This window comes from Phycisphaerales bacterium (assembly GCA_040217175.1).
Classification (GTDB): Bacteria; Planctomycetota; Phycisphaerae; order Phycisphaerales; family UBA1924; genus JAHCJI01.
The window spans coordinates 1,146,041-1,203,711 of sequence record JAVJNT010000002.1 but is presented as its reverse complement, the minus strand read 5'-3'; the positions used below and the strand labels follow the sequence as shown (position 1 = coordinate 1,203,711).

The 57,671-nt window shown below is 67.9% G+C and carries 48 protein-coding genes (2 of these 48 running past the window's edge); 23 read left to right on the top strand and 25 right to left on the bottom strand.

The window, feature by feature from the left end; genetic code table 11:
* The 4 genes from bamA to RIA68_12320 form a co-directional block, all read right to left on the bottom strand.
* Positions 1-974, bottom strand: the 5' portion of a protein-coding gene (bamA, locus tag RIA68_12335) for an outer membrane protein assembly factor BamA (GenBank protein MEQ8318230.1). The gene continues 1,459 nt to the left of window position 1, outside the view; the window shows 974 of its 2,433 coding nt (coding positions 1-974); its start codon is at positions 972-974; its stop codon lies beyond the left edge, outside the window.
* Between the two features lie 122 nt (positions 975-1,096).
* A complete protein-coding gene (locus tag RIA68_12330) occupies positions 1,097-2,284 on the bottom strand; it encodes a CPBP family intramembrane glutamic endopeptidase (GenBank protein ID MEQ8318229.1) in 1,188 nt (395 codons plus the stop codon).
* 149 nt (positions 2,285-2,433) lie between these two features.
* Positions 2,434-2,769, bottom strand: coding sequence for a PilZ domain-containing protein (locus RIA68_12325; GenBank protein ID MEQ8318228.1), 336 nt, complete (start codon positions 2,767-2,769; stop codon positions 2,434-2,436).
* Positions 2,770-2,907: 138 nt separating this feature from the next.
* Positions 2,908-4,287, bottom strand: a complete 1,380-nt coding sequence (locus tag RIA68_12320) for a glycosyltransferase (protein ID MEQ8318227.1) — start codon at positions 4,285-4,287, stop codon at positions 2,908-2,910.
* Between the two features lie 151 nt (positions 4,288-4,438).
* Between RIA68_12320 and RIA68_12315 the strand changes: the two genes are divergently transcribed.
* Together RIA68_12315 and RIA68_12310 are read left to right on the top strand one after the other, a co-directional pair.
* The gene (locus tag RIA68_12315; protein ID MEQ8318226.1) at positions 4,439-6,097 is read left to right on the top strand and encodes an adenylyltransferase/cytidyltransferase family protein; all 1,659 of its coding nucleotides are present in this window, start codon (positions 4,439-4,441) and stop codon (positions 6,095-6,097) included.
* Complete coding sequence (locus RIA68_12310) at positions 6,094-7,281, top strand: glycosyltransferase (GenBank protein ID MEQ8318225.1); 1,188 nt, start codon at positions 6,094-6,096, stop codon at positions 7,279-7,281. The genes RIA68_12315 and RIA68_12310 overlap by 4 nt, the downstream gene beginning before the upstream one ends.
* Here RIA68_12310 and RIA68_12305 read toward each other — a convergent pair.
* On the bottom strand, positions 7,229-7,717 hold the full coding sequence (locus tag RIA68_12305; protein ID MEQ8318224.1) for an NUDIX domain-containing protein: 489 nt from the start codon (positions 7,715-7,717) through the stop codon (positions 7,229-7,231). The two genes, RIA68_12310 and RIA68_12305, sit on opposite strands and share 53 nt — an antisense overlap.
* The gene (locus RIA68_12300; GenBank protein ID MEQ8318223.1) at positions 7,714-8,787 is read right to left on the bottom strand and encodes an anthranilate synthase component I family protein; all 1,074 of its coding nucleotides are present in this window, start codon (positions 8,785-8,787) and stop codon (positions 7,714-7,716) included. The genes RIA68_12305 and RIA68_12300 overlap by 4 nt, the downstream gene beginning before the upstream one ends.
* 301 nt (positions 8,788-9,088) lie before the next feature.
* Between RIA68_12300 and ppdK the strand changes: the two genes are divergently transcribed.
* Positions 9,089-11,830 carry a pyruvate, phosphate dikinase gene (ppdK, locus tag RIA68_12295; protein ID MEQ8318222.1) on the top strand — a complete coding sequence of 914 codons (2,742 nt, stop codon included), beginning with the start codon at positions 9,089-9,091 and terminating at the stop codon, positions 11,828-11,830.
* 82 nt (positions 11,831-11,912) lie between these two features.
* On the opposite strand, the gene RIA68_12290 is transcribed toward ppdK, so the two are convergent.
* The gene (locus RIA68_12290; GenBank protein ID MEQ8318221.1) at positions 11,913-13,337 is read right to left on the bottom strand and encodes a TlpA disulfide reductase family protein; all 1,425 of its coding nucleotides are present in this window, start codon (positions 13,335-13,337) and stop codon (positions 11,913-11,915) included.
* 295 nt (positions 13,338-13,632) lie between these two features.
* Here RIA68_12290 and RIA68_12285 point away from each other — a divergent pair, with 295 nt between their 5' ends.
* Positions 13,633-14,481 carry a phenylalanine 4-monooxygenase gene (locus RIA68_12285; protein MEQ8318220.1) on the top strand — a complete coding sequence of 283 codons (849 nt, stop codon included), beginning with the start codon at positions 13,633-13,635 and terminating at the stop codon, positions 14,479-14,481.
* 90 nt (positions 14,482-14,571) lie between these two features.
* Here the strand turns inward: RIA68_12285 and RIA68_12280 are convergent, their stop codons facing one another.
* The 3 genes from RIA68_12280 to RIA68_12270 all read right to left on the bottom strand — a co-directional run bounded on the left by RIA68_12280 (position 14,572) and on the right by RIA68_12270 (position 16,693).
* Complete coding sequence (locus tag RIA68_12280) at positions 14,572-15,102, bottom strand: DinB family protein (protein MEQ8318219.1); 531 nt, start codon at positions 15,100-15,102, stop codon at positions 14,572-14,574.
* A gap of 46 nt (positions 15,103-15,148) precedes the next feature.
* A complete protein-coding gene (locus tag RIA68_12275; GenBank protein ID MEQ8318218.1) occupies positions 15,149-16,039 on the bottom strand; it encodes a YncE family protein in 891 nt (296 codons plus the stop codon).
* Between the two features lie 192 nt (positions 16,040-16,231).
* Positions 16,232-16,693, bottom strand: a complete 462-nt coding sequence (locus tag RIA68_12270) for a hypothetical protein (GenBank protein ID MEQ8318217.1) — start codon at positions 16,691-16,693, stop codon at positions 16,232-16,234.
* Positions 16,694-16,822: 129 nt separating this feature from the next.
* Here RIA68_12270 and RIA68_12265 point away from each other — a divergent pair, with 129 nt between their 5' ends.
* Positions 16,823-17,716, top strand: a complete 894-nt coding sequence (locus tag RIA68_12265; protein ID MEQ8318216.1) for a tRNA pseudouridine synthase A — start codon at positions 16,823-16,825, stop codon at positions 17,714-17,716.
* 75 nt (positions 17,717-17,791) lie between these two features.
* The gene (locus RIA68_12260; GenBank protein ID MEQ8318215.1) at positions 17,792-18,691 is read left to right on the top strand and encodes a GC-type dockerin domain-anchored protein; all 900 of its coding nucleotides are present in this window, start codon (positions 17,792-17,794) and stop codon (positions 18,689-18,691) included.
* Positions 18,692-18,984: 293 nt separating this feature from the next.
* Here the strand turns inward: RIA68_12260 and der are convergent, their stop codons facing one another.
* Positions 18,985-20,682, bottom strand: coding sequence for a ribosome biogenesis GTPase Der (gene der / locus RIA68_12255; protein MEQ8318214.1), 1,698 nt, complete (start codon positions 20,680-20,682; stop codon positions 18,985-18,987).
* Between the two features lie 85 nt (positions 20,683-20,767).
* Between der and RIA68_12250 the strand changes: the two genes are divergently transcribed.
* The 8 genes from RIA68_12250 (at position 20,768) to RIA68_12215 (ending at position 26,372) form a co-directional block, all read left to right on the top strand.
* A complete protein-coding gene (locus RIA68_12250) occupies positions 20,768-21,034 on the top strand; it encodes a hypothetical protein (GenBank protein ID MEQ8318213.1) in 267 nt (88 codons plus the stop codon).
* A 232-nt stretch (positions 21,035-21,266) separates the two neighbouring features.
* Positions 21,267-22,754: a phage portal protein gene (locus tag RIA68_12245; GenBank protein ID MEQ8318212.1), complete on the top strand. Its 1,488-nt coding sequence runs from the start codon at positions 21,267-21,269 to the stop codon at positions 22,752-22,754.
* Positions 22,747-23,214, top strand: coding sequence for a hypothetical protein (locus tag RIA68_12240; protein MEQ8318211.1), 468 nt, complete (start codon positions 22,747-22,749; stop codon positions 23,212-23,214). Before RIA68_12245 ends, RIA68_12240 begins: the two co-directional genes overlap by 8 nt.
* A gap of 76 nt (positions 23,215-23,290) precedes the next feature.
* Complete coding sequence (locus RIA68_12235) at positions 23,291-24,463, top strand: DUF5309 family protein (protein MEQ8318210.1); 1,173 nt, start codon at positions 23,291-23,293, stop codon at positions 24,461-24,463.
* Positions 24,464-24,594: 131 nt separating this feature from the next.
* Positions 24,595-25,224, top strand: a complete 630-nt coding sequence (locus RIA68_12230) for a hypothetical protein (protein ID MEQ8318209.1) — start codon at positions 24,595-24,597, stop codon at positions 25,222-25,224.
* Positions 25,225-25,237: 13 nt separating this feature from the next.
* Complete coding sequence (locus RIA68_12225; protein ID MEQ8318208.1) at positions 25,238-25,657, top strand: hypothetical protein; 420 nt, start codon at positions 25,238-25,240, stop codon at positions 25,655-25,657.
* Between the two features lie 23 nt (positions 25,658-25,680).
* The gene (locus tag RIA68_12220) at positions 25,681-26,070 is read left to right on the top strand and encodes a hypothetical protein (GenBank protein ID MEQ8318207.1); all 390 of its coding nucleotides are present in this window, start codon (positions 25,681-25,683) and stop codon (positions 26,068-26,070) included.
* 2 nt (positions 26,071-26,072) lie between these two features.
* On the top strand, positions 26,073-26,372 hold the full coding sequence (locus tag RIA68_12215; GenBank protein ID MEQ8318206.1) for a hypothetical protein: 300 nt from the start codon (positions 26,073-26,075) through the stop codon (positions 26,370-26,372).
* A 95-nt stretch (positions 26,373-26,467) separates the two neighbouring features.
* Here the strand turns inward: RIA68_12215 and RIA68_12210 are convergent, their stop codons facing one another.
* Complete coding sequence (locus tag RIA68_12210; protein MEQ8318205.1) at positions 26,468-28,381, bottom strand: GC-type dockerin domain-anchored protein; 1,914 nt, start codon at positions 28,379-28,381, stop codon at positions 26,468-26,470.
* 543 nt (positions 28,382-28,924) lie between these two features.
* Between RIA68_12210 and RIA68_12205 the strand changes: the two genes are divergently transcribed.
* Complete coding sequence (locus tag RIA68_12205) at positions 28,925-30,256, top strand: beta-ketoacyl-[acyl-carrier-protein] synthase family protein (protein MEQ8318204.1); 1,332 nt, start codon at positions 28,925-28,927, stop codon at positions 30,254-30,256.
* Positions 30,257-30,367: 111 nt separating this feature from the next.
* Here the strand turns inward: RIA68_12205 and RIA68_12200 are convergent, their stop codons facing one another.
* Together RIA68_12200 and RIA68_12195 are read right to left on the bottom strand one after the other, a co-directional pair.
* Positions 30,368-32,125: a GC-type dockerin domain-anchored protein gene (locus tag RIA68_12200; GenBank protein ID MEQ8318203.1), complete on the bottom strand. Its 1,758-nt coding sequence runs from the start codon at positions 32,123-32,125 to the stop codon at positions 30,368-30,370.
* Between the two features lie 609 nt (positions 32,126-32,734).
* Positions 32,735-34,645, bottom strand: a complete 1,911-nt coding sequence (locus RIA68_12195) for a GC-type dockerin domain-anchored protein (GenBank protein MEQ8318202.1) — start codon at positions 34,643-34,645, stop codon at positions 32,735-32,737.
* Between the two features lie 481 nt (positions 34,646-35,126).
* Here RIA68_12195 and RIA68_12190 point away from each other — a divergent pair, with 481 nt between their 5' ends.
* On the top strand, positions 35,127-35,732 hold the full coding sequence (locus RIA68_12190) for a hypothetical protein (GenBank protein MEQ8318201.1): 606 nt from the start codon (positions 35,127-35,129) through the stop codon (positions 35,730-35,732).
* Positions 35,733-35,810: 78 nt separating this feature from the next.
* The gene (locus tag RIA68_12185) at positions 35,811-37,355 is read left to right on the top strand and encodes a glycine--tRNA ligase (protein MEQ8318200.1); all 1,545 of its coding nucleotides are present in this window, start codon (positions 35,811-35,813) and stop codon (positions 37,353-37,355) included.
* Positions 37,356-37,499: 144 nt separating this feature from the next.
* On the opposite strand, the gene RIA68_12180 is transcribed toward RIA68_12185, so the two are convergent.
* The 6 genes from RIA68_12180 to lpdA form a co-directional block, all read right to left on the bottom strand.
* Positions 37,500-38,771, bottom strand: a complete 1,272-nt coding sequence (locus tag RIA68_12180; GenBank protein ID MEQ8318199.1) for a GC-type dockerin domain-anchored protein — start codon at positions 38,769-38,771, stop codon at positions 37,500-37,502.
* Positions 38,772-38,927: 156 nt separating this feature from the next.
* Positions 38,928-39,857, bottom strand: coding sequence for a GC-type dockerin domain-anchored protein (locus RIA68_12175; GenBank protein MEQ8318198.1), 930 nt, complete (start codon positions 39,855-39,857; stop codon positions 38,928-38,930).
* A 108-nt stretch (positions 39,858-39,965) separates the two neighbouring features.
* Positions 39,966-40,922 carry a LamG domain-containing protein gene (locus RIA68_12170; GenBank protein MEQ8318197.1) on the bottom strand — a complete coding sequence of 319 codons (957 nt, stop codon included), beginning with the start codon at positions 40,920-40,922 and terminating at the stop codon, positions 39,966-39,968.
* 89 nt (positions 40,923-41,011) lie between these two features.
* Positions 41,012-41,866: a GC-type dockerin domain-anchored protein gene (locus tag RIA68_12165; protein MEQ8318196.1), complete on the bottom strand. Its 855-nt coding sequence runs from the start codon at positions 41,864-41,866 to the stop codon at positions 41,012-41,014.
* A 41-nt stretch (positions 41,867-41,907) separates the two neighbouring features.
* Complete coding sequence (locus RIA68_12160; protein MEQ8318195.1) at positions 41,908-42,867, bottom strand: GC-type dockerin domain-anchored protein; 960 nt, start codon at positions 42,865-42,867, stop codon at positions 41,908-41,910.
* Positions 42,868-42,977: 110 nt separating this feature from the next.
* Positions 42,978-44,522, bottom strand: coding sequence for a dihydrolipoyl dehydrogenase (gene lpdA / locus RIA68_12155; GenBank protein MEQ8318194.1), 1,545 nt, complete (start codon positions 44,520-44,522; stop codon positions 42,978-42,980).
* Positions 44,523-44,742: 220 nt separating this feature from the next.
* Between lpdA and RIA68_12150 the strand changes: the two genes are divergently transcribed.
* On the top strand, positions 44,743-45,714 hold the full coding sequence (locus RIA68_12150) for a hypothetical protein (GenBank protein ID MEQ8318193.1): 972 nt from the start codon (positions 44,743-44,745) through the stop codon (positions 45,712-45,714).
* On the opposite strand, the gene RIA68_12145 is transcribed toward RIA68_12150, so the two are convergent.
* Together RIA68_12145 and RIA68_12140 are read right to left on the bottom strand one after the other, a co-directional pair.
* Positions 45,711-46,478, bottom strand: coding sequence for a class I SAM-dependent methyltransferase (locus tag RIA68_12145; GenBank protein ID MEQ8318192.1), 768 nt, complete (start codon positions 46,476-46,478; stop codon positions 45,711-45,713). The genes RIA68_12150 and RIA68_12145 overlap by 4 nt on opposite strands.
* An 18-nt stretch (positions 46,479-46,496) precedes the next feature.
* Positions 46,497-48,389, bottom strand: coding sequence for an ABC transporter permease subunit (locus tag RIA68_12140; protein ID MEQ8318191.1), 1,893 nt, complete (start codon positions 48,387-48,389; stop codon positions 46,497-46,499).
* A gap of 236 nt (positions 48,390-48,625) precedes the next feature.
* On the opposite strand from RIA68_12140, the gene RIA68_12135 reads away from it, so the two are divergent.
* The 5 genes from RIA68_12135 to RIA68_12115 all read left to right on the top strand — a co-directional run bounded on the left by RIA68_12135 (position 48,626) and on the right by RIA68_12115 (position 52,955).
* Positions 48,626-49,168: a PEP-CTERM sorting domain-containing protein gene (locus tag RIA68_12135; protein MEQ8318190.1), complete on the top strand. Its 543-nt coding sequence runs from the start codon at positions 48,626-48,628 to the stop codon at positions 49,166-49,168.
* A gap of 109 nt (positions 49,169-49,277) precedes the next feature.
* Entirely contained in the window at positions 49,278-49,925 is a 648-nt protein-coding gene (locus RIA68_12130) for a GC-type dockerin domain-anchored protein (GenBank protein MEQ8318189.1), read from the top strand.
* A 211-nt stretch (positions 49,926-50,136) separates the two neighbouring features.
* Positions 50,137-51,237 (top strand): GC-type dockerin domain-anchored protein, encoded by a 1,101-nt coding sequence (locus RIA68_12125; protein MEQ8318188.1) that lies wholly within the window; start codon positions 50,137-50,139, stop codon positions 51,235-51,237.
* 337 nt (positions 51,238-51,574) lie between these two features.
* Entirely contained in the window at positions 51,575-52,132 is a 558-nt protein-coding gene (locus tag RIA68_12120; GenBank protein MEQ8318187.1) for a PEP-CTERM sorting domain-containing protein, read from the top strand.
* A 151-nt stretch (positions 52,133-52,283) separates the two neighbouring features.
* Complete coding sequence (locus RIA68_12115; protein ID MEQ8318186.1) at positions 52,284-52,955, top strand: GC-type dockerin domain-anchored protein; 672 nt, start codon at positions 52,284-52,286, stop codon at positions 52,953-52,955.
* A gap of 86 nt (positions 52,956-53,041) precedes the next feature.
* Here RIA68_12115 and RIA68_12110 read toward each other — a convergent pair whose 3' ends face one another.
* The 3 genes from RIA68_12110 to holA form a co-directional block, all read right to left on the bottom strand.
* Entirely contained in the window at positions 53,042-55,603 is a 2,562-nt protein-coding gene (locus RIA68_12110) for an ATP-dependent Clp protease ATP-binding subunit (GenBank protein ID MEQ8318185.1), read from the bottom strand.
* A 329-nt stretch (positions 55,604-55,932) separates the two neighbouring features.
* Entirely contained in the window at positions 55,933-57,072 is a 1,140-nt protein-coding gene (locus RIA68_12105; GenBank protein ID MEQ8318184.1) for a hypothetical protein, read from the bottom strand.
* A gap of 59 nt (positions 57,073-57,131) precedes the next feature.
* Positions 57,132-57,671 carry the 3' portion of a DNA polymerase III subunit delta gene (holA, locus tag RIA68_12100; protein ID MEQ8318183.1) on the bottom strand. It continues 507 nt past the right edge of the window, so the window shows 540 of its 1,047 coding nt (coding positions 508-1,047); the start codon falls outside the window, past its right edge — the gene reads right to left on this strand; it ends in the stop codon at positions 57,132-57,134.

The window sequence follows — 57,671 nt, the reverse complement described above, 5'->3', positions numbered from 1 at the left end:
CGGCGGATGAGCGAAGCGTTGTAGACGTCGCCGGTCTTGATCGACATGAGCCCGCGGACCTGCTCGGGGCTCAGGCGCGGCACGAAGTCTTCGTCGAACTGTTCGTCGACGTACTCGACGATCACGTCACGCACGGTGTATCGCTCGCCCTCGGCCACGTGGTACACCACGATGACCTCACGGTTGTTCGGCGAGTCGATGCGCTGCCAGCCGGCACGCACGTCGATGTAGCCGCGATCGCGGTAGAACCGGATGAGCGACTGGACGTCTTCTTCGGCCTGAGCCTCGTCGAAGCGACCCCTGCTCAGCACGGGCGCATACGTCTCGAGATCGACCTGCGAGCGGAGCTGCCGGTTGCTGAAGACCTCGTTGCCCTCGAAGCGCACGCCCGTCACGCGCAGGCGGCTGCCCTCGCGCACGCGGAGGAAGAGCTGGCCCGTTTCGTCGACCTCCGAGAGGTCGGGCGTCACTTGGGCTTCGGTGTATCCCTCGATGGCATACGCACGCTCGATGTCGCGCGCCACGTTCTGGATCAGCACAGGGTCGACCGGGTTGAGCACCAGCACCTCGGTCAGGGCCGAGATCTTCTGGTCGCTGAGCGCCCGATTGCCGACGGGTTGCACGACGTAGATCAGTGGCTGTGGATCGAGCGTGAACACCACGACCACCGAGCCGTCGTCCTGTGGAACCGCCTCGACGACGATCCGCCGAAAACGCCCCAGCCGGTCGAGCGTCCGCCGATCGCGCAAGAGCATCTGCGGGTCGAGGGCCGAGCCCGGAGCCGTGCGGATCTGCTGGCTGGCCATGGTCTCGAGGGTGGGGTCGAGCGGCGCGAAGGCGCCCGTCTCGGTCGGCCGGCGGAGCACCACCGCCGCCACCCGGCGGTCGGCAAACTGGGCCAGCGGGCCGGTGACCTGCTCGAGCGGCTCCTGGTCGGCCGTTGGGGCCTGGGCGTGCGCAGCGCCGGCGGCCACGAGCAGCGCCGCGGCAGCGGCGAGGCGAGTGCATCGCCCGCGATGGATTCCCCGACTCGTGTGCGGCCTTGCCAAAGCCCCGGACAGTACAGCGGTTGGCGGCCGCAAACAAATCCACCGGCCTAGGGCTGGCCTCCCGGGCGGCCCGACGGCGGCGGCGCGGTCGCGGGGTCCTGGAACTCGCCGTGCGGGCCTGGCTGCTGGCCCGGTTGCTGGCTCGGCTGCTGGCCCGGCTGCAGACCATCCTCGGTCTGGGTGATGGGCACGCCCTGCTCGTCGTACTGCGTGGGCGGGGGCGTGGGGTCGGCCATCCACAGCACGAGCGCGATGTTGATGGCGTTGAAGCCCGCGTGCATCGCGATGGGCACGCCCAGGCCCTTGAACCGCTCGTAGGCCACGCCGATGGCCAGCCCAAGCACGAACAACGCCGGCACCGCGTGCCACGGCACGGCATCGCCCGACGTGTGCACCAGGGCGAACACGGCGCTGGTGATGATCACGGCCAGCCACGTCGAGCCCAGCATCCGCAGCAGCGCGGTCTGCACGAAGGCCCGGAAGATCAGCTCCTCGATGATCGCCGCCCCCAGGATGGCCGTGAAGATGATCACCCACGTCCACGGGTCCTGCGAGTTCTGGCGGATCATCTCGAGCGTGGCGTGGGCGATGGTGCTCTGCTCCTCGCCCGTGGCGTAGGTGAACGCCATCCGCGAGAGCTCGCCCGCCGCCGCGACCACCGGGAAGGCGATGACCACGGCCAAGAGCCCGAGCGGGATGTCGCCCGCACCGAATCGCATGCCCTCGTCGTGCTCGCGCTTGTTCAGCAGGAAGACCATCACGCCGCCCGCGAAGGCGCCGAAGATGACCGAGCCAAGCTGCGTCAGGGCCGCGTCTCGCGTCTCGCTCTCGCTCAACGGCTGGACCGGGCCGCCCTTGGCCGCCAGCCACTCCCACACGCCCGAGATCTGGCCGAAGGCCTGGGCCCCGAAGATCTGGGCGGAGACGACGACGAACGCGCCGAAGAGCCACACGGGCCACTGGTAGGCCACGACGTCGCGCTTGCCCGCCCGCTGGAACGAGCCGGGGCGGATGAAGTCGGCCAGGAACAGGATGACCAATACCAGCGGGGCCGCCACGCGGATGATGATCGCAAGCCAGTCGCTCGTCGTCAGCGCCTTGACGCCCTCGCCGAGGGGCGGGGCGCTCTGGACCTGGCCGAAGCTCGCGTCGGCGGCCAGCAGGCATGCCACACCGCATGCCGCCAGCCCGAGCCGGGGCGAGATCGCCCATCTCCTGGAGTTGTTCAGAGCCACGTCGCTCAAGGCCACCGGCCCTCCGCCGCGCGCGGCCGCCGCGCACCCGTCACGCCATCGGACATCGCAGCCCGGCGTGGAAAAAGATTGTTGGCTGCTCGCAAAACCGCTGATCAACGCGTCGGGTTTTGCCCACCGGCATGGATCGCTTAGGCCGCAACGGCGGCCATGGCGCCCTCGTGCGCGAACGCCAGGCCGATCCGCTGCGATCCGTCTTCGTCGACTTCCACGTGGGCGATCCGCGCCTCGATCACGTCGTCGCCGTCGATGACCGCCTGGCTGCCATCGCCGATGATGACGTCCAGCGGCTCGCCGACCATGAGCGGCCGGTCGCTCTTGACCTCGATCAAGAGCCCGCCAAGCGAGACGTCCAACGCTCGTACCGGCAGGTACCGCAGGGCGCGGCGGACGAACACCTTGCCCGCCCGGTTGACGCTCGTGCGGCGAAATCGACGGCGATCGAGGCTATCTGCGTGCGTGTCCATGCGAAGCGTCCCCAATCTGCGGGGCGGTCCATGCCCTCGCATCCGTCAATATCGTCAGGAGCGGTGAAATCCGACAACTTCCGACTGCATCCGACAGGCTTGGGCAGAAACGCGCAGGTCCTGCAGCCCGATAACGCTTCAGGCCGCCGGATTCCGGCTCGCCCGTCGCCGCAGATCCTCAACGGCCGCGATGATCGCGGAAAGGCACGCCTCGCGATGAGCGTCGTTGCCGCTCAGGGAGTCGGCGATCGCCTTCGACCACGCGGCCGCGGTGTCGGTGGGGTCGAGTTCGGCTAGCCCGGCCCCGGCGAGGATGAGTGCCGCGCTGACCGACGAGCCGTCGCGCTCGGCGATGTCCAGCGCCGCGGCATGGGCCTCGGCCATGGCCTTGGCCACGACCGGGCTGGAGTGGTCTGAATAGGCCTTCTCGCGGCCGGCAGCGCCCAGCGCGTCGCGCCAGGGGGCGTCCATGAGCAGTCCGCCGACGGCCCGGGCGATCGCCTCGGACTCGGGGGGCATCCGTAGGCCCGACACGCCGTGGACCACCTGCAGCGCGCACAAGGGGTCGACCGCAAGCACGACAGCGGTGCCCACCGAGAGCGCCTCGAACACCGCAGGCGGGTTGGTCTCGCTCGTCGCGGCATACACCATCAGGGCGCACGTGCGCAGCGAGTGGGCGGCCTGCTCGGCCGTCGGGCTCGGGATGATCTCGAGCGGCACGCCGAGCTCTTCGGCCTGCTTCTCGAGTGCCGGGGCCTCGGGGCCGTCCAAGAGGATCTTCAGCGTCGCGTCGGGCCAGTCCGTCTTGCGCAAGAAGGCGATGGCGTCGACGATGACGTTCAGCCGGGCGCGCTTGGTCGCCGGGCCGAATGCCAGGATCGTGCTCTTGTCGCGCTGCTCGGCCCGAACGCAGCAGGTGTCACCCAGCACGGGCATGGGCACGGTGCGCACGCGCTCGGCCGACAAATTGAACCGCCACACCAGGTCGTCGGCCACCGGCCCGCAGCCGGCGAGCACGACGTGCGCCGACGTACATGCGAGCTGCTCGCGATACGCTGCTTCGAGCGCGGCCCGGGACGTCGAACCGAACTCACAGATCGACTGGCGGCTCCACAGGTCGGCGCCCTCGGCCAGCAGCGCCGCCTTGATGCCCGCCTCGTGCAACGTCGAAACCACGGCCAGGGCCGTGGGCGCCGACATGAGACCGACCGCCTGCACGACGGCAGAAGTACAGCCCTCGAGCAGCTCGGCCACCGTGCCGGCGGCGCGGTCCTGGTGCTCGTGGGCGAGCGTGCCGCGGTCGTCGCACACGCAGGTCGCGTTGAGGCTCTTGGCGAGCTCGGCGGCCTTGACGGCCTCATCTCCGCGGTCGTGGGTCACCAGGATCAGCCGACCGTGGCGACGCCCGATGTCGGTCCACAATGCGCGGTGTCGCTCGAACGCCCCGCTCCGGTCGAGCTGGACGAGCGTCGAGCCCTCATCGAAGACCAGCACCAACGCGTCCGAGATCTGCTCCATGGCGTCTAGCTCCTGCTTTTCTGGGCCTGGAATCGGTGGAGCTTCCCACGTCGGCGGGGGTCGTCTCTCGAGAAGTCGTCAGGACAGTGTCGGCCCGAACAACCCGCATCTTCACTTCATTTCGACCATCGGCAGAGCCGATAAGCAGGGCGTGACCGCGGCCCCGCACCATCCGGCCATCCGCACGCTCGCCGACCTGCTGGCGTGGCGCGATCGCCTCCGAGCGACGGGCCAGCGGCTGGTCCAGTGCCACGGCTGCTTCGACATCGTGCATCCCGGCCACGTCCGCCACCTGCGGTGGGCGAGGGCGCAGGGCGACGCCTTGCTGGTCACCATCACCGCCGACCAGGGCGTGAACAAGGGCGTCGGTCGGCCGCTGATTCCCCACGACCTTCGGGCCGAGAACCTCGCGAGCCTCGACATGGTCGACGCCGTCCACATCGTCGAAGACGCGACGGCCGAGGGCATCCTGCGTGCGGTGAGGCCCGACGTCTACGTCAAGGGCCGCGAGTACGAGTCCAATGACGACCCGCGGTTCGCGGCCGAACGCGCGGCGGTCGAGGCCAGCGGCGGACGCGTCGTCTTCTCGTCGGGCGACATCGTGTTCAGCTCCTCGGCTCTCATCGCCGCGCTCGAGGATGGCCGCGACACCGGCGTTGACGCGCCCAGTGGTGCGTTGGCTCAGCTCCTGCGACAGCCGGGCATGGAGCGCGAGCGACTCCTGGCCGCGCTCGAGGCCGCACGGCAACGACGCGTGCTCGTTGTTGGCGAAGCGGTCGAAGAGGTCTACCGCGTGTGCCAGGCGCCGCAGATGGCCTCCCGCGAGCCGGTCATGGCGCTCCGGCCGGCCGGCGAGCGCAGGTTCGAGGCCGGGGCGGCGGGCGTGGCGCTCCAGTTCGCTGCGATGGGCCTCGAGCCCGTCTTGCTTACGGCGCCTCCCGCGGGCGATTCGGGACGGCGGCTCACGCAACGGCTGGATGCGGCAGGCGTCGAGCTCGTGCCACTCCCTGCCACGCCCGAGCCGCTGGTCGTGGAGCACTTCGTTGCCGGCACACAAAAGCTGATGACCGTCGACCACGCACGACCCATCGCCGCCGACACGAGACTGCGCGGCGCGTTGCTGGCCGAGCTCGCTGAGCGCGTCGCATCGGTTGATGCCGTGTGCATCGCCGACCAGGGCCTGGGCATGCTGGCCGGCTCCGTCGGGCGGGCCGCGGGCGAGTTGCTGCGCGACCAAGCGTGCACGGTGACGGCCGGCGCCCAGGAACGCGGCGCCAGCCCGCTGGCCATCCGCCACGCCGACCTCTTGATGGTCGCCGAGCCTGACCTGCGGCGTGCCGTCGCCAACCCGTCGGGCAGCCTGACCTCTTCGGCGTGGTCGGCCATGGACGCCGCCCAGGTGCGTGCACTGATCGTCGGCCTCGGGGCCGAGGGGCTGCTTGCCTTCGATCGCCTCGCGGTCCCCATCGACTCGGGAGACGGCTGGCCGACCCGCGTGCGAGCCCAGCCGGTGCCAAGCCTGGCGCCGCTCCCGCTCGACCCGGGCGGCGCCGATGCCGCGGCGCTGGCCGCCGCCACTGCGGGACTCCTCGGTGCTGGCACGAGCGATGCGCCGGAGTCGAACCAACTCGCCGTCGCCGCACTGTTTGCCGCCGTTGCCGAGGCCGACGCCCTCGCGCGGCAGGGCGTTGCCACCGTCACGCACCGCGCAATGCACGACGCCATCGACCGCCTGACCGCGGCCCACCTCGTTTATCGAGCCGACGCCCACGCGGCAACGATGAACGCTGCGGCGAGGGCGGCGTCATGACCGCCGTCTCCTACGTCACGTGCACGCGCAACCGGCCGGCCGAACTGGCCGCCACGCTGCGCACGCTCGATGCGTTGCACCGCCATGCGTCGAGCCCCGTCGAGGTCGTCATCGCCGACAATGCATCGGACGTGCCGGTGCGCGACACGCTGCCGGAGACGTCTCTCCCGGTGCGTGTGGTCCGGCTCGACCGCAACATGGCCGCCTCGGCGCGCAACCACGCGGCGGCGCAGGCCGAGCACGACTGGCTCATCATGCTCGACGACGACAGCGCGCCGCTGGACCTGGGCCACCTGCACGTCCTCGAACGGACCGCCGACGACGTGGCCGCCGTGATGGCCGACATCACCCTGCCCGATGGCTCGCGCGAGCGCGGCGGGCTGCCCGAGGTGCTCGTGGGCTGCGGCGCGGCCGTGCGCCGGCAGGCGTACCTCGACGCGGGCGGCTACGACGAGGGCTTCTTTTTCGCCGCCGAGGAGCCGGACTTGTGTGCCCGCCTGATCGACGCGGGCTGGCGGCTGGTGTTCAGCCCGTGGTTCCGCGTGCTGCACCACAAGACCTCGACCAATCGCGACCTGAACCGCATGATCCGGCTGTTGACGCGCAACCAGGGCGTCATCATCGAACGCACGACGCCCGCACGCGACCGTGCGTTCCTGCGGCGAGACCACGTCCGGCGGTGCGCCTGGATCGCCGACAAGGAGAACGCCGTCGAGGGCTTCAGGCAGGGCCTCGCCGAGCTGCGCACCATCCGCCACACGCTCGAGCGCCGGCCGATGAGCGAGCACCACTTCGAACGCTTCGTCGGGCTCTACCACGCGCGAGAGGCCGTCGATCAGGCCCTCGCGACCGATCGCTTCGAGACCGCGCGGCTCGTACACGAGGGCAAGCACGCCTGGGCCGTTCGCCGGGCGATCACCGAGGCGGGCGTCGAGATCGTCGACGAGACAAGAGACGCCGAACGCCTGGTCATCGGCACGCTCTCGCCCGGCCCGATGCTCGACGCGCTCGCCGAGATGCATGGTCGCGGGCTCGGGGCCCGGACGCTCGCGCCGTGGGTCGAAGCGCCACGCATCCTGGGGATCGAGGCCGACGCGTTTCCGCTCATGCCGGGCCTCGAGCCCGCGGCGGTCACGCCTCGGGACGCAGCCGCAACGCCCGCTCGAGCCCGGATCCGCGCGTAGCGATCAATCGCTCGGCCTCGGCGCACGCGCGCCACTGGCCGGGCCACAAGAACTCATGCTCGACGCGCGACGCCGGCACCCACCGGTGCGCATCGTGCGCGTCCTCGTTCGAGATGTCCGGCTCCCACGCGCTCTCGACCAGTACCGCGAACCGTGGCGAGAGCACCACGGCATCGAGCGCCGCGACGAAGTAGGGGTGCACCTCTTCGAGCTGCCAAAAGCTGAGCCACGCATCGTCGCCTGGCCGAAGCCCGACCTCTTCGGCCAGCTCGCGCACGACCGTGGTCACCGCGGTCTCATGCGCCTCGACGTGTCCCATCACCGGCTGCCACGTGCCGGCCATCGGCTGGGCAACTCGGCGGAGCTGGAGGAACTCGACCGACTCGCGCTCGCGCAGCACGTACGCATCGACAAGGTCGGCCAGGATCTGGCTCACGAGGCGTCGTCCTCGATGATGGCGCCGATGGCCCGGAGCGGGCCGGCCTTGGCGAGCGTCTCCGCCCACTCCGCGGCCGGGTTGCTCTGGGCCACGATGCCGGCGCCCACCGAGTATCGCAGTTCGTTGCCCACCACCACCGCCGTGCGGATGCCCACGGCCAGCTCGGCGTTGCCGTGCTCATCGATGACGCCGATGGCGCCGCAGTATGGCCCACGCGGCGTGGGCTCCATCTCGTGGATCACCTGCATCGCGCGCACTTTCGGGGCGCCGGTGATGGAGCCGGCCGGCAGGATGGCGCGCAAGACGTCGTCGAGCGTGACGCCGTCGCGCAAGCGACCGGTGACACGCGCACTCGCCTGCCAGACGCCGCCATCGATCGGTCCATGTCGGACGAGCATGCGCGACTCGTCGACGCGCACTGAGCCGACGTCGCTGACGCGGCCGAGGTCGTTGCGCATGAGGTCGACGATCATCGCCAGCTCGGCCTTGTCCTTCTCGGCATGTTTCAGATCGACGAGACCCGCGTCGGTTGCGGGTCGCGTGCCCTTCATGGGCTCGGTCGTCAGCGTGCGCGTCGCGGCGTCGTAGCGCACCAGCAACTCGGGGCTGAGGCTCAGGATCGCCCGCCGGCGACCATTGGCGAGCGGAGGCAGCTCCAGGTAGCAGCCCATGGCCGGCGACGCGAGCCGTGCGAGATCGGCGAAGAGCGCCCGCGTCGAGCCCTCGAAGCGGCCGACCAGCGCGTGCGTCAGGTTGACCTGGTAGACGTCGCCGGCGTGGATGAGCTCGACGGCGCGGGCGACGGCGTGTTCGTAGCCGTGCCTTCCCCACGCACTCCTCAGCGGACCCAACCGATACGAGCTTCGCGGCCCATCGGCAGCAAGCGACGCGCCGCCACCGATCGAGGTCCATCCGCCGAATCCCCATGCGGCGTCGGGGTGCGCCCCCGCGCCAGGCAAGCCGGGGCGCGCGGCTGTGCTGGTGGGCTCGAGCGTGTGGCCGATCTCGTAGGCAACGCAGCCGACGAAGGCGCCGTCGCCGCGGGGCGTCAACGCGTCCGGTTGCACGTCCTGCCAGCCGCAAGCAGGGTGAATGCTGGCCCGATCGCCCCGGACGATGGCGGCTATCGGACGTTCATCGTCGAACCTCGCGAGGGCGTCGAACGGGCACGCCGGAGCTGCCTGCGCAGGGATGGATTCGGATGGTGCGCTCGTCAAAGGCGAATAGGTCCTCTAAGATCCAACTCCGAGCGATCGAAAACCTGCCGCCCGGCTTTCCAGCGGCAAACCTTCACGCTAGGCAGGCCCGCATCGTGCGATGGGGCCTGGCGAGTATCCAACCAAAAGCCGAGTATAGGACGCGATGCCGATGGCACCACCCGCAAAGACCTCCAAGCGTCACGCCGCCAAGACCACCAAGAAGGCCCCCATGGTCAAGAAGACCAGGCCCAACGTCGGCGGCCGGCCGCGAGACGCCAAGATGGTGTACTACTTCGGCAAGACCAAGGCCGAAGCGACCAGCGACATGAAGACGCTCGTCGGCGGCAAGGGCGCCAACCTCTCGGAGATGACCTCCATCGGCCTGCCCGTGCCCCCGGGCTTCACCATCACCACCGAGACCTGCGCCAAGTACTACGAGGGCGGCAAGCGTCTGCCCCACGGCCTCATGAACGAGGTCCACCAGAACATGTCGCTGGTGGCCAAGGAGATGGGCCGCGAGTTCGGCAGCAAGGACAACCCGCTCTTGGTCTCCGTCCGCTCGGGCGCCGCCGTCAGCATGCCGGGCATGATGGACACCATCCTAAACCTGGGCCTGAACGACGAGGCCGTCGAGGGCCTGGCCAACGTCACCGGCAACCGCCGCTTCGCGTACGACGCATACCGCCGGCTGATCAACATGTTCGGTGACGTCGTGATGGGCGTCGGGCACGAGGTCTTCGAGCGAGCGTTCGACAAGATCAAGATCAAGTACGAGGCGCGCACCGACAACGACGTGCCCGAGAAGGGCATCGTCGAACTGGCCGAGGCGTACAAGACCGTGTACCGCAAGGCCGTGGGCGACGAGTTCCCCCAGAACCCGAGCAAGCAGCTCGAGCTGGCCATCGAGGCCGTGTTCAAGAGCTGGAACGCCGACCGCGCGATCAGCTACCGCCGCCTGAGCGGCATCACGGGCCTCACCGGTACGGCCGTCAACATCCAGGCGATGGTCTACGGCAACATGGGCGAGGACTCGGGCACGGGCGTGGCCTTCACGCGCAACCCCAGCACCGGCGAGAACAAGTTTTACGGCGAGTTCCTCATCAACGCCCAGGGCGAGGACGTGGTCGCGGGCATCCGCACGCCCCAGCCCGTCGAGGAAATGCCCAAGTGGAACAGCAAGGTCCACGACCAGTTGCTGAAGATCAAGGGCACGCTCGAAGAGCACTACAAGGACATGCAGGACATCGAGTTCACCATCGAGGGTGGCAAGCTCTTCATGCTCCAGACGCGCACGGGCAAGCGCACGGGCGCCGCGGCCGTCCGCATCGCGTGCGACATGGTCCGCGAGCGACTGATCACCGAGGAAGAGGCGATCCTGCGCATCCCCGCGGCCGACCTCATCCAGATGCTCCTTCCCAGCTTCGACGAGGGGGCCAAGCCCAAGGGCTCCGTGCTCACGCGAGGCCTGCCGGCCTCGCCCGGCGCGGCCGTCGGGAAGCCGGCGTTCACGGCCGAGGAAGCCGTGGAGCGGTCGCACGACGAGGACGTCATCCTGGTCCGCAAGGAGACCAGCCCCGAGGACGTCGACGGCATGCACTCGGCGGTTGGCATCCTGACCAGCACCGGCGGCATGACCAGCCACGCGGCGGTCGTTGCCCGCGGCTGGGGCAAGTGCTGCGTGGCCGGCGCGGGCGACGTGCACATCGACGCCAAGAAGGGCACCTTCACCGTCGGCAACAAGACCTTCAAGCGCACCGACACGATTTCCATCGACGGCACCACCGGCGAGATCATGAGCGGCGCCATCCCGACCGTCGAGCCCAAGCTCAGCGGCGACTTCGCCAAGATCATGCGCTGGGCCGATAAGCACCGCACGCTGCTGGTGCGCACCAACGCCGACACGCCCGAGGACTCCCGCCGCGCCCGAGACTTCGGCGCCCAGGGCATCGGGCTGTGCCGCACCGAGCACATGTTCTTCGAGGGCGAGCGCATCATGGCGATGCGCGAGATGATCCTGGCCGAGCACAAGGAAGACCGCGAGCGAGCGCTGGCCAAGCTGCTGCCCTTCCAGCGCGACGACTTCATCGGCATCTTCACCGCCATGAAGGGCCTGCCCGTCACCATCCGCCTGCTGGATCCGCCGCTGCACGAGTTCCTGCCGCACGAGCCGGCGACGATCAAGGAGGTCGCCAAGACCCTGGGCGTGCCGGCCAAGAAGGTCGAGCAGCGCGTCGCGCAGCTCCACGAGAGCAACCCCATGCTGGGCCACCGCGGCTGCCGCCTGGCGGTGACCTATCCCGAGATCCTGGTGATGCAGGTGCGGGCGATCGTCGAGGCGATGATCAACTGCCAGCACAACAAGATCAAGGCGATGCCCGAGATCATGATCCCGCTCGTGGGCGTGGCCAAGGAGCTGGGCGTGCTGCGCAAGCTCGTCGAGCAGACCATCCACGACGTCCGCGCCGAGAACGACATCAAGAGCGCGCTCAACATCAAGATCGGCACGATGATCGAGGTGCCCCGCGCCGCCATTACCGCCGACAAGATCGCCGAGCACGCCGACTTCTTCAGCTTCGGCACCAACGACCTCACGCAGATGACCTTCGGCTACTCGCGTGACGACTCGGCGACCTTCCTGCCCGAGTACGTGGGCCAGGAGATCTTGCCCGCCGATCCCTTCCAGCAGCTCGACCCCGAGGGCGTGGGCGAGCTCGTCAAGATGGCCATCGAGAAGGGCCGCGACGCCAACGATCAGATCAAGATCGGCGTGTGCGGCGAGCACGGCGGCGACCCGACCAGCGTGCACTTCTGCCACGCCGCGGGCCTCGACTACGTGAGCTGCTCGCCCTTCCGCGTGCCCATCGCACGCCTGGCCGCCGCCCAGGCCGCCCTGATGCACGGCAAGAAGTAAGCCGTCGAAGCTGCCCAAACAAGAACGCCCGCGACCTTCCCGGCCGCGGGCGTTTTCGCTTGTAGATCAGATGGAGTCCTGCTTACTGGGGCTTGTTCCCACCAGGCCGGTTCCCACCGGACTGATTGCCGCCGGACTGATTACCGCCCGACTGGTTCCCACCTTCCTCGGTGGTCTGGTTGCCGTTGCCCTGGTTGACTTCCGACTGGTTGCCGCCCATCTGCGTGGTCGTCACCGAGCCGGCGTCGAACCCGCCGTCGAGCGCCTTCTGCACCGCCTCGGCGATGCTGCTCTTGAAGGTCTCTTCGTTGTACTCGGACATGGTGAACACGAGCTTGCCGTCCTTGGTGATGACGAACACCGTCGGGAAGCTGCTCACGGCATACTCGAGGGCGACCTCGTCGGCACCGGTCACCAGCGGGTAGGTCGCGTTGCTCGCGCGCCACGCATCGATGCCCGCCTTCACACGCCCTCGCTCGCGCCAGGTCATGCTCAGGACCTCGACCGGCTCGTCCTTGAACTGCTCGGCCAGCGCCTGGACGTCGCTGCGCGAGTCCTTCGACGTGCTCGACCAGCCCGTCCAGAAGTCGAGGATCACGACGTTGCCCGCCAGGCTCTCGAGGCTGACCTCGTCGCCCTTGCCCGGCCCCTCAGCGATGGTCACCGTGAAGGGCTTGGCCGACGGGTAGCTCGGGACCACGCTGGGCGCGCCAACGTCGCGGGCGCTGCGGCGCACGGTGGTGTTCTTGGCGTAGCCCTCGGGCGTGGGCATCACGAAGATGTCTTCGGGCAGCTCATCGTCGACCGCGATGTTCGTGATCGTGTACGTCTGCATGTTGTCGGTGCCCAGGCGCGTGTGCTTGCGGCGGGGCAGGTCGGTCTCTTGGCTGATCGACCACCGAACGACCTGTCGCTGATCGCCGTACGCGACTTCGACCACGTCGCACACGTCGCCCTCGACGGTGTCGCCGCCGATCTCGAGCGTCAGCGTCACCTCGGGCAACGTCAGCTCGCGCTCGAACGGTGTGTCGTCGGCAAACTCGCCGATCCAGCCCGTCTGCGCCACCGTGATGCTGCGGTGGCGGGCGGCCCGGTGGAACCGCTCGAACACGGTTCGCAGGTCGTGGGCGATGTAGGTGACGTTTGGCCCCTCACGGACCACGTCGAACTCGACCGTTTCGGTCTCGCCCGTCGCCGGGTTGCGAACGGACGTCGAGCCCTGGCGGCGGTGGTTCCAGCCGGCCGACTCGCCCTCGCCCACCTTCTGCATCCAGACGATGGCGTTGAGCTCTTCGATCATGCCCAGCAGCGGGCCCTCGCTGTCGACGCTGCCGACGTACTGCAGCGTTTCGAGGTTGCGGATGGCCTCGCGCGACTCCTCGAGCCGCTGCCGGGCGACCTCGCCCTGCTGGGCCATCGCCGGCGAGACGATGCCGACCGACGCCGCGATGCCGACGCCCACCACCCAGCGGCTTGCCGGGACAAACTGACCTGTCAGACCGAGCATCCTCGTGCCTCCTTCGAATCTGTTCAAGAAACCGGCCTCGCGCCCGGGCCCTCCCCTCTCGGAGCCCCGTCGGGCGGGCCGTCCCACCGGCTCAAAGCGATGCGCCAGCCCGGCACATCCCGCCAACCGCTGTCGGTTGGCCACGATCCTATCTGCCGCCGGGCCGCACTACGAATCCGAGAAGCCGAAGGGTCGCGACGACATTGGTATTTATCGGACCTCCCATCGACTCCGGAGCCCCCCAGGCACGCCGTGTATCATCTTTCGGGCACGATCTAAAGAGCCGGAGGCACCCATGCGAGGCGACATCGAGTACAGCAGCGTCATCGACAGCGACGAGGCCCGCCTGGCCCAGGCCGCCGCCGACAAGGCGCCCTTCCAGCCCTCGGCTGATATCGACACCAACAAGTTCTACATCACCCAGCACATGGACCGGTACACCGCCGAGAACCACGAGGTCTGGCGAACGCTGTACCACGAGCGGATGAAGACCCTCGACCACCAGGCCTCCAAGGTCTTCCTCGACGGCATGCGCGCCATCGGCCTGCCGGGCGACAGCGTGCCCGAGGTCGCCAGCATCAACGCCAACCTGGCCCAACGCACCGGCTGGGCCAGCCGCCCCGTGCCGGGCTACCTGCCCGCTAAGGCCTTCTTTGCCTGCCTGGCCAACCGCCAGTTCCCCACCACCATCACGATGCGGCCCAAGCGGCTGATGCACTACCTGCCCGAGCCGGACATCTTCCACGACATCTTCGGCCATGTGCCCCTGCACGCCGACGACGTGTTCGCCGAGTTCCTGCAGACCTACGGCAAGGCCGCCCTGCACTGCGAGGACCCCTACCACATCGAGCGGCTGGGCCGCCTCTTCTGGTTCACCGTCGAGTTCGGGCTCATCAAGGAAGACGGCCGCACCAAGCTCTACGGCAGCGGGCTGATCAGCAGCCTGGGCGAGAGCGAGCACGCGCTGCACAGCAAGAACGTCGACCGCCGCGACTTCGACCTCGACCGCGTGTGCGACACGCCCTTCGAGATCGACCACTACCAGCCGATCCTCTACGTGCTCGACAGCTTCGAGCAGCTTCGCGATGCGATGAACAAGTACGCGGAGCGGGTGATGAATGCGCGGAAGACCACCGCCGCATGACCAACAACGAGCCCCCGCCGTGAGGCGGGGGGCCCGATTGCTACGACACCGTTGAACGCCTCTGCCCCCTCGCTCACGCGAGGAGCTCGTTCATTTGGTGATACAGCGCCGCCGCACCATCTCCGCCAGCGCCAGATGATGGTCGTCGTGATCCGCGAAGAACACGCACGTATCCACCACGCGCTTCTGCACGCCGAGTCGCTCGTGCCACGCGCTGCGGGCGAAGAAGTCGCGCGGGTAGGCCTCCAGCCGTTCGACCGAGGCCTCGCGCACGCGGCGCACGTCGGCGAGCACGTCCGCCAGCGGCCGCGCGTCGTGGTCGGCCTCCACCGTCCGCGTGTTCTGCATGTCGGCGGCGGGCAGCACGGCCACCCCGGCCTCGTACGCATCGAGCCGCTGCGCGAGTAACCGCTCCAGGTCGGCCAGGTGCGCCAGGTGCCGCTGGACCGACCAGCCGTCCTCGGGTGCTCTCGTCGCCTGCCCGGACCCGAGCCGCGCCGCAAGCGCGTCGGCCCGCGCCGGCAGCCCGCGGAGCCGCTCGATGACCGCCGGGTACAGCTCGGCCGGAAAGTCGAACCGCCAGCGGCGGTAGATCCAGGGCGTCAGGATCTGTCCATGCATGCTCAGTGGTATGCAGACGGAAGGGCCGCCGCCGCGACGCCGAACGTCACCCGCACCCGGCCGCGAACTCGTTCTGGAACGCCAGGAAGTCGAACAGCGTCAGCTCGCCATCACCATCGAAGTCGGCGGCAGGGTCACCCGCGTCGAACAGGTTCTGGAACTCGAGGAAGTCGAAGATCGTGAGCAGGCCGTCGCCGTCGAGGTCGACGCGGCAGTCGTCGCACGCCGGGTCGATAACCGCCAGCCCCTGCACCGCACGTGCCGGCGAGATGGTGCCCAGCGTCGTGAGCGAGAGGGTGTCGACGTCGACGCGGTAGAAGCTGCCACTGACCGAGACGCTGATGTAGAGCGCTCGCTCAAAGCGATCGAATGCCAGGCCGCGCAGGTTTGCTCCCGGCAGCACGAGCGGAAGCTCGGTGACTGCGGCCGTATCGGGATCGATCACGATGATGCGACTCGTGAGGTCGCTGATGCCGTAGAGCGTGTTGGTGTCGCAGTCGAAGGCCAGGCCCTCCACCCCGTTAGCGCCGACGAGCACGCCCACGATGGCCGAACTGCCCGTCGTGGGGTCGACCGTGTACAGCCGGTTGTTGTTGTTGTCGCTCACGTAGATGACGTCGCGGCCGGGGTCGTAGGCCAGCCCGTTGGCGTTGCTCGCTCCAGCAACCGGCGCGAGCAGCGCCGTCGAGCCTGTCACCGGATCGATCGTGTACACCGAGTTCGCGCCGGCATCGACCGCATACAGGCGCCCGCGCCCCGGGTCGTACGCCAGGCCCTGCGGCTGCACGCCCACCGGCGCGATCGAGACCGTGCTACCGCTCGTTCGGCTCATCTCAACCAGCTCGCGCGGCTGGAGGTTGCCGCCGATGATCATGCCGTCCTGCCCAAGGGCGCTTGCCGCCAGCGCCGCCACGAGAATACCACCACGCTTGATCATCGCCAGCTCCCTTTCCTCTTCGAAGTTGCTCTCTCCAGATTAGCTACCACGTCGGGGCACGGCCCCGTTACCACCGGCAGCCCGCGAACGCCCCAGACTCTCCAGACCAACACAAAACGGCACCCCGCCCTCCCCAGGCGCGGGGTGCCGATCTCTCAGAGGTAGAGGCTCCGAGGTTGTTGTCGGGCTTGCTCAGCCGATGGCGTCGGCCACGGCCTGGCGGATCGCGCCGCTGCCGCGCTGCACGGCGTTGCGGACGTCCTCGCGGAAGCCGTCGGCGGCGCCGCGGACGCGGGCGATCAGGTCACGCTCGGCCTCGAGGCGGACGAGCAGGCGCACGCAATGGCGCTCGATGTTGGTGATGCGGGCCGAACCAAAGCGGCCGATGAGACGGACGCGCTTGATGCCGTCCTCGCCCGCACGGATGATGGCGCGGTCGGGAGCGCCGGCGGCGTCCAGCCGAGCGATGCGATCGACCGTGGCGCCGGTGGTGTCGCCGATGGCGCCGACGGTGCGGTCGCTGGCGGCCTCCATGCTGGCCACACAGCGGGCGGCCACGTCGGCCGGATCGGGCGGGCCCATCTGGCCGAAGACGCTGGTCGCCGTCACCAGGCACGCCGCAAGCCACGACACGAGAGTCAGGTTCCTGATCATCGTTCACGCTCCTCTAGAACTCGCACGGTTGTTCCGGCCCCGCCTCCCCAGCGCGGCCCACGCCAGCCCAACGCCGCCGCAGACGGCCTATTGCCCGCCCGGCCGCCCGTGGGCCAATATCCTCAGCCCGTGCCGACCTACTGCCTCACCATCGCCTACGAGGGCACCGACTTCTGCGGCTGGCAGAAGCAGGAACCGCCGGCACCCGACCCCGGCCAGCCGCCGGCCACCGGAGCGGCCATCCACCACGCCGATCCGTCGCTGCCGGCCCCGCCCGGCCGCGTCGCCCTGCGCACCGTGCAGGCCGTGGTCGAGCAGGCCGTCCGCCAGGTCGTGCGAGAGCCGGTGGTGCTGACGGGCGCCAGCCGGACCGACGCGGGCGTCCATGCCCGGGGCCAGGTCGCCTCGTTTACGTGTTCGGACGGCTCCGACCCAGCCCGCCACGGCGGCGGCTGGCCCCTCGAGCGCGGCCTCGAGCCCCTGGTGCGGGCCCTCAACGGCCGCCTGCCCCCCGACGTGCTCGTCACCCACGCCCGACCCACGCACGAGGCGTTCAATCCCATCGGCGATGCCGAACGCAAGGCATACTCCTATGCCTTCCACGACCACCATCAAAGGCCGCTCTTCGACCGCCGCTTCGTCACCCACACCCATCACGCTCTCGACGAGGCCCGCATGGCCGAAGCGGCGAAACACCTGGTGGGCGAGCACGACTTCGCCGCCCTGACCCCGATCAACCACGACCGTCGGTCCACCGTCCGCACGATCTTCGACCTGGCCGTCGAGCGCACCGGCGAGCACCGCGTGGGGTTCACGGTCACCGGCAGCGGCTTCCTCTACAACATGGTCAGGATCATCGCCGGCACCTTGCACGAGGTCGGGCGAGGCCGGATCGAGCCGGACGAGCTGCCCGAGATCCTGGCCAGCAAGGACCGCCGCCGCGCCGGCCCTACCGCCGCGCCCGACGGGCTCTGCCTGGAGTGGATCCGATATCCCGGGGATTCCGACGACGATCTCGCGTGAGTCGCGAAGACGCTTGCCGCTCTCTCCTGGTGCCGGGCAGTCACTCTTGCCCGAAGGCACCAAAGGAGAAAGCAGATGCAACGCCTCAGCCTCGCCGCCGCCATCGCCGCCACCAGCGTGTCGATGCTCGCCGATACCGCTCGCGCCGACGACATGTACGCCGTCGATTCGAGCTCCGACAGCCTGTACATCTTCGACAGCGACACCGGCGCCACGGTCCGCATGATCGGACCACTGCACCCCGACCCGACCCGATACACCACGCCCATCAGCATGGCCGTGACCCGTTCGTTCAGCATCTTCGTCATCAACAACACGCCCGCGGGCGACAACGGCCTCAGCCGCGTCGATCGACTGACCGGCCTGGCGACCCACATCGGCGGCAACGTGCGCGGCTCGATCGCCATCGGCCCCGGCGGCGTGCTCTACGGCACCGATGCCTCCGGTCGCCTCGGCACCGTGAGTTCCTCGACCGGAACCGTGAGCCTCCTCGGCGGCTCGGTCCTCCCCCGGCTGTTCGGGCTCGACTACAACACCCGCGACGGCTTCTTCTACGGCATCACCAGCGCCAGCCCGGGCTCGGTCCCGGAGTTGCTGCGAATCAATCCCTCGACCGGCGCCGTCGTCGCAACCATCCCGCTCAGCACCACCATCGCCGGCAGCGCACCGGGCAGCATCGCCTTCCAGCGCGACGGCGACCTCGTCATGACCGACAACGGCCGCCAGCTCTACGAGATCAACATCGTTACCGGGTTCACCAGGGTCGTCGCCTCGACGACCAATATCCCCCAGGGCCTGGGCCTGGCGCCGTGCCCGGCCGACATCGACGCGAGCGGCGACCTGGACATCTTCGACTTCCTCGAGTTCCAGAACCTCTTCGACGCCGGAGACCTGGCGGCCGACTTCGACGGCGACGGCGAGCTCACGATCTTCGACTTCCTGGCGTTCCAGAACGCCTTCGACGCGGGCTGCTGATGTAGCTTGGAGCGTGTTTCTTCGAGGTTTGTTGCGCTCGACGCCAGCATGATCCGCACCCCCAGGTAAGGAGATTCGAGAATACTGCAACCGTGCTCGGGGTTCGTCGAATAGACGGGCAAGGGACTTGGGAAGCTCGGGGCCGACTCAGGCCCGCCCGCGGAAAGCCCGCCCGAACCAAGGCTCGAACGAGCCGCCAACCACACCACACCAGGCGTGGCCAGCGTCCGGACTCATCCCCCGGACCCTGGCCACGCCTTCTTTCGTGTGATCGATGCTGCGCGCAGCACGGGTCACCGGCGGGTGTCTTCTTCCTCGTCGTCGCCGAAGACGAACACCTCGGCGTCCTCGAAGACCTCGCCCTCGATGCCTCCTTCGGCACCCTCGTCGACGAACGCCTCGCCATCGCCGCCCTCGCCCGGGATGCGGAACAGGCTCTCGATCTCCTCGGGCGTCAGCTCGAGGTCCTCGCCGCGATCGAACGCGCTCGTGTCGATCATGCCCTTCTTGTCGCGCTTCTCGGCCTGCTCGCGTCGCTTGTCGAACTGCTTGCGGCTGCGCACGAACACGCGGAAGGGCACCTCGTCGAAGGGCGCCTGCTCGCGCAGCCGGTTCATCAGGTAGCGCATGTAGTTGGGCGTGAACAGCTTGGGCTCGTTCACCACCATCGCGATCGTCGGGGGGGCGGTGCCGACCTGCGCCACGTAGAACACCCGAGCAAGCGTGCCCAGCTTGTTGCTCGGCCCGCGCTTTTCCAGGATGCTCCGCACTAGCCGATTGAGCGCGCCCGTCGAGACGCGCTCGTGCGTTTGCTTCTTGAGGTCGAACGCCAGGTCGAGCACGCCGTCGACGTTCAGGCCCTCCTTGGCGCTCAGCAGCGCGATGGGCGCAAACGGCAGGCCCTTGAACCCCTCGCGCACGTACTTCTCGTAGCGCTCGGGCGTCACGGGCCGGCCCTTGTCGTCGGTCTGCCCCTCGGCCAGGTCCCACTTGTTGACGCCGATGATCGTGGGCTTGAACGCGTTCTGGCACAGCATGGCGAGCTGCTGGTCCACCTGGCTGGTCGCCTCGGTCGCGTCGACCATCAGCAGCACCACGTCGGCCCGATCAACCGCCCGCTGCACACGGTCGAAGGCGAACCACTCGACCTTGCCCTGGAAGCTCCGCTTGCGGCGCATGCCGGCCGTATCGATCACGATGATCCGCTTGCCGTCCTTCTCGACCAGCACGTCGATGGCGTCGCGCGTCGTGCCGGCGATCTCCGAGACGATCACCCGCTCGACCCCGGCCAGGGCGTTCACCAGCGTGCTCTTGCCCGCGTTGCGCTTGCCGATGACGGCGATCGACAGGTCGGCAGGCGGCGCGGCCGCGGTCTCGTCGTCGGCGGGCAGCAGCTCGTAGAGCCGGTCGCTCAGGTCGCGCCGCATGTAGTTGTTCTTGGCGCTGCACATCAGGGGCTCGCCGAAGCCCAGGGCGCTCATCTCGTAGGCGTGCGTTTCCCACTTGGGTCCGTCCACCTTCGTCGCCACCACGTGCACGGGCGCCCGCTTGCCCAGGCTCGGATCGAGCTGGGCCATCTCGGCCCGGTCCTTCCGCCCCAGTTTCTGCTCGCGGAGCAGGCGGGCGATCTCCTCGTCGCGCGGGGTCAGGCCCGCCTGCACGTCGACGCAGAACAGGATCAGGTCGGCGTTCGCTACCGCCGCCTCGATCTGCCCCTCCACGTCGTCGGTCAGCGTCGAGAGGTCGGCCCCCACCTCGTCGTACCGCCCGCCCTCGGCCACGTACACGCCGTAGCCGCCGGTGTCGGTCAGCTCGACGGCCCGGGTGGGCTTGCCCTCGCTGTGCTCCAGGTCGACGATCCGCGTCACGCGATCGCGGGTGACGCCCGGCAGGTCGTCGACGATCGAGACCTTCGAGCTGGCCAGCATGTTCATCAGCGAGCTCTTGCCCACGTTGGGCCGGCCCACGATCGCGATCCGTGGAATAGGCATAGGCCCAATCGTACGCCGGCCGCCCGCCGGCCCCGGGCCAGATCGGCTCCCCCTGCCGACGCCCCGGCCCCTACCATCGACCGCTATGGAGAACCTCACCCCCGGCGCCAAGGTGCGTATCACCCAACAGTTCCCCCGCATGAGCGGCACGATGGTCTCCACCATCGAGGGCGTCGTCGTCCGCGTCGGCCAGGAAAAGTCCGGCTCGTGGTTCGCCCACACCAAGGACAACAAGGTCTGGATCGACCGCGTCGAGCTCCGCAAGAAGGACGGCGAGCTCGTCGTCCTCAACCTCGACCGCTTCTCGGCCGTCGAGGTGCTCGAAGAGCCGAAGGCCGAGACGACGGGCTGAGCACGGCAACCTTCTTCCCGAGCCGCCATCCCCGCGTCCGCGCGCACGACACGCCACGCGAACCATCAGCTTCCACGCAAATCCAACGTCGCTCGATGCCCTGAGTTCCTCGGGTGATTCGAGCTGCGCGCGCACTCCGAACCACCGCCGACGCGCGCCACCACCCGTCCGACCGCCCGTTGGGTGAGAGGCTCGCGCACCACGCCGGGCCACCACCCAAAGGAGGTCCCCCGTGGCGTTCAATCTCGCACCCTTCACCGACACGACCCTGTCGCCGCAGGCCCTCGAGATCATCCTGGCCGAGCACGAGCGTGACGTCGCGCCGCGGCTGCGATGGCTCTGGGGCTACTTCCGCAACGAGCCCACGCGACCCGGAGGCGAACTCCCGCAAGCCGCTGGCCTGCCGCCCCGCCTCCGCGGCGCGTGGGATCCGTGGTCGGACGACCGCATGGTCGATGCCGCCGCCAGCGAGGTCGTCATCGAGAACGACATCGCCTGGCGCATCAACACCATGGTCGACTTCATGCTGCCCGAGCCGCTGGTGCTGCTCAGCAAGGCCGGCCGGCCCGAGCAGCGCCGGACCATCGAGGCCGCCCTCGACGCCGTGTGGGAGGCCTCGGGCGGCCTCTCCCTCCTGCACGACGCGCTACTACTGGGCCACGTCTACGGCCACGTCGACCTGCTGCTCCGCTGCGACGTCGAGCGGCTGACCGCCCTGGCGCCCGACCTCGACACGCTGCTGGAGCTTCCCGGCGAGGTGCTCGCCGAGGCCATCCGCGTCGAGGCCATCGACCCGACTCGCGGCGTACCCGTCGTCGATGCGGGCGACTACCGCCGGCTCGAGGCCTACGCCATCGACTTCACCCGCCGCACCTCACAGGCCGACGAGGACGACCGCCACGGCCGCACGCTCGACACCGAGCGCGTCACCGAGATCCTCAGCGGCGCGTGGCGGCAGGTGTACGTCGACGGTGAGCTGGTCGCCGAGGGGCCCAACCGCGCCTCGCCCGGCCGCGTGCCCGTCGTGCACGTCCAAAACATCCCCCAGCCGCTGTGCTACGCCGGCGTGGGCGAGGTCGAGCCGCTCGTGCCCCTGCAGGACGAGCTGAACACCCGCCTGAGCGACCGCGCCGCCCGCGTGACCATGCAGAGCTTCAAGATGTACCTCGCGAAGGGCATCGAGGGCTTCGACCAGGTCCGCATCGGCCCGGGCCGCGTGCTGAGCACCGACAACCCCGACGCCCAGGTCACGGCCTTCGGCGGCGACGCGGACTCGCCCAGCGAGACGCTGCACGTCGAGGACATCCGCGAGGCCATGGACAAGACCTCGGGCGTGCCGCCCATCGCCGCGGGCGTCGTCCGCGCCAAGATCGGCAGCCTGTCGAGCGGCAACGCGCTCCGCATCACCATGCTCGGCCTGCTCAGCAAGACGCGCCGCAAGCGCGTGGGATATGGCGCGGGCGTGGCGCGCATGAGCGCCCTCATTCTCGAGGCGCTCGACCGCGCCGGCACCCATGCCACCGAGCCGCAGGACCGCGGCGTCACCGTGCACTGGCCCGACGCCATCGACCTCGACCAGGACGAGCGGCTGCTGAACGCCGAGCGCAAGACCGAGCTGGGCATCGACCGCGAACGCGTGCTGGCCGAGCTCGGCTATGCCCAGCCCCCGACCAACCGCAACGGCTCGGCCGCGAGCCAGACGGAGAACACCAATGCCTGAGCCCACGCCCGAAACAAACGACACCCAGAACGACAACGACCTGCGCGAGGCGCTCGCCGAACGCACGCAGATGGCCAGCGACCTGGCCGACCAGCTCCGTGCCCGCGACGCCCAGCTCGAAGACCTGCGCCAGCGATCGGCCCGGCTGGAGCGCCGCGGCGCCATCGAACGCGGGCTGGCCCAGGCGGGCGCCATCGACACCGAGTCGCTCGCGCTGCTGGTCGAGAGCCGGCTGGAGGGCGACGAAGATGCGACACCCGCCCGCGTCATCGGCCAGCTCCAGCGCGAGCGTCCCGCACTCTTCCGCAGCAGCCCGACGCGGGCCTCGGCCATGAGCCCGAGCCATCCCTCCCAGGGCGCGCCGGGTCGCGCGGTGGTCGATCGTGCGCGAGACGACGCACGCGCCACCGGCGACCGGCGCGCCCTCATGAAGTACCTGCGCCTGCGACGCAATAGCTGAACGAGTCCGACACCGCCCCACGCCCTTGCCCCCGCTCCCGTTTCGCACGCCACGCACCTGACCAAAGGAGACTCGCATGGCATTCACCGGTAAGGCAACCTTCTCGGCCGGCAGCTCGCTGCCCGAACTCGTCGAGGACGTCTCGGACATCATCGGAATCGTCAGCCCCTTCGAGACGCCGCTGCTCGACCACCTGGGCGACGCCCGCCGCGCGGCGACCAGCACCGTGCACGAGTGGATCGAGGACGAGCTGCTCCCCAACACCGACACGGTGGCGGACCAGGCCTTCTCGCCCACGCCGCTCACCGATACGACGATCGACGTCGAAGACGGCTCCCGATTCCGCGTGGGCGACCTCGTCCGCCCGGGAGATGGGCCCGAGGTCATGCTCGTCGAGGCCGTCGCGTCCGACACCCTGACGGTCGTGCGCAGCTACGGCAACACCGACCCGACGCTCCTGGTCGAGGGCATGCAGCTCACCATCCTGGGCAACGCGGCCCTCGAGGGCGCCGACGCTCCCGAGGCGCGCTTCACCAATCGCGTACGCAAGGCCAACTACACCCAGATCTTCACATCGGCCGTGGAGGTCTCCGGCTCGATGCAGGCGGTGCGGGCCCACGGCATCGCCGACGAATTGGACTACCAGAAGCAGGAGCGCATGCGTGAGTTGCTGCGCGACCTGGAGAACTGCGTGATCAACGGCGTCGCGCCGACGTCCTCGGTCCAGGGTTCTTCGACGGTCCGCCGCTCGATGGACGGACTGATCCGCAACGTGGAAACCAACCAGTTCCAGCCCGGCGTGGGCCCCATCCCCGGCGGCTCGGGCGCCGGCTCGGACGGGCTGACCGAGGAGGTGCTCAACGCCGCGTTGCGCGAGGTCTGGGAACAGTCGTCCGGGCCGATCGACACGATCGTGTGCGGCGGGCTCCAGAAGCGTCGCATCAACGCCTTCCTGACGTCGTCGCGCCGCTATGGCCCAAGCGACGACCGCTACAGCGATCTGGTCAGCGTCTACGAGAGCGACTTTGGCGTGTGCCGCGTCGTGGTGTCTCGATGGATGCCCGCCGACGCCCTGCTGCTGCTCGATTCCAGCCGCGTCGAGGTGATGCCGCTGGAGGGCCGCAGCTTCCACTACAAGCCGCTGGCGTCGACCGGCGACGCCGCCATGGGCCAGGTCATCGGCGAGTACACGCTGGAGATGCGCAACGAGAACGCGCACGGCGTGCTCAGCGGATTGGCCACGAGCTGATCGGCCCCGCGGGGTGCCGAAGGGCACGGCGGTTTCGTGTGGGGGCGGCCGCCGGCTCGCGGGCCGGGTAACACCGGCTCGCGGGTTTGCAAGGAAACGAATCGCGCGCCGTGGCGCGCAAGGAGCACGCGATGTTTGCACAGGACAGGGACATGCTGGCCATCGAGCCGCACGCCTTCACCGATGCGCTCTGGGCCGGTCGCCGGCTCGCGTCGGGCACTGCCGCCGTGAGCGGCACCACGCTGACGAGTGCCAGCTCGACCGCGTCGTTTACCGATGCCCAGGCCGAGGTTGGTCAGGTCGTGGTGTTCAACGGCGTTCCGCTCGAGGTCGTCGCCGTCACGTCGGGCACGGTGCTCGAAGTCTCGCGGCTGCGGGCTTCGACGGAGGACGACGCGCTTCCGCCAGTGGCGTCGGCCGCGGCCCCGTTCACGCTGACGACCTTCGCGCCCCAGCGGGCCATCGTGCACCGCCAGCTCCTCGGCCTGCTCGGGCTCGACCTTCCGGACGGTCCGGGCGCCGAGGCGGTGGTCGATGCGACCGCGCTGGCGCACGTGGAGGCGCTGGGCACGCTGCACCTGGTGTACGCCGCGGCCTCGGCCCTGAGCGGGCCGAGCTCGTCGCTCGGTGCACGGGCCGTGATGTACGCGGACATGTTCGCTCGTGCCCGGCAGACGCTGGCGGTCGGGCTCGACCTTGACGGTGACGGCGTGGTCGACGCGACGCGCCGGCCTGCATTGATGCACCTGGTACGCGGCTGAAGGGAGGCACGCGATGCTGGTCTTGAATCCTCGATCGGTCGTCCTGCTGAGCAGCACCATCGAGCGCGTGCGACGCGTGGCGGTGCACCGCACGCCCGAGCGCGCCCTGCTGGAGTGGGGCAACACCGGTCCGTACCCGACGTTCGCCGACGTGCCCGAGCAGCGGGTGGAGATCGAGCTCGTAGCCGACCTGGAGCGCGGCTCGCTCGACGGGCCGACCCCGGGCGACGAGGGCGTGCTGGAGTTCTTCACAGCCCCGACCGCTGGCAGCGGCGGGCGGCGACGGGTGGAGGCGAGCGTGGTGATCACGTCGGTGCGCGACGAGGTCGAGCCCGGCGGCTCGGCGCTGCGACGGATCAAGATGTTCGCCCTCTCTGACAACGGCACCAACGACCCGATCGACGTGAGCAACGCCGAGGATGGTTCTCGCTAGAGCGGCCACGAAAGGAACGCACGATGCCGAGCATGTACGACGGATCTCCGCTCTTCGCAAGCGGGCCGCACCGCTTCGAGATGCAGCGACAGGGACAGACCGAGACGCTGCCGGGTACCTCGCCGACGATGCAGTCTCCGCCGAGTGCCAAGTGGAACCAGCTTGGGCCGGTGCAACTCTCGATCACGGTGCGTGGGCGATTGGTGGCGGCTTCGGAAGCCGACTTGTGGACGTTGCGCGACGCGATGGTCGGGGCGATGACCTCGTCGCCCAGCGCCGCCACGCTGGAGGACGGGCAGGGCCGGAGCTGGCCCAGCATGTGGATGGTCGGCTACCGCGAACTGGGGCCGGTGGACGCGGGGCGCGCGTGGTCGGTGGGATACGAGGCGGTGTTCCGCAAGGTGGGGCAGTAGCGATGCAGGGTGAGGTGGCTGGCGTGCTGGCGCAGTTTGGCATGGCGGGGTTGATCGCGTGGATGTGGCTGACCGAGCGGCGGGCCGGGCTGGCGCGCGAGCGGCAGATCGAAGAAGCGCACCGCCGGCTGACGCAGGAGCAGGAGGCGATGGGCGTCGTGCTGCGCGTGGTCGAGGCCAACACGCGGGCCATGGCATCGCTGGAGATCGGCCAGCGGGAGCTGGCGGCGTTGATTCGCGAGCTCAGGCCCGGGCGTGAGGCGGCGGGGATGGCCGGCCCGGCTGCGAACGGCGCGCGATAAAAGAAAAGGCCCCCGGCGGACATCCGGGGGCCCCTGTGGTCACTCAGAAGGTTCTAAATCGTGACCGTAACACAGACTGGGGAAGCGTTGTTGCTTTAGTCGCAGCCGGCGTCGAAGGCGTTCTGGAAGCAGAGGAAGTCGAACAGCGTGAGGATGCCGTCCTCGTCGCAGTCGGCCGCCAAGTCTCCCAGGTCGAACGCGTTCTGGAAGGCGAGGAAGTCGAAGATGGTCAGGCTGCCATCGTCGTCGAAGTCGGCGTAGCAGTCGTCGCCCGGCGTGGGCAGCCAGCGGAGCTGGTTCTCGATCAGATCGGCGACGGACCCGTCCATCGAGTCGTAGTCGAAGCTGTTGAGCAGGCTGGCATCGCCGTTGGCGATCACGATGGCGCCATCGCCCGACGTGGAGTCGAAGGTACCAACGACGCTGGCGCCGCCGGAGACGCCGGTGATCAGGTCACCGTTGTCGTTCCACAGCGTGTCTGCACCGGCAAGGACCGGGCTGCTGGCGCTGCCCCACGACGGGTGGCCGGCGTTGTCGAAGACCGAACGCGGCGCGAAGATGTCGATGAGGCTGGTCACGCCCATGGCGCTCTGCAGCACGGGCTCGGCGTCCATGTTCCAGAAGGACAGGTGGACGACGTTGCCGCGGTCCAGGAAGTCCTGGACGGCCGCGGGGGTGCCGGCATCGAAGAAGCAGCACGGGTTGCTGATGAGGGCCACGCCGTAGTCGGGGTTGTTGAGCGCGGTGGTCAGGCCCGGGAAGTCGCTCTCGAGCACCAGGTCCGGGATGATGCCAGCAGCGCTGACGGCGGTGGCGAGGTAGCCGAAGCTGTCGCCGCCCTGGAACTGGATGATCTGGCTGCCCGGAGGCGGAGGCGGAGGCGGTGCGGTCTCAACCCAGGCAATCTGGGCTTCGAGCAGGTCGGTCATGCCGCTGCTCTCCATCGAGTCGTACTCGAAGGCGTTGGTGAGCGTGCGGTTGTCGTTGCTCACGACGGTCGCGCCATCGCCCGACGCGCTGTCGAAGGTCGAGACGACCTCGTCGCCGGTGACCGCGTCACCGTTGTCGTTCCAGTCGTCACCATCGGTGGCGACCGGGCTGGCGGCGCCGCCCCACGAGGGGTGCGACGCGTTGTCGAAGACCGGACGTGGCGCGAAGAAGTCGACCGTGCTGTCGACGCCCAGGGTGCCCTGGAGGGCCGGCTCGGCATCGAGGTTCCAGAACGAGAAGTGGACGCGGTTGCCACCGCTGACGAAGTTGTCGAGCTCCGTATCGAAGCCCGCGGCGAAGTTGTTGGCCGGCTGGTGGATGATGGCGAAGACATAATCGCCGCTGGCCAGCGCCGCGTTGAGGGCGGCGGCGTCGCTGCGGATCAGGTCGTAGTTCAGGCCCAGGTTGTCGGCAGCAGCGATCTCGTTGTCGTCGCCGTTGCTCTCGGTGTAGAGGACGATGCGCGCCGGCAGGTCGCCCTGGGCGTAGACGAAGTCGTCGAAGGCGGTCTCGGGGCCGTCGACGCGGACCGAGCCGATCGCGACCGTCGAGGTCCAGGACTTGCCTTCCATGGTGCCGTCGCCGGGGCCGTAGCCGTCGGCGTCGACGAAGGTGCCGATGGGCGCGCCACCAAGATCGAAGAAGTCGATGGTGTCGCTGCCAACGCCGGCGGCACTGGCCTGGAAGCCGAAGGCGGTGACGCCGCCGATGGCCGAGAAGTCGAAGTCGACCGAGCCGAAGCCGAAGATCGTGCCAAACTTCGTGCCACTGGTGGGCGCGATGGGCCCGCCAGGCGCGCGGAAGTCGAGCCAGTCGCCGGCATCAACCGAGGCGAAGCTAAGTGCGCCGCCCACGCCGACGTCGCCGGCGAAGATGCTGGTGAGGAACGTACGAGCTCCCGGGTAGCTCTCCATGTCGTCGGTCGCGTCGGGCGCGAACGCACCGGGAGAAACCTGGGCAAACGTGGTGCCGGCGGCCGCGAGGATCGCGGCGGCGGCCAAAACCTTCTGGGTATCCATCTCTTCAAGCCCCCAATACAGGTGCTACGTGTCACGCGGCCGGTACGGCACCAACCGCTCCAAGGAAACGGAAACAACCGGCGGGCCTCAGCGGCGCGCCGGGGTCAGCAAGCCTCCTCCATTCGCAAGGGCATCGAACACGCGGGTTCGTCTCTCCCTTCCTGTCGCGTGGAGCGCGCCGGCGCGATAGAACGTCGCGGAACCGACATTGCGTCGGCCGCGAGTGATCGCCAGCGACAGCGTTCCGCGCTTCTGGGAGTGGTCTTCTTCTTCGAGCGTGCCAGCGTTTGCTGGCTTGGAAAACTTACCCCCAGCTTCCCACGAACGAGTCGAAAGTTCTCTCACTATAACTAATGCCGCGATTGCGGCGTTTTGTCAAGAGCATTGTGCACGACATGGAACAGAATTCTTGTTCGCTGTCGTAGTTCTGCGTAGACCATCCCGCTTGGCGCTGCAACAGAACGGGGCGCGGGACCGTGAACGGTCTAGTGTGTTCTACGTAGAACGGGGCGCTCGGCCCCAACGTGAAGCAGGAGCGAGTCAATGCGAGGCGAGCGTCGGGTCGTGGTCACGGGCATGGGGTGGGTGACGCCCCTGGGAAGCGGGCTGGACGATGCGTGGGAGGCGCTGATGGCCGGCAGGTCGGCGGCAGCGCCGATATCGAACTTCGACGCGCATGCCTTTGCGACGAGCTTTGCGGCGGAGGTGAAGGCCTTTGACCTGACGCTCGCACTCGGGAACCGGGCCAAGCGGCACGCCTCAGCCGGACGCGGGACGGCGTTCGCGTTGGCGGCGGCGGACGCGGCGTGGGCCCACTCGGGGCTTGAACGACATGGCATGGACATGTCGCGGGCGGGCCTCTACCTGGGCGCGGGCGAGAACAGCCCGGACAGCGCCGCACTTGGCAGGATGTGCATCGGCGCATGGAATGCCGATGCCCGATCGCTCGACGACGGCCTCTGGGCTCGCGGCGCCCTCGGACTCGACCGCATGCGTGAGGTGGAGCAGGAGCCGCAGATGGCGCTGGCGCACGTGGCGGCGCTATTGGGGCTGCGTGGCCCGTCCATGAACTGCATGACGGCATGTGCGGCGAGCACGCAAGCGATCGGCGAAGCGGCCGAGATCATCTGCCGCGGCGATGCCGACGTGATGGTCAGCGGGGGCTGCCACTCGATGATCCACCCGCTGGGGATGACCGGCTTCATCCGGCTGACGGCCATGAGCACGCGGTGCGACGACCCGGCCGGAGCGTCTCGACCCTTCGACCGGACGCGCGACGGCTTCGTCATGGGCGAAGGCGCGGGCGTGCTCGTGCTTGAGGACCTCGAGCACGCTCTTGCCCGTGGCGCGACGCCCGTGGCCGAGATCGCCGGGTATGGTTCGTCGGCCGACGCGTATCGCATCACGGACATCGATCCGGAGGGCGAAGGCGCGTGGCGGGCGATGGCCCGGGCGCTCGAACAAGCCGGGATCGATCCCGCCGCGGTCGATGGGAACGGACGGCCTGGCGTGCACTACGTCTCGGCGCACGGCACGGGAACGCGTGAGAACGACGGCATCGAGACCCGGGCCGTGAAGCGGCTCTTCGGCGAGCATGCCCCGAGCGTGCCCATGAGTAGCGTCAAGAGCATGCTGGGGCACCTCATCCAGGCGGCGGGCGCGGTCGAGCTGATCGCGTGCATCCGTGCGATGCAGACCGGGTGGCTCCCGCCGACCATCAACTACGCCGAGCCCGACGAGGCGTGTGATCTCGACTACGTCCCCAACGCGGCGCGCGATCTCCGCGATCGGGGCGGCGTGGGCGTGTGCCTGTCGAACAGCTTCGGCTTTGGCGGGCAGAACGACTCGGTCGTCGTCCGGCGTTGGGACGGATGATTGCACAACACGTGCCGGACGCGCGGACCTTGCTGGGAATCGAAAAACGGGACCCCGGATCACTCCGGGGCCCCGCGAACACTCAGAAACCATCAGAACGGAAGGACTGGACTAGTCGCAACCGGCATCGAAGGCGTTCTGGAAGCACAGGAAGTCGAACAGCGTGAGGACGCCGTCCCCATCACAGTCGGCTGCCAGGTCGCCACCATCGAAGGCGTTCTGGAACGCCAGGAAGTCGAAGATGGTCAGGCTACCGTCGTCATCGAAGTCGGCGTAGCAGTCGTCGTCGCCGAAGCAGTAGGTCATGTTGTCGACGCCGAAGAGCCAGCCGTCGTTGAAGGAGTCGATCTCGACGCGGATGATGGTGCCATCGAGGCTGTAGTTGATGTCGCGCGTCCATGCCGAGCCGGCCTCAAGGATACCGTCGGTGCTCACCAGACCGCCGGCGTCATAGAAGCGGATGGGGAACTCGAAGCCAGTGCTCGGCGTGCCGGCGCTGTTGAAGTCGAATTCCAGCTCGGTCAGGCCGCCATCGAACTCCATGACGAGCGTCAGGTAGCGATTGCCGCCGCCATCGGTCGCGTTGCAGAGCACGTCCGAACCGAAGAAGCCGCTGAAGCTACTGATCGACGCGGTCTGGCCCGTACCGTCGCCGAAGGTGACGCCGGGGAACTCATCGCTGATGGGCATGCCTTCACCGATGCCCTCGAAGTCGAGCTCGGGCTGGCAACCGGGAGGTGCCGGGGGCAGTGCGTCCTCGACCCAGTCGATCTGGGCTTCGAGCAGGTCGGTCATGCCGCTGCTCTCCATCGAGTCGTACTCGAAGGCGTTGGTGAGCGTGCGGTTGTCGTTGCTCACGACGGTCGCGCCATCGCCCGACGCGCTGTCGAAGGTCGACACGACCTCGTCGCCGGTGACCGCATCACCGTTGTCGTTCCAGTCGTCGCCATCGACGGCGACCGGGCTGGCAGCGCCGCCCCACGACGGGTGGCCGGCGTTGTCGAAGACCGGACGCGGCGCGAAGAAGTCGACCGTGCTGTCGACGCCCAGGGTGCTCTGGAGGGCCGGCTCGGCATCGAGGTTCCAGAACGAGAAGTGCACGCGGTTGCCGCCGCTGACGAAGGCGTCGAGCTCGGCGTCGAAGCCGGCGGCGAAGTTGTTGGCCGGCTGGTGGATGATGGCGAAGACATAATCGCCGCTGGCCAGCGCCGCGTTGAGGGCGGGGGTGTCGCGCCGAATCAGGTCGTAGTTCAGGCCGAGGTTGTCGGCCGCGGCAATCTCGTTGTCATCGCCGTTGCTCTCCGTGTAGATCAGGATCTGCGCGGGAACATCACCCCGAACGATCCGGAAGTCGTCGAACGCGGTCTCGGGACCGGTAACGCGGACCGAGCCGATGGCGACGGTCGAGGTCCAGGCCTTGGGCTCCATCGTGCCGTCGCCCGGGCCGTAGCCATCGGGGTCGCTGAAGAAGCCGATGGGCGCGCCACCGAGGTCGAAGAACTCGATGTCGTCGGTGCCGACGCCGGCGGCACTGGCCTGGAAGCCAAAGCCGGTGATGCCACCGATGCTGGAGAAATCAAAGTCGACCGATCCGAAGCCGAAGATCGTGCCAAACTTCGTGCCGCTGGTGGGCGCAATCGGCCCGCCCGGCGCGCGGAAGTCGAGCCAGTCGCCGGCGTCAACCGACGCAAAGCTCAGGGCGCCGCCCACGCCGACGTTGCCGGAGAAGAGGCTGGTCAGGAACGTACGAACGCCCGGATAGCTCTCCATGTCATCGGTGGCGTCGGGCGAGAACGGGCCAGGGGTCACCTGGGCAAACGTGGTGCCGGCGGCCGCAAGAATGGCGGCGGCGGCGAGTGTCTTCTGCATATCCATCTCTTAGAAACCCCCAAGTCAGGTGTTACGGGTCACGCGGCTGATACATCACCAGCCTCTGCACGAAACGAAACAACGGCGGGCCTGAGTAGCCAGCCGGGTCAGCAAGCGTCTTTGCTTCTCGAAGGAGCGTCGAACACGCGTGGCTCGACTCTTCCCCTCTCCCCTACGTCTGTGCGCACCCGATATCGCAGGGGCGCGCCGCAATCCAACGCGAGGTTGGCGGGCGACACCTGTGACAGCGTTGAGCGCTGCTGGGCGTACTCATCCTCTCCGAGCATGCCAGACGTATCTTGGCTTGGAAGACGTACCCCCAGCTTCCCACGAACGAGTCGATACTTCCGTCAATATAAGTAATGCCGTATTTGCGGCATTATGTCAAGAGCAACTCGGCTCGAACAGCTAGTTTCGCGTGCGAATGTGGTAGTTTTACGCAAGTTTATGTGCGTGGTATTGCCATGAGGTCCGTGCGGCGTTGGGCTCGCGGGGGCTTGCCACGCCTCGGATGGCTCGGCAACTCCGGCACCCGAAAAAGAACGAGGCCCCGGATTGCTCCGGGGCCTCGCGGTCACTCAGAAGGTTTCAGAACGGACGGGGCTGGGATTAGTCGCAGCCGGCGTCGAAGGCGTTCTGGAAGCAGAGGAAGTCGAAGAGCGTGAGGATGCCGTCCTCATCGCAGTCGGCCGCCAGGTCACCACCATCGAAGGCGTTCTGGAACGCCAGGAAGTCGAAGATGGTCAGGCTGCCGTCGTCGTCGAAGTCGGCGTAGCAGTCGGCGCCCGTGCCGATGAAGCCGAGCTGGGCCTCGATCAGGTCGCGGACCGCACCGTCTTCCATGGAGTCGTAGTCGAAGCCGTTGAAGAGGGTGGCATCGCCGTTGGCAACGATGATGGCACCGTCGCCGGAGGTGGAATCGAAGGTACCGACGATCTCGGCACCAGCGTCAGCGGTCATGCTGTCGCCGTTGTCGTTCCACGGGCTCGGATCGATGGCCGGGTTCACCGGGCTCGAGGCGCTGCCCCACGACGGGTGACCGGCGTTGTCGAAGACCGAACGCGGGGTGAAGAAGTCGACGGCCGTCGCGACGCCGAAGGCGTCCTGCAGCACGGGCTCGGCGTCCATGTTCCAGAAGGACAGGTGGGCGACGTTGCCGCGATCGATGAAGTCATCGAAGGCGGCGGGGGTGCCGGCGTCGAAGAAGCAGCAGGGGTTGCTGACCAGAGCAACGCCGTAGTCGGGGTTGTTCAGGGCAGCGGTCAGGCCCGGGAAGTCGCTCTCGAGCACGAGGTCCGGGGTGATGCCCGCGGAGTTGACGGCGGCGGCCAGGTGGCCGTCGTTGCCGGACTGGAACTGGATGACCAGGCTGCCGGGGGGCGGGGGCGGGGGCGGAGCGGTCTCGACCCAGGCGATCTGCGCCTCGAGCAGGTTGGTCATGCCGCTGCTCTCCATCGAGTCGTACTCGAAGCCGTTGGCGAGCGTGCGGTTGTCGTTGCTGACGACGGTGGCGCCATCACCCGAAGCGCTGTCGAAGGTCGAGACGACCTCGTCACCGGTCAGGCTGTCGCCGTTGTCGTTCCAGTCGTCGCCATCGACGGCGACCGGGCTGGCGGCGCCGCCCCACGAGGGGTGCGACGCGTTGTTGAAGACCGGACGCGGCGCGAAGAAGTCGACGGCGCTGTCGATGCCGAGGGTGCTCTGGATGGCCGGATCGGCGTCGGTGTTCCAGAACGAGAAGTGCACGCGGTTGCCACCGCTGACGAAGGCGTCGAGCTCGGCGTCGAAGCCGGCGGCGAAGTTGTTGGCCGGCTGGTGGATGATGGCGAACACGTAGTCGCCGCTGGCCAGCGCCGCGTTGAGGGCGGCGGTGTCGCTACGGATCAGGTCGTAGTTCAGGCCCAGGTTGTCGGCAGCAGCGATCTCGTTGTCGTCGCCGTTGCTCTCGGTGTAGATCAGGATGCGGGCCGGAACGTCGCCCTGCACGTAGCGGAAGTCATCGAAGGCGGTCTCGGGACCGGTCACGGTGACCGAGCCGATGGCCACGGTCGAGGTCCAGGCCTTGGGCTCCATGGAGCCGTCGCCGGGGCCGTAGCCGTCGCCGTCGCTGAAGAAGCCGATGCTGCTGCCACCGAGGTCGAAGAACTCGATGTCATCGCTGCCGACGCCGGCGGCGCTGGCCTCGAAGCCGAAGCCGGTGATGCCACCGATGCCGGTGAAGTCGAAGGTGACAGAGCCGAAGCCGAAGATGGTGCCGAAGATCGTGCCGCTGGACGGCTGGATCGGGCCACCGGGAGCGCGGAAGTCCTGCCAGTCGCCGAAGTCGACCGAGGCAAAGCTCAGGTCGCCACCGACGCCGACATCACCGCCGAAGATGCTGGTGAGGAACGTGCGGCCACCACCGGTGCCCTCCATGTCCTCGAGAGCGTCGGGCGCGAACGGGCCAGGGGTGACCTGGGCAAACGTGGTGCCGGCGGCCGCGAGGATCGCGGCGGCGGCGAGAACCTTCTGAGTGTTCATCATCTCTTCAAACCCCATTTGCAAATGGAAACTGGGTGTGCCCGGCACGCTGCCAGGCCATCAAAACAGGAAACCGAGGCCGTTGTCCGAACGGCCGCGGGTCAGCAAGCTTGTTTGGGATTGCACGCTGGGTGAGAACTCACCGTGCGATACCCCCATCTCGTGTTCGGACCCGGGTGCAGCTCTCCAAGCCGCAGGCCGGGCCGGCCCCATCAGGGCCTTCTCTCGATGTGCGACGCCAACTGCCGTGGCGACGCGTTCCTCTCTCGCATGCAGGACAAGCAGAATCACCCCGCCGGATGCATCCCTTGGGATGCCACGGTGGGGTCCGGTGATCAGTCTGGTCTGTGGCTGATTTCCCAGGAAATACCGCTGTCCTCCACGATCTCTCTGGCTACTACAATGGCCCCGGATGCCTTCGATGTCAAGCGGAAAATACCCAATGGGCAGGATTTTTACGTCAGGGCTTGCCCTGTTTACCATGCTGCTCCTGGTAGTCGGTGGGTATTTGGCGTTGTCGAGAGCCCGCGCAGATCTACGGGCCGATATCTACCGCGATCGGCTCGAAGAGGTCGCCCGCGACTACACCGCCTTGGTCGAGCAGTTCAATAGCGCCGTCACGCAGGCCGCCGTCACCGAACTCGTGGTCGATGAGGGCTCGATGAGCGTGCGAGTCCGCAGCCGCCGCGGCGTCGAGACCGTGATCCCCACGCCCTACGACCCGCAGCGCGAGATCTACGTCGACTACGTGGTTATCGGCGGTCGGCTCTGGATCCGGCGGGTCTTCGACGATCGCACGCCGCCCACCGAGGGCATCGTGATCGACCCCGAACTGGTCGACGTGGACTGGGACGAGCCCGGCGCCGTGGTGGGCAAGGCGGTGTATCGCTCGCTCGGCGAGGGCGTGTGGCAGGTGAACGTGACCGGCCAGGGTGCGCTCGGCCTGGTACGCGTCGACGAGAGCCAGCGCCGGCCCCTGATCGAGGCCCCCGAGGTGCTCGAGTTCGACACCATCGAGGCAGCCGTGCGCGAGGAGCAGGAGCGGGTATCGTTCGGCGACCTGCTCAAGAAAGCGTTCGGCGGCTGAATGGCGGGAAACTGGGATCGGGCGGAGGTCCGCGAGCTTACGCTCGCGGCTCGGATGGATGACCGTTTGGAGTCACGAATGAGCGACGTTGTTGCTGGTGAAGCGAAGTCGATGGAAGAGCTGGTGAGCCTGTGCAAGCGGCGTGGGTTCATCTTCCCGGCCAGCGAGATCTACGGCGGGCTCAACGGCTTCTGGGACTACGGCCCCCTGGGCGTGCAGCTCAAGAAGAACCTGGCCGACCGCTGGTGGCGCGACATGACGCTGACCCCGCCGATGCGCGACGGCGCTCCGGTGTCGATCGTGGGCGTGGACTCGAGCATCATCCAGAACCCGCGGGTGTGGGAGGCGAGCGGGCACGTTGGTGGGTTCAGCGACCCGATGGTCGACTGCACCGAGACCAAGTTCCGCTACCGCGCCGACCACCTGGTGTGCCTGGGCGAGAAGGGCGACACGAGCGGCCAGATCTACGTGCACGTCGAGGACGACGACGAGACGTACGCAGCCGCGCGCAAGAAGCTGGACAAGTACAAGAAGCGCACGCTGGGCGACGACGAGATCGACATGTGCCCGTTCGTGTCGCTGAGCGCCGAGGAGCGGGCGATCGCCGTTGGGCCGCACGCGAAGGCGCCCGGCACGCTGACCGAGCCGCGCGCCTTCAACCTCATGTTCCAGACCTACGTCGGCGCGACGGCCAGCGAGGACGACAAGGCCTACCTCCGCCCCGAAACCGCCCAGGGCATCTTCCTGAACTTCGCAAACATCACGGACACGTCTCGCGTACGCGTGCCCTTCGGCATCGCCCAGATCGGCAAGGCCTTCCGCAACGAGGTGACGCCGCGCAACTTCATCTTCCGGTCTCGTGAGTTCGAGCAGATGGAGATGGAGTTCTTCTGCCACAAGGACGACGCCCAGCAATGGCTCGACTACTGGGTGGCCGAGCGCAAGCGCTGGTGGAACAGCGTCGGGCTGAGCGACGACAACATGATCGTCCGCAAGCACGACGACGACGAGCTGGCCCACTACTCGAAGAACGGCGCGGGCACGTACGACATCGAGTACCGCTGGCCCTTCACGCACCCTGGCTTCGGCGAGCTCGAGGGCGTGGCGCACCGCAGCAACTACGACCTGAGCCAGCACAAGGAACACTCTAAGAAGAAGCTCGAGTACTTCGATCAGGAGCGCAACGAGCGGTACCTGCCCGACGTCATCGAGCCAGCGGCGGGGCTGACCCGCGGCGTGCTGGCGCTCTTGTGCGAGGCGTTCACGCCCGACGAGAGCCGCGCCAGCAAGGTGGTCATGAAGTTCAAGCCCAGCATGGCGCCCATCAAGGCGGCCGTGTATCCGCTGGTGAACAAGGACGGCATGCCGGAAGTAGCCGAGAAGCTGGTGCGCGAGCTGCGTGGGCGGTTCGGGCACGCGGGGCTCATCGAGTACGACCCCAAGCAGAGCATCGGCAAGCGTTACGCCCGCATGGACGAGGCCGGCTGCCCGGTGTGCTTCACCATCGACGGCGACACGATGACCGACCAGACCGTGACCTACCGCGACCGCGACACGCTCGCGCAGGATCGCATCGCGATCGACAAGGTCGGGGACTGGCTGGCGGAGAAGCTCGAGGCGTAGGCCTCAGCAGCCCGCGTCGAGGATGGAAGCCACGGCCAACATCTTCCGTATGTGCATCACGCAGAAACTCCCCGGAGCCGCCTCGCCTCGCGGCCCCGGGGAGTTGTCAAAACATAGTCATGGCCGTTTGGGCCGTGGTCCCGATCAGTCGCAGCCCACCGCGAAGGACGTCTGGAAGGCCAGGAAGTCGAACAGCGTCAGCACGCCGTCGCCGTCGAAGTCGGCGGCCAGGTCGCCCGAATCGAACAGGCTCTGGAAGTCCAGGAAGTCGAAGATCGTCAGCTCGCCGTCGCCATCGAGGTCGGCGTCGCATGCGGCCAGTGCCACGGTCAGGGTCGCCGCGGCACGGATGCGGTCTTCGCCCAGGACGAAGTCTTCGTTCAGGTCGAAGCCCACGAGCGAGTCGTCGAGCAGCACGCACGAGAGGAAGACGCCGCCGCGGACGCCCACGACCGTCGGGGTCGAGGTCAGGTCCATCGCGACGCCGTCGAGCGTGGCGCTCTTGACGGTGAGGTTCATGGTGACGCCCGAGCCGTCGCCGGTGGGCCGGCCGAGGCGGAAGCCGTCGCCGACGAGTCCGCCCGAGATGTTGATCGTGCCGTCGTAGGCGCGGAATTCCGAGCCGATCGCGCCGCCGGTCATGTTGAAGATGGGGTCGACGCCGCCGCTGCCGTTGAGGATCGCGCAGTTGCGATCCATGGCGCCGCCGGACATATCGACGACGCCCTTCTCGACGACGAAGTCTCGGCCGATGGTGCCGCCGGTGATGGTCAGGCGGTTGTCGATGGTCTTCATGAAGCCGTTGCGACCGACCGAGCCATCCGAGATGGTGGCCGTCGCGCGGTCGTCGAGCTGCAGGGCGCCCTCGATCGTGCCGCCATCGATGCTAACTGTCGCGTCGTCGATGGCGAGGATGAAGGTGTCGACCGTGCCGCCCGTCATGTTGAACTCGGCGTCGTCTTCGATGATGAACGCGGCCTGGCCGCCGGCAACGAGGCCGGCGTCGCCGCCCGACATGTTGCAAACGGTGTTGCCCTGCAGCCACACGCCGCGGCGCGTCTGGCCGTCGGTGATGTTGAGCGTGGTCGTGCCGACCTCGCCGACGAACTTCACGCGGATGAGCTCGCCGCCGTCGAGGTTGTACGTCACGTCCTCGACGAAATGGTCGATGGTCGGGAAGCCCGCGGCACCGCCAGCCTCGATGTTGACCGTTGCGCCGTTGAACGTGAACGCGCCGCCGGCGCCGGCGTCGGGGAACATCACCCCGCCGCTCAGTACGTTGACCGTGGCGCCGGGATTGGCGGTGAACCACGATTCGGCCGGCAGCGAATCCGGCGGGATGTTGATGACCTGTGCGTGGGCCGAGCAGGCAAAGCCAGCGGAAAGGGCGAGAGCGGCGAGGGAGAGGCGAGTCATGATCAGCTCCTTAATGGTTACGAATACCACACGGGAGCGGCACGGCCATGGCAGACTCACGCCATTCCTTAAAGATTGACTGTTTCCAGCGTGAAACTGGCGAAGCTGGGCGTAGCGGGCCCCGGGCCACGCTCGTTCTTGGACGCTCCGGCGGCCCTACGGACACCCGGCGTCGAACGCGTTCTGGAAGTTGAGGAAGTCAAAGATCGTGAGCTCGCCGTCGAAGTCGAGGTCGGCCGTTGGGTCGTTGGCGTCGAAGAGGTTCTGGAACGCGAGGAAGTCGAAGATGGTGAGCTCGCCGTCACGGTCGAGGTCGGTGATGCAGCGCACCCGCTGGTTGTCTCGGATGCCGACCTGGGCCGACTGCACGGTGACGCCATCGGGCACGTCGAAGACCACGTCGTCAAAGGCCAGATCGGGCAGCGTCGTGGAGGAGAACGTCGTCCGCCAGTCGTCGGTCGTCGCGGGCACCCAGATCGACCTCGAGAGGCGCACCCGGAGCGCGACCGGCGTGTTGACCGGGACCCGGAAGCCGCTGAGCTCGATCACGCCGCCGGGCGGGATGCCATCCTCGATGATGCCCGTCCGCTCGACATCGGGCGGGCCGGACGAATTGACGGTGGCGATGAAGGTACCGGTTCGAACGTCGCCGTCGAGCTCGAACTGCTGCTCCTCGACGAGGGTCGCCCCGGCGATGACGTCGAGGCAGCACAAGGTGAAGCCTCCGCCGCCGTATCGGACAGAGAGGCCGACGCCGCTCGACTCGAAGACGACGTCGCTGAACGTGACCTCGGTCCAGCCGCGCGTGAGCGTCTCGTCGCCACCACTTCTGCCACGGCTCGCGGTGACACGCAGGTCCAGGAGCCCGGCGTCGGCACCCCGCATGAACGGGAAGGCCAGGATTGCTTCCTGCGCCAGCATGCCCCGCTCGGCAAAGATGAGGAAGGGAATCGGATCGACCCGCACCACTTCCGGCTCGTCGTTGAACTGGTAGCCGGCCTCGAACCGGGCCTGCCCCATCGCCAGCGGAGCACACGTCCCGACCGCCCCGAGCGTCACGACTCCCAATGCCATCACGTTCCGCATGACTCCCTCCCCTGGCAGGGCCTCACCCGACCAACTTCTCATACCGGCCCGCCTACGCAAGGTTGCGGCCTCTCTCGAACCCGCATGAGCACCGCAGACGCCTGCCATTCACGGGCACCCGGCGTCGAAGGCGTTCTGGAAGGCCAGGAAGTCGAAGATGTCGAGGTTGGACGTGCAGGTCGTGGGATTGAAGTCGGCTCGGCGTTCGCCGGAGTCGAAGGCGTTCTGGAACTCGAGGAAGTCGAACACCGTGAGCTGCCCGTCGCCGTCGAGGTCGGCCGGGCAGCGGGCGCCGTCCACGAGTGCGTCGTAGTGCTCGCCGACCTCGTCTGCCGAGAGCACGCGGTCGTACAGGACGACCTCGTCGATGTTTCCGCTGAAGTAGCGCACGAGGTCGGTAGCGCGCTGGACGTAGAAGGGCGATGCGTGAACGTCGGGCACGCCGGCGCCCGGAAGCGAGAAGTCGCGCTCGACGTCCACTTCCTGGCCATTGATGAAGAGCCTCGAACCGGTCACGTCATCGTTGACGCCGCCGCCTGAATCGCGCGTCCAGACGAGGTGCACCCACTCGCCCAGCCCATAGCTCTCCAGCGATCGGGCACCGCCGTTATAGAAGCCGGCGTACGGACGTGACTCGTCGTTGCGCAGGATGCTGAAGTAGACCGACTGCCCGGTCCTGGGCGCGCCCCAGTGCAGGAACGGTGCGTAGAACGGGTTCTGCGGCGTCGCAAAGACTCGGACCACGGCCTCGGCCGTAAAGGTCGGGTTGCCGGTCAGCGAGGCCGGCACGTCCGACGCCGACTCGACGTACGGCTGGGAAGGGTGCTCGAAGCACGCGGCCGTGTCGCCCTGCAGCGACGCTTCGCCCAGGAACACCGGGCCGAAGAAGACGCCGTTGAAGCCAGCGCCCAGCGAGCCGTAGTTGATGGCCTCAGAAGCGCCGCTCGCCTCGTCGAAGCGGTACCAGAGCAGTGGGTTCTTATCTGCAACGAGGTCGTGGAACGCCACGGGCGCAGCAAGCGCCGGCGACGCCAACGCAACGATGCAGGCGATCTGGGTCTTCATGATCTCTCTCCTCCACATGAGAATCTGAGCTACGGCATCGGCTTCGCGACGATTCCAGGCCGCATCGAGTCTTCGACGCTCGAACGTCGCTACGAACACCCTGCGTCGAACGCGTTCTGGAACGCGAGGAAGTCAAAGATCGTCAGTTCACCATCCCCGTCGAAGTCGGCCGCGAGATCGCCGGCGTCAAAGAGGTTCTGGAAGGCCAGGAAGTCGAAGATCGTGAGCACGCCGTCGCCGTCGAGGTCGGCGCGGCAGCACCCCGGCGTGGCGACGCGGAACCGCGGCGTCTCGAAGTCGCTGTTGGCCCAGGTCGTGCCGTCGCCGAACCAGACGAAGTTGGTCGCGGCGGGGAACGGGTCGCCGTACGCGTCGAGCGACAGCAGCGGCGCACCATCGACCAGTAGCGTCGCGAGCGGGCCGTCGACGCGCAGGCGGTACGAACGCAACGTTGTCGTGTCGAGGTCGGCCTCGACCACGCTCGGCGAGCCAGCCGTCGCGCGCAGGTCGTTGGCCAGAAACACGCGAGCAGAGCCGAAGCCGGCGACGAACGTCCGTCCCTCCGCGTCGATGAGCGTGAGCATGACGCCCGCGGCCGGCCAGTCGGTGCAGGGCGCGGTCGTGTACTCCGAATCGAGCACGCGCAGGTCCAAGTCGAACGAGATGCCGTCCTCGAAGTCGAAGGGCTCACCAGCGACGAACCAATAACCGGCCTGCTCTTCCATCGACGGCATGCCGCACGCGGGCTCGGCGAAGGGCAGCGTGGACTGGTGGAGCACGCCGCCGACGACCTCGACGACCGACGGCCCCGGCGGCTCGATCTGTCTGAACCAGCCCTGGTCTTCGGGGAAGGTCCCGCGGGCGGCGCCGTAGCCCTCGCAGAGCTGGGCCCGGGCGGCGGCGGAGAGCGACGCGACGACGATCACCAAGCCCAGAGCACGCATGGCCTGCCTCCGCAAGCGCTACGCGCGGCCCGAGCGAGGGGTTACGGGCACCCGGCGTCGAACGCGTTCTGGAAGCTCAGGAAGTCGAAGATGGTCAGCTCGCCGTCGCCGTCGAAGTCGGCAAGCGGATCGCCGGCGTCAAACAAGTTCTGGAAGCTGAGGAAGTCGAAGATGGTGAGCTGGCCGTCGCCGTCGAGGTCGGCACGGCACGCCGCATCCCACACGAAGGCGATGCCGACGACTTGCTCCGAGGTGCCGAACGCGCCGATGTCCGCGTAGCTCGTGTCCAGCACCTCGACGAGGAACCCGCCCGACGAATCAAAGCCCGTCGTATACAACCGGCCGGTCCGCGGATCGATGGCGCTGTCCCCGACGTTGCTCCGGAACGGCGGGGTCGCCAGCAGCATGTACGTCGGCGTGCCGAAAGGATCGTCGATGGCCGCGACGGGAGGAAGGCCATCGGACGCGTTGTAGTCGTGCACTACGAGTCGCGAGTTGAGGTCGTCCCAAACGACGCCGTCGTTGTCGCCCAGCCCGAGGTCGTCCGAGGTATCGAGCACCGCGCCCGTCGAGTCAACGAGCACGAGTCGGTCTTCGAACACCGTGCCCGTCGGCCCGGCCGTCAGCACGTATCGCCCGGATTCGCCCGCGTAATCCACGGTGGCCACGTTCTCGAACATCGGGGGCAGGCCCGAAAGCCCAACGGGCGGTGACGCCACGCCACTCACCGGATCGATGAAGACGAGCTCCGTCGCCGCATCGTCGTTCAGCTTCAAGACGAGCCGTTGCGTTGTCGGATCGAACGCGAGCGGACCACCCTGGCCGATGCTGAAGAGCGGCGTGGCGACGCCGGTGTCGATGTCGATCTCGACGACCTGCCCGTCGGCGGTCACGCCCACCATTCGGGCCGAGGCGAACGCGATCGTCGCGGACGCGAGGATCACGCCCGGCACGATGCTGTGCGTGAGGTGACCGAGCAACTTGTCGAGAGCGCGTGCCATGAGAAGCCTCCTGCCAACCAAGATAACGAAAACGCCCCCGCGTTGCAAGGGCGTTCGGAGCGTTTGGGGCCGGCCCGCGAGCTCAGGCTGGCGGCTTGGGAAAGCTGCGCTCAGGCGTTGATCACGCGCCCCTCGCTCGCCAGCGCCGCCTCGTGCACGCTCTCGTGCATGGTCGGGTGGGCGTGCACCGTCGCGATCAGCTCCTCGCTGGTCGCTTCCAGGCGCCGCGCGAGGCTGAGCTCGGCGATGAGTTCCGTCGCCTGGTCGCCCATGATGTGGGCGCCCAGGATCTCGCCCCGCGGCAGGCCCCGGATGATCTTGCAGAAGCCATCGGTATGGCGGGTGGCGATGGCCTTGCCCAGCGCGCTGAAGGGGAACTTGCCGACCTGGTAGTCCTGGCCGGCCTTGAGGCCCTGGGCCTTGAGCGCCCGCTCGGTGTAGCCGATGCTGGCGACCTGCGGGTGGCAGTACGTGCAGCCCGGGATGATCGAGTAGTCCATGGGGAAGGGCTCGTGGTCGAGCTTGCCCTCCTTGTGCGCGAAACGCTCGACGCACAGGATGGCCTCCTCGCTCGCGACGTGCGCCAGCCACGGCGGGCCGATGACGTCGCCGATCGCGTAGATGCCTTCGAGGTTGGTCTTGTAGTCGATGCGCTGCTCGCCCAAGATCGCAGGGTCGTAGTCGGTCTTGATGTGGTCCTTGACGGTCTCGAGTCCGAGCTTGTCGTCGAACAGGCCGTCGAAGCGGCCCTTCACGCCGATGGCCAGCAGCAGCTTGTCGGCCTCGATCACTTCCTTCTTGCTCTCGTCGGCCTTGCCATCCTTGAAGGGCGCGACGGTGACCTTCACGCCCTTGCCCTTCGCGTCGACCCCCACGCACGTGGTGCCGGTCTTGATGTCCATGCCCGCCTTCTTGTAGAAGCGCAGCATGGCCTGGCTCACGTCGTCGTCCTCGACCGGCAGGATGCGGTCGAGCATCTCGACGACGGTGACCTTGGTGCCGTACGTGTGGTAGAAGTAGCCGAACTCCATGCCGATGGCGCCCGAGCCGACGACGATGAGGTGCTTGGGAAAGCTCTTGTTGAACATGGCCTCGCGGGCACCCCAGATGTGCTCCGAGTCGCCGAACTTCGCAAAGGGCAGGTCTCGCGCGACCGACCCCGTCGCGATGATGACCTTGTCGGCCGTGATGGTCTCACGCGGCTTGGCGGCGGGCTTGGCGGGCGCGTCGGTGCGCTCTTCCTCCACCTTGCAGTCGTAGATCTCGATCTTGGCCGGCGTCTTGCCCTTCGCGGGGGCGACGATCTTCGCGCTGGCCTCGATGTGCTCGATCTTGTTCTTCTTGAGCAGGAAGCCCACGCCCTGGTTGAGCTTGTTGGCGACCTCTCGGCTGCGGCCGATGACCTTCGTCCAGTCGAAGTCGATCTTGCCGCTGATCTTCATGCCCCACTCTTCCTTCTCGTGGAGCTTCTCCATCAGCTCGGCGTTGGAGAGCAGGGCCTTGGAGGGGATGCAACCCCAGTTGAGGCAGACGCCGCCGAGCTTGGCCCGCTCGATGCAGGCGGTCTTGTAGCCCAGCTGGGCGGCGCGGATGGCGCCGACGTATCCGCCGGGGCCCGAACCGATGACGACGACGTCGAAGTGCTTGTCGGCCACGGAGTTGCCTTTCTGGTGAATCCTGGGAATCTTGAGGTCGTGAGGCAGAGCGGGCAGTCTAGGTGCCGGCTCTACCGATTGCCCGGTCTACAGGGTCGGCCCAACCCCCGAATAAGGCGGCACGAGGACGACCCGTAACCCATACTCGAAGCAGCAACGTGCAGGCGAGGTTCGCCCCCGGCCGACCCGGCCCGGGGCGCAGTGGAAAGGAGCGTGCCCGATGACTGGGCGCCCGCTTGCTGTCGCGTGTTCCGTGCTCGCTGCGTCGTTCGCATTCCCCCTGGAACGTGCCCACGGGGGCGATCCCGTGCTGGTCGTCACCACCGCCACGTTCGGCTCGACCATGCTCTACAGCGTCGATCCCAACACGGGCGAGGTCGTTTCCGCCGTCGAGCTGATTGGCACGGGCACCACGGGCCGCACGCCGCTGGCCGGCCTCGCGCGGGATGGCACCGGCACCATCCTGGGCTTCACCCCGAGCGCCGACAACGAGTTCTACCGCGTCGACGCGCTCACCGGCCGCGCTTCGCGGGGCGGCCGGCTGGGCCTGAGTGCCCGCGAGGGCGGCGTGGCCGTCTTCGCCGATGGCACCATCATGGGCGCCAGCACGGGCTCGCCCGGCCGCCTCTTCACGATCAATCCATCGACCGGCCGCGCGTCGCGCGGGCCGACGATGTCTCCCGCCACCGACATCTCGGGCCTCGACGTGCGCGCCGATGGCCTCCTGATCGGCCTCGACCTGCGCGGCACCGACGGGCCGCCCTCGATCCGCGCCATCGACCCCGACACCGGAGAGACCATCGTGCTGGCCGATCTCGCGGCAACGGGGTCGCTCGACGACGCCGGCGGGCTCGCGATCCTCGACGGCGCCGAGAAGGAGGTCGGCTACTACGTCGTCTCGGGCGACGGAGCCGGCGACCAGGCAGAGCTGTGGAGGTTCGATCCGTACACGGGCCAGCAGTCGTTCGTCGGCGTGCTCGATGGCGTCAGCGCCGTCTCGGGCATGACCGCGTTGCCCTGCGCCGCGTGCCCGGCCGACCTCGACGCCGATTGCCAAGCCACGATCTTCGACCTCATCCTGCTCGGCAACTGGATCGAAGCGGGCGACCTTCGCGGCGACGTCAACGGCGACGGCGTCATCGACCTGTTCGACTTCCTCTTCTTCTTCGACGTGCTCGAGCGTGGCTGCTAGCGCGCCGCCGCGTCGTACGGCCCGGCCAACGCACCGAGGAGCTGGATCTGCCGCCAAAAGTCGTGGCTCTCAAGCACGCGCGTCTGCGGATTCGGCGCACCACGCGCGGGCTTGCGCAGGACGCTGATGCAATCGATCAGCGCGCGATCCTTGGGCCCGCCCTTCGTGCACAGCTCTTGCAGGGGCACCTCCAGCCCGCACGCGAGCGCACGTTCACGAACGCCCGAGCCGCCAACGCTCCGCGCACGCCAGTGGATGGGCGTGCCCGACTCGAGCGCGGCGTCGGCAAGATTGCTGTGGTGCAGGAATGCGACGCCGCCGGGCCGCAGCACCCGCCAGAGCTCGCGCACGTACGAACCCATCGAATCGAGCTCGGCGTGCACCAGGCTGTCGTAGCTGAAGCAGAGGTCGATCGGCCCGTTGATGCGTTCGCTCGGTCCGCCCAGCGTCACGCCATCACCCAGCACGCAGTGCACCCGTCCGCCGAAGCGGGCGCGGCATGCGTCCAGGCACGCCTCGTCGATGTCGATGGCCGTCAGATCGGCTGCGTGCCGCAAGAGGTACTGCGTCCATCGACCGCGGCCCGGCGCAATCTCGAGGATGCTCGGCTCCGGCGGAAGCTGTTTGAGGAAGGGCAAGAGCCGCGGCAGCAGGATGCCGTGCCACCAACGCTCGCTGCCGCCGGCCAGCGTCGACCATTCCTCGCCGTCCCTGCCCCAGTCGTGCGAGGCCCACTTCTTCTTGTTGGCTTCGAGCGAAGGCATGTCGTCGGCAAACGGGTATCAGCTCGTCCCGGCGAGCTTGCGGACGGTCATATCAAACCGGCGCACCATCTGGCTGTGCAGCGCCCACACCGCGCCGATGTACAGACCCGCGCTGGCCGCCGCGCCCACGAGCAGCGCAAAACGGGCTGTCACAAGCGGGTTCGAGCCGCTCTGGGTCACCGTCTCGTACATCGCATCGACGGGCTCGACCAGCGCCAGGCTGCTGGCGAACGGCGACAGCCCCAGCAGCGCGGGCCCGACCACGGGGATCGATCGGCCCGCGTTGAAGCCGCACCCCCCCACCACCGCGGTGACGATCGCCGCAACGATCACGGCGCCGACGACCGACGCGATGGCGCCCTTGCTCTTGAGCGACCAGTGCAGCCCGATCATGACGCACAGCGCCAGGAACGGCCCACCGCTGAGCGCGAGGATGATGCCCGCCTCGGGCAGCACGACGGGCAGCATGATGCCACCAGACACCGCCGGGCCCGCGGGCACCTGTGCGTTGTCGGGCTGGCTCAGGCCGCCGATCGCTGCGTGCAGGCCCGCGAGCAGCATCGTTACGACCGGCACCGCCAGCATCGGCAGCAGATAGGCCACCAAGCCGCGGAGCTTGCCGCCCAGGTACTCCGCCGGCGTCACGGGCGTGGTGAGCAACAAATCGAGCGTGCCATCCTCGCGCTCGCGGCTGATGGCCGTCGCCGACATGTTGATGGCCACCAGCGTCGTCACGGCCAGCTCGACGAGCACGATGACCAGCAACGCCAGGCGATAGTCCGTTGCCGTGATGGCCGACGTGTCGTACGCCACCACGAGCACGAACGCCATCGCGATGCCCAGCACGATGAAGGACCACCGCGCGACGATGCGTCCGAGCGTGGCGTTACGCGCCGCCGCCTCGCGCCATGCGATGGGGTTGTGCCACACGTGCCGGGGCGGGCGGAACGTCTGGCCGTCCTCGCCCGTTTCGCCGCCGCTGAGCCCGAGGATCTTGCGATACCACGGCAGGCGACGTCCCTCGCGCGAGCGCTTCGCCAGCCCGCCCGTGCGCACCGTCAGCGTCGAGGCGGCGATCAGCACCAGGCTCAGCCCGCTGGCCAGCAAGATCCAGGCCCGCACGGGTGTCTCGAGCATGAACGCCGCCGGCCCCGCGAGCGTGCCGCGGTCGGCACTCGGATACGTCGTGGGGTTCAGCAGCGCATCGAGCGCCAGGAAGGGATTCAGGCCGGTGAGCCACGTGACGCCCATGCCCGCCGGCCCCATGCCCAGGCCGCGCGTGCGCAGCCACGCATCGATGCCGTACGTGATGCCCAGGTACGTCACCACGGCGACGTAGAACGTGAACACCGCCCGCCGCCCGGCGATGCGGCTCACGGCCAGCGCGATGGCGATCGCGCCCACCAGCAGCGCCGCCGCGGCCGCGACGAGATAGCTCGCGAAGATGCTCGAGCCCGGCACGCCGCCAAAGTACTGCGTCAACGCGAACAACGGCAGGCTCGCGAACAGCAACGCCAGCACGAAGAACAGCCGGCCGAGAAGGTTGCCCAGCACGATCTGCAACCTACCTAAAGGCGTCGTGAGGAGCACCTCCCACGTCCGCGGGCTGGCCTCCTGGGCGATCGCCCCGGCCATGAACACCGGGCTGAGCACGCAGATCAGCAGGATCTGCAGGTACGCCACGTACGTGAACGTCGAGGCCCCCGCCTCGGCGAGGTCCCGGAACGACGTGGCACTGCCGCTGCCGCCGGTCTTGACCAGCAGGGCCCAGAGCATCACCAGCACCAGCAGGGCCAGATAGGCCGAGCGAATGTACATGTGCCGGCTCCGGCGGGAGCCGTTCTGCACCAGCCGGACGGCGATCGGGTTCGCCGGGCCCAGCGTCAGGAGCCATCGGATGAAGACGGGCATCGGGGCGATCGTACCTGGGTCGCGTCGGAGCCGGAAACGGTGCCGGTCGTGAGGACTGCCGCGTTATCGATAACAAACAAAATACGAATGTGGGGGTAGGCAACCCATCGCTCACAAAATTTTCACAATCAAGGGATTTTGTCGATGACACCGGGCCTTTCGTCGGCCATACTACCGCAATATTGCCCAAAGCGGCCGCTTAGGGGGCGGTCGCTATCGGGTGAGAGGAGACAGACATGCGTAAGACGATCACTGTGGGGGCCATCCTGGCCCTGGCCGGCACCGCCATGGCCGGCGACCTCGACTTCCTTGGCGACACCACCGGCGGCCCGACCTTCAACCGCCCGACCAGCCTGACCGCCCTGAGCGGCTTCGCCACCGACGTGGCGTACGAGGCCACCCAGATCGGCGTCAGCGCCGACGGCGACTACTCGGTCCTCAGCGACCAGACCAACTTCGGCCTCCTCTGGGACGGCTACCTGCTGGTCTACGAGAACGGCTTCGATCCGGCCAGCCCGCTGGACAACCTGATCGCCCTGAACGACGACTACTTCGGCACCATGCTGCCCGGCACCGGCGTCGGCTACTCGGGCCTCGACGCCGTCACCATGAGCTCGGCCAGCACGTACTTCATCGTGCAGACCGGCTTCAGCAACGACGACCAGGGTCCGTACCAGATCTCGATCAGCGGCCCCGGCGACATCCGCATCATCCCGGCTCCGGCCTCGCTGGCCCTGCTGGGCCTCGGCGGCCTCGCCGCCACGCGTCGCCGCCGCTAAGGCCGACGCCCGTCCCGAGAGAATTCTTTCGAACGCCCCACGGGGCGTTTTTTCACGCGCGACGCCGAAGACTCAAGACGACCACCATTAGACCGCAATGGAGAACACCATGCACCGCCCCACCGCCGCCTGCCTCGTACTGGCACTCGCCGCGACCGCCAACGCACAGGAACTGGAGTACCTCGGAGACACCACCGACGGCGACCGCTTCAACCGGCCGAGCAGCCTGAGCGCCCTCAGCGGCTTCGCCACCGACGTCGCCTTCGAGCCAGTCCAGATCGAAGTCACCGAGACCGGCTCATACACCATCCTGAGCGATCAAACCAACTTCGGCCTCCTCTGGGACGGCTACCTGCTCGTCTACGAGACCGCCTTCGATCCCGCCAGCCCGCTGGATAACCTCGTCGGCATCAACGACGACTACTTCGGCTCCATGCTGCCGGGCGTGGGCGTGGGCTACTCGGGGCTCGACAGCATCGTGCTCAACGAGGGCGTGGCCTACTTCATCGTCCACACCGGGTTCTCGAACGACGACGCAGGCCCGTACCAGGCCCAGGTCTCCGGTCCCGGCAGCGTGCGCATCTTTACGTGCTATGCCGACCTGAACGGCGACAGCCAGCTGGACATCTTCGACTTCCTCGAGTTCCAGAACCTGTTCGACGCGGGCGACGACCAGGCCGACTGCGACGACAACGGCACCCTCGACATCTTCGACTTCCTCTGCTTCCAGAACGCCTTCGACGCGGGCTGCGAGTAAGCCGTCCGTTCGCACGCGACGGGGGCAACCCGCGTGCGAACGCGCTTGCGTGGAAGGTCGGATCTCTGTATGCTGTTGGAATCTGGTTCGTGGGGAGTTCAACGAACCAACGTGGAGTCGGCGCCGACGCACCGGCGATCCGTCCACTCGGACGGGTCGGCTCGACCGAGCCCCGGACGCGTCGGCCGCCCAGACAGCAGAGGAGATATCCGTGCAACGACTGACGACCGCATTCGCAGTACTCGCCCTGGCCGGCGTGGCCTCGGCCCAGACCGTGTCCGTGCTGGGCGACCTGACGCCGGGCGACACCCTCACCGGCGACTTCCCCACCGACCTGATCGATGGTGAGATCACCCCCACCACCTGGGACTTCTACGAGCTGACCGCCGAAGCCGGCGACCTCGTCCGCATCGAGGTCAATCGCCTGACCGACGCGCTCGACCCAATCTCGGGGGCCTACTTCGGGAGCGTCGACGGCGAGCTCCTGCCTCCCGACGGCACGTTCGTCCTCGAGGCCGACGTGGGCGGACTGCCCTTCGTATTCGTCGCGTCGGGCGACGACGACGATCCTCCGGCCACCGGCGCCGGGCCCTTCGGCGATCCGAACTACGCGTTCGTCGCGACCGACGCGGGTACCTACACCATCATCGTCGCGAGCTTCGGCAGCGACCCGGGCGTGCTGGAATACGAGGTCACCGCCACCATCGGCGATGCCCCGACCGTCCGCCTCGAGTACCTGGGCGACACGACCGACGGCGACCGCTTCAACCGGCCGACGAGCCTGACCGCGCTGAGCACCTTCGCCACCGACGTGCCCTTCGAGGCCGCCGAGATCGAGGTCGCCGAGGACGGAGCCTTCACGGTCTTGAGCGACCAGGAGAACTTCGGCCTCGCGTGGGATGGCTACCTGCTCGTCTACGAGAACGGCTTCGACCCGATCTCGCCGCTCGACAACCTCATCGCGCTCAACGACGACTACTTCGGCGTGCTCCTGCCGGGCACCGGCGTGGGCTACTCGGGCATCGAGGGACTGACCCTCCAGGCAGGCGTGCCGTACACGATCGTGCAGACCGGGTTCGGCAACGACGACTTCGGCCCCTACCAGGTCCAGGTGCTGGGCAACTCCGACGTTCGCATCTTTACCTGCTACGCAGACTTCGACGGCGACGGCCAGCTCACCATCTTCGACTTCCTGGCCTTCCAGAACGCCTTCGACGCGGGCGACCTCATCGCCGACTGCGACGAAGACGGCTCGCTGACCATCTTCGACTTCCTCTGCTACCAGAACCAGTTCGACCTCGGCTGCGAGTAAGGCTTCGGCCCCGGCTCTCGCAAGCGCTCTCTCACGCCGCCCACGCCATTCACCAGGCGTGGGCGGCGTCGTTTCATGAATGTCGTGAGTTCATGTTCTCAGGTGGTCGGAGCGACGATCTTGCGTAGTTGTGCCCACCTGCCGAACCCATGCAAGACCGAGAACCAGACAACCTAATTTCACCATTCTCTCGACGCCATGCGAACAAACGCAGATCCGCAGAAAAGACAAGGAAATCAGCATCTTTTTCGTAAGAGGATTTCCCCGATTCATTAGAATGGTCCCGAACGCCTGTCTCGTGGGCGGGCGCGATGACACATGTGTTAGGAGAGATGACATGCGTATCGCAGGGATCATTGCAGTGGCTGGGCTGGCGACCGTCGCCAACGCCCAGCTCATCGACTTCGAGGGACTGGGCGAAGGCACACCCGTCGACACCCAGTATGCCGGCCTGGGCGTCGAATTCTCGACCAGCATCGGCACCGCGTCGATCAGCTCCTACTCGGGCTTCTTCGGCTCGGACGTGCTGGCCAACGCGACCATGGGCGGCGCCGCGGGCGACCGTGCCCTGACGCTGATCATGGAGTTCTCCACGCCCATCTCGGAGCTGGAGTTCGACTTCAACAGCGCCGGCACGCCGGGTGCCGACTTCAACATCCGCTTCTACAACGGAGGCGGCCTCGCCTCGAGCGACGTGCTGCCCCAGGCCGGCGTCGCTTGGGTCACGGACATTAACTACAGCAGCCTGCCGAGCGTCACCCGCGTCGAGATCGACTCGGTGAACGACGGCTGGATCTTCGGCGTCGACAACATGGACTACCGGCAGATCCCCGCTCCCGCGTCGCTGGCCCTGCTGGGCATGGGCGGCATGGTGGCGATGCGTCGCCGTCGCTAGTACGAAACTTGCACGTGCAAGGCAACGCAAGGACGCCCCGGCCGGGGCGTCCTTTTCGTCGCGCGCGGGTCGCTTCGGTCTTGCGTCCGGTCGCGGCTTCCGTTATCATGCAAGCATCGCGGGCCACACGGCCCTCAAAGGGGGTTTCGACATGAAGACGACCATCGGTCTCGCTTCCGCGGCCTTGCTCGCCTGTGGCGCTGCCCAGGCACAGGTCATTGATTTCGAAGACGGCTTCGAGGGGCAGTCCATCACCGACGAGTACGCCGGACAGGGCGTGATCTTCGGCACGGGCGCCGGTTCGGCCTCGATCTCGAGCTACGCCGGCTACTTCGGCACGCTCTCGATCTGCAACGCGACCGCGGGCGGCGCACTGGGCGACCGCGACCTGACGCTGATCATGGAGTTCGATCCGCCGATCAGCCTCATCGAGTTCGACTTCCACAGCGCGGGCAGCCCGGGCGCGGACTTCCCGATCCGCTTCTACGTCGGCAGCAGCCTCATCAACATCGACAGCCTGCCGCAAACCGGCTCGGTTTGGTTCGTCGATCTCGTCTTCGACGGCCTGGCCTCGGTTGATCGCATCGAGATCGACTCCGGCGGCGGCGCTGGCTGGCTCTTCAGCCTCGACAACATCTCCGTCGAATCGACCGCGTGCTACGCCGACTTCGACGAAGACGGATCGCTCACCATCTTCGACTTCCTGGCCTTCCAGAACGCCTTCGACGCGGGCGACCTCATCGCCGACTGCGACGAGGATGGCTCGCTGACCATCTTCGACTTCCTCTGCTTCCAGAACGCGTTCGACGCCGGCTGCGAGTAGGCAAGACCTTCCCCAGATAGCAACGCACAACGCCCGGTCGCATCGCGGCAACCGGGCGTTGTTCTTTCAAGGGCTCAATCTGTCAATCAGGTCGACTCGGCACCTGCCGACACGGGCTTGTCGCCCTCCGAGTTGTCGCCCTGGTCCTCGTCCTTGGGCGGGTCCGGCAGCTTCTCGGTGTTGAAGTAGAGGTTCTCGTCCTCGCCCTTGCGGGTCACCTTCAGCAGCGTTCGGCCCTGGATCTCGCCCGACAGCAGCATCTCGCTGAGCGGGTCTTCGATGTACTGCCCGATCGCGCGACGCAACGGCCGGGCACCGAAGTCAGGGTTGTACCCCTTGTCGATCAGGAAGTCCTTGGCCGCCTGATCCAGCTCCATCGTGATGTTCTGGATGCGCAGGCGGTCGGCCACCTTGTGCACCTCGTACTCGATGATCTGCACCAGATCGTCGCGGGTCAGCGGGCGGAACACGATCGTGTCGTCCAGGCGGTTGATGAACTCGGGGCGGAAGAACCGCTCGATCTCCTTCATCAAGATGCCCTTGATGTTGTCGTAGTCCACGTCGGCCGTCCGCTTCTGGAAGCCGAAGCCGCCACCGCCCTTGATCAGATCAGCACCGATGTTGCTGGTCATGATCATGATGGTGTTGCGGAAGTCCACGTTCCGGCCGAACGAGTCGGTCAGGCGACCTTCCTCCATGATCTGCAGCAGCATGTTGAAGACGTCCGGGTGGGCTTTCTCGACTTCATCCAGCAGCACGACCGAGTACGGCCGGCGGCGGATGCGCTCGGTGAGCTGGCCGCCCTCCTCGTAGCCGACGTACCCGGGGGGTGCGCCGATGAGGCGGCTGACGTTGTGCTTCTCCATGTACTCGCTCATGTCGAGGTGGATCAGCGCATCCTCGTCGCCGAACATGAACTCGGCCAGCGCCTTGCTCAGCAGCGTCTTGCCAACGCCGCTGGGCCCGACGAAGATGAACGAACCCATCGGGCGCTTGGGATCCTTCAGGCCCGCACGCGCACGCCGGATGGCGCGGGCGACGGCCTTGATGGCGTCCTCCTGGCTGATGACCTTCTTGTGCAGCTCGCTCTCGAGCTTGAGCAGGCGGTCGGCCTCCTCACTCTCGAGGCGCTGCAGCGGCACGCCGGTCATGCTCGAGACGACCTCGGCGATGATGTCCTCGTCGACCGTGCCGTCGATCTCCTTGGACTTCTCGCGCCAGGTCTTCTGGATCTCTTCCTTCTTCTTGCGGAGCTGCTCGGCCTGGTCGCGAAGCTCGGCAGCGCGCTCGTAGTCCGCGGCCTTCACGGCCTCGTCCTTCTCCACGCCCAGCTTCTCGACCTCGCTCTCGATCTCCGCGAGGTCTGGCGGCTTGCTCATGCTCTTGATGCGTACGCGCGCGCCGGCCTCGTCGATCACGTCGATCGACTTGTCGGGCTGCACGCGGCCGGAGATGTAGCGACCGCTGAGCTCGACGGCGGCCTTGACGGCGTCGTCGGTGATGCGCACGCGGTGGTGCTGCTCGTAGCGATCGCGCAGGCCCTTGATGATCTCCACGGTCTGCTCGTCGTTGGGCGGATCGACCGGGATGGCCTGGAAGCGACGTGCCAGGGCGGCGTCCTTCTCGATGTACTTGCGGTACTCGTCGAAGGTCGTGGCGCCGATGCACTGGATCTCGCCGCGAGCCAGCGCGGGCTTGAGCACGTTACTCGCGTCGATGGCGCCCTCGGCGCCGCCGGCACCCACGAGCGTGTGCAACTCGTCGATGAACAGGATCACGTTCTTGGCGCGACGAACCTCGTTCATCACCGCCTTGATACGCTCCTCGAACTGGCCGCGGTACTTCGTGCCGGCGACCATCATCGCCAGGTCGAGCACCACGATCCGCTTCTCGTGCAGGATCTCGGGAACATCGCCCGAGATGATGCGCTGGGCCATGCCCTCGACGATGGCGGTCTTGCCGACGCCGGCCTCGCCCAGCAGCACGGGGTTGTTCTTCGTGCGGCGGCACAGGATCTGCACCACGCGCTCGATCTCCTTCGCACGCCCGATCACCGGGTCGAGCGAGCTCTCCTTCGCGAGCTCGGTCAGGTCGCGGCCGAAGCTGTCGAGCGCCGGCGTGCGGCTCTTGCCCTTGCGGCCCTCGGTGCTGCTACCGCCCGAGACGCCCGCGCTGGCGAAGCCTTCCTCGCCACCGCCGCCACCCTCGCCCGAAGCGCCCAGCAGGTTCAAGACCTCTTCGCGGACCTCGTCGAGCTTCAGCCCCAGGTTGCGCAGCACCTGCGCCGCCACGCCGTCCTGCTCTCGCAAGAGGCCCAGCAGCAGGTGCTCGGTGCCCACGTAGTTGTGGTTGAGACTGCGCGCCTCTTCGATGGCATATTCGATGACCTTCTTGGCGCGCGGCGTCTGCGGCAGCTTGCCCATGGTCACCATCTCGGGGCCGGCCTTCACGAGCTTCTCGACCTCCAGGCGGACCTTGCGCAGGTCCACGTCGAGGTTCTTCAGCACGTTGGCGCCGACGCCAGAGCCTTCCTTCACGAGGCCGAGCAAGATGTGCTCGGTCCCGATGTACTCGTGGTTGAGGCGCTGGGCTTCCTGGTTTGCAAGGCCCATCACCTTGCGGGCTCGGTCTGTGAATCGCTCGAACATTGCCGCACCTCCAAATGGATCATACCGAACACAAGCCGTATAATCCGTGCACCGGAGCGGGCCTTCCCGCTCCGCGGCGGTCCCGATGACCAAGGGCACCAAGCCCGCCGATCAACGGCACATTCCGGGGTATCGGTTGCATGGCCCGTGCCAATTCCTCAAACCGACCGCGCCGGTGGGTACTTTCTCCCCCGGCGGCCCCAGAACACCGCCGAGGGCCCGGCCCGGGCCGTCTCCTGGCGGAGATCGCCCGGCCGGATCGTGATCGGACCCGCCCCCCACTGCCGATGCGGCAGGACGCGGGGTCGATCGCGTATCTATACGGACGTTTAGCGGTCGCGGGTCGCTCGGCTCGTCAGTCTTGGGTCGGCCACGATCTCGATGGGGATGACCCGTTCGTCCTCGGAGTCGTCGGCCTTGTCCCGCACGATCACCTTGAGCTGGTACCGCCCCACGCTCAGCGAGGCCGGCAGGTCGATCACCGTGCCCAGGTAGATCTCGCTCCGTGGGCGATCGCTGCGGATCACGATGCGCTCCTCGGGCTTGCGCCACGCCAGCATCGACCCGCGCTCGTTGAACAGCCGAAGCTCCAGCCCCAGCACCACCTCGTACGCCCCGGGGTTCGAAGCCTCGCCCCGGCTGGCGGGCTCGGCGGCCAGGCTCGTCCGGAAGCTCGCCGGCTCGGTGTAGAGCAGCATGCGGTTGCTGCGCCCCGCAAGGAACGTGTACCGCTCGAACGGGCGATACGCCGCGAAGCCATAGATGTCCGTTGCCAACGCCGCGTCGTTGATCCTGATCGGCAGCACGTCGGGCAACGCCCGACCAACATCCTCGATGGCCTCGGCGATGCGCCGTGGCGCGTCGACGCGGTCTCCCGCCGCAATCGCACGGAGCAGCGGCGCCAGCGTCTCGACCAGGTCGCGCTCCATCGGGCTCAGCCGCTGGCCCGGCCGTCCGTCGTCGCTGCGATCGGCAAATTCTCGTACCGCGTCGGCCAGCAGTTCCGCGGCGAAGGCGCGCTCCGGGTTTGCCGACAACGACTCCAGGTGCTCGAGCACCAGCTCGATCGGATCCGGCGGCGGGGCGTCCAACGCCTCGACCTCGATCGACTCGGGCCCGGTCGACTTCAACGGTTCGGCTCGGACTTCGATCGCCGGCTCCGGATCGCCCTGCTCGTCCATGCGATCCTGCCAGGGCCGGCGCTCTCCGGACGATGCCGGGCCATCGCTGCGCTCCTCGCCGGCTTCGCCCTGCATCGCGAGGATCTCGTTCAGGTCGTCGGCCGACTGCCGCATCATCTCGGCCAGCGAAGGCCCGCCCGGTTCGTCGGTCTCGGCCGGCGGATCGGCCAGGTCCTCGAGGGCCGAGCTCGGCGCACCATCACCGGCGGCCCCCGGCTGCGTCTGGCAGGCGGACAGACCGAGCACGCCGGCAAGGCACGTGCACAACAACATGCGGCGGTGGTCCACGGTCGCCTCCTGCGACGTCGCAACGCGAAAGAACCCGGGGCTCCGCCCCGCTCGTCGACTCACGGGGTATCGGGCCGCCTGCTCACGCGGCTTGCGATTTCGACGCACAGCCGCTCGAGCGTCCGCCGGCTGGGCGCACCACGCTTCATGGCCGCGTCGGCCTCGCACGCGCTCTGGTGCAGCCGCGCGGCGCCGGCGGGCCCGAGCCTCTTGGCCGCCCGCACGATGACGCCGCCCTTGTGCGCGGGCCAGATGTTGAGCTTCTTGGCGATGGCGCCCTCAGGCGTGCCGCCCTGGGCCAGACGCGCCGCGACCGCCAGGACGCGGGTCAGGTCGACGCACGCCCACATCGCGGGCACCGCCTGGTCGCGCGGCGCGTTGCCCATCCAAAGCTCGACGTACGCGAGCGCCCGGGCCGGATCGCCCGACATGATCTCGTCCTGCAACGGCCAGGGCTTTTCGGCCTCACGCGTCGCCCGTACGTGCGTCCGCACCAGCTCGGCCGAGATCTCGGGCGCATCCACGGGCCCCGTGGCATCGGTCGCCAGCTTGCCCAGCTCGGCATCGAGGCGCGCGAGGTCGACGCCCACCGAATCGAC

Coding starts and splice junctions, on each gene's coding strand:
- RIA68_12110 (MEQ8318185.1), bottom strand. CDS start 55,603: ATGTTCGAGCGATTCACAGACCGAGCCCGCAAGGTGATGGGCCTTGCA.
- RIA68_12275 (MEQ8318218.1), bottom strand. CDS start 16,039: ATGATCAAGCGTGGTGGTATTCTCGTGGCGGCGCTGGCGGCAAGCGCC.
- RIA68_12240 (MEQ8318211.1), top strand. CDS start 22,747: ATGCCTGAGCCCACGCCCGAAACAAACGACACCCAGAACGACAACGAC.
- RIA68_12290 (MEQ8318221.1), bottom strand. CDS start 13,337: ATGCTCGGTCTGACAGGTCAGTTTGTCCCGGCAAGCCGCTGGGTGGTG.
- RIA68_12235 (MEQ8318210.1), top strand. CDS start 23,291: ATGGCATTCACCGGTAAGGCAACCTTCTCGGCCGGCAGCTCGCTGCCC.
- RIA68_12120 (MEQ8318187.1), top strand. CDS start 51,575: ATGCGTATCGCAGGGATCATTGCAGTGGCTGGGCTGGCGACCGTCGCC.
- RIA68_12215 (MEQ8318206.1), top strand. CDS start 26,073: ATGCAGGGTGAGGTGGCTGGCGTGCTGGCGCAGTTTGGCATGGCGGGG.
- RIA68_12135 (MEQ8318190.1), top strand. CDS start 48,626: ATGCGTAAGACGATCACTGTGGGGGCCATCCTGGCCCTGGCCGGCACC.
- RIA68_12270 (MEQ8318217.1), bottom strand. CDS start 16,693: ATGATCAGGAACCTGACTCTCGTGTCGTGGCTTGCGGCGTGCCTGGTG.
- RIA68_12180 (MEQ8318199.1), bottom strand. CDS start 38,771: ATGACTCGCCTCTCCCTCGCCGCTCTCGCCCTTTCCGCTGGCTTTGCC.
- RIA68_12210 (MEQ8318205.1), bottom strand. CDS start 28,381: ATGGATACCCAGAAGGTTTTGGCCGCCGCCGCGATCCTCGCGGCCGCC.
- RIA68_12170 (MEQ8318197.1), bottom strand. CDS start 40,922: ATGAAGACCCAGATCGCCTGCATCGTTGCGTTGGCGTCGCCGGCGCTT.
- RIA68_12225 (MEQ8318208.1), top strand. CDS start 25,238: ATGCTGGTCTTGAATCCTCGATCGGTCGTCCTGCTGAGCAGCACCATC.
- RIA68_12220 (MEQ8318207.1), top strand. CDS start 25,681: ATGCCGAGCATGTACGACGGATCTCCGCTCTTCGCAAGCGGGCCGCAC.
- RIA68_12115 (MEQ8318186.1), top strand. CDS start 52,284: ATGAAGACGACCATCGGTCTCGCTTCCGCGGCCTTGCTCGCCTGTGGC.
- ppdK (MEQ8318222.1), top strand. CDS start 9,089: ATGGCACCACCCGCAAAGACCTCCAAGCGTCACGCCGCCAAGACCACC.
- RIA68_12310 (MEQ8318225.1), top strand. CDS start 6,094: ATGACCGCCGTCTCCTACGTCACGTGCACGCGCAACCGGCCGGCCGAA.
- der (MEQ8318214.1), bottom strand. CDS start 20,682: ATGCCTATTCCACGGATCGCGATCGTGGGCCGGCCCAACGTGGGCAAG.
- RIA68_12175 (MEQ8318198.1), bottom strand. CDS start 39,857: ATGCGGAACGTGATGGCATTGGGAGTCGTGACGCTCGGGGCGGTCGGG.
- RIA68_12280 (MEQ8318219.1), bottom strand. CDS start 15,102: ATGCATGGACAGATCCTGACGCCCTGGATCTACCGCCGCTGGCGGTTC.
- RIA68_12230 (MEQ8318209.1), top strand. CDS start 24,595: ATGTTTGCACAGGACAGGGACATGCTGGCCATCGAGCCGCACGCCTTC.
- RIA68_12250 (MEQ8318213.1), top strand. CDS start 20,768: ATGGAGAACCTCACCCCCGGCGCCAAGGTGCGTATCACCCAACAGTTC.
- RIA68_12150 (MEQ8318193.1), top strand. CDS start 44,743: ATGACTGGGCGCCCGCTTGCTGTCGCGTGTTCCGTGCTCGCTGCGTCG.
- RIA68_12205 (MEQ8318204.1), top strand. CDS start 28,925: ATGCGAGGCGAGCGTCGGGTCGTGGTCACGGGCATGGGGTGGGTGACG.
- RIA68_12165 (MEQ8318196.1), bottom strand. CDS start 41,866: ATGCGTGCTCTGGGCTTGGTGATCGTCGTCGCGTCGCTCTCCGCCGCC.
- RIA68_12285 (MEQ8318220.1), top strand. CDS start 13,633: ATGCGAGGCGACATCGAGTACAGCAGCGTCATCGACAGCGACGAGGCC.
- RIA68_12190 (MEQ8318201.1), top strand. CDS start 35,127: ATGCTGCTCCTGGTAGTCGGTGGGTATTTGGCGTTGTCGAGAGCCCGC.
- RIA68_12320 (MEQ8318227.1), bottom strand. CDS start 4,287: ATGGAGCAGATCTCGGACGCGTTGGTGCTGGTCTTCGATGAGGGCTCG.
- RIA68_12145 (MEQ8318192.1), bottom strand. CDS start 46,478: ATGCCTTCGCTCGAAGCCAACAAGAAGAAGTGGGCCTCGCACGACTGG.
- RIA68_12185 (MEQ8318200.1), top strand. CDS start 35,811: ATGAGCGACGTTGTTGCTGGTGAAGCGAAGTCGATGGAAGAGCTGGTG.
- RIA68_12195 (MEQ8318202.1), bottom strand. CDS start 34,645: ATGAACACTCAGAAGGTTCTCGCCGCCGCCGCGATCCTCGCGGCCGCC.
- RIA68_12325 (MEQ8318228.1), bottom strand. CDS start 2,769: ATGGACACGCACGCAGATAGCCTCGATCGCCGTCGATTTCGCCGCACG.
- RIA68_12140 (MEQ8318191.1), bottom strand. CDS start 48,389: ATGCCCGTCTTCATCCGATGGCTCCTGACGCTGGGCCCGGCGAACCCG.
- RIA68_12160 (MEQ8318195.1), bottom strand. CDS start 42,867: ATGGCACGCGCTCTCGACAAGTTGCTCGGTCACCTCACGCACAGCATC.
- RIA68_12200 (MEQ8318203.1), bottom strand. CDS start 32,125: ATGCAGAAGACACTCGCCGCCGCCGCCATTCTTGCGGCCGCCGGCACC.
- RIA68_12130 (MEQ8318189.1), top strand. CDS start 49,278: ATGCACCGCCCCACCGCCGCCTGCCTCGTACTGGCACTCGCCGCGACC.
- RIA68_12260 (MEQ8318215.1), top strand. CDS start 17,792: ATGCAACGCCTCAGCCTCGCCGCCGCCATCGCCGCCACCAGCGTGTCG.